We start from the raw sequence: 53001 nt of genomic DNA, 5'->3' as shown, positions 1-53001 counted from the left end.
GCCCACGCGGCCGTCGTCGTGCTTGGTGCGGATGTTCATGCCCAGCGCGCGGAACCGCTTGCGCGCCTGCCGCAGCAGGTCACCGATGCGCTCGACGGTATAGACCTCCAGCCCCAGCGCACCAAGCACGGCGGCCTGATAGCCGGAGCCGGTACCCACTTCAAGCACCTTCTTCGGCGCCACCTGCAGCACGGCCTCGGTCATCCGCGCCACCACCCACGGCTGGGAAATGGTCTGGCCGTGGCCGATCGGCAGCGCGGTGTCTTCATACGCGCGCGAGGCCAGGGCCTCATCGATGAACAGATGGCGCGGCACCACCCGGATCGCGTTCAGCGTCGACTCGTCGACGATGCCGGCTTCGCGCAGGCGGTCGACCAGGCGGTCGCGCACGCGCTGCGATGTCATGCCGATGCCGACTGCTTCCGGCTGCAGGCGCAAGCGTGGGCTCATGCCGGCTGGTCCAGCGCGGCGCTGAGGCCGCCGACCCAGCTGGCGACCTTTTCCAGTGCCTGGTAGCGGGTCAGGTCAACCTGGATCGGGGTGATCGAAATGTGGCCGGTGCGCACCGCATGGAAATCGGTGCCCGGGCCGGAGTCCTGCTCGCGGCCGGCCGGACCGATCCAGTACACCTCGTTGCCGCGCGGGTCTTTCTGCGCGATGCAGCCTTCGGCGCGATGACGGTTGCCCAGGCGGGTGACTTCGAAGCCCTTGACCTCGCTCCACGGCAGGTCCGGCACATTGACGTTGAGGATGGTGTCGGCCGGCAGCGGATCGGCCTTGAGGCGGGCAACAATCTCCACTGCGGCACGCGCCGCCGTCTCGAAATGCTTGGGGTCGTGGTTACGGGTCACCAGCGACACCGCCACCGCAGGCAGGCCGAGGAAACGACCTTCCATCGCCGCCGAGACGGTGCCGGAATAGATCACGTCGTCGCCGAGGTTGGCGGCATTGTTGATACCGGACACGACAATGTCAGGCTCGAATTCGAGCAGGCCGGTCAGCGCAAGGTGCACGCAGTCGGTGGGCGTGCCGGCCACCGACACGGTGTAGTGGTCGATGCGCTTGAGCCGGATCGGCAGATCCAGGGTCAGCGAATTGCTGGCGCCGGAGCGATCGCGGTCGGGTGCGACCACCGTGACTTCGTGCCCGGCCTCGCGCAGCACGGATGCAAGCATCCGGATGCCCGCCGCGTCGACACCGTCATCATTGCTGACCAGGATGCGCATCTTCGATTTAACCGCTTGATTTTCCAAGAATTCGATCCCGTCACCTTGCAACGTGGGCGAAGCCGGCCCGTCTCCTCCAGGGAGGCGGCAGCTCCGCAAGTGCGCCGACTATTGTGCCGCAAGCGGGCGCTGGGTCCTACCCTGTCTGCGGTCACGGCCGACATCCAACGGTCATAGGCAGACCCGCGCAGGCGGTTTAACCTGTGCGCATGTCGCACCCTGAAGACGAAGATCCGGCTGCATTGTTCCGCGCCGCCATCGGCGAAGTGACGCCGCTGCGCAAGGAAGTGGAGCCCGCGCCTGCTGCGCCGCGGCCCAGGCCGCGTGCGCGCATGGCCGAGCGCGACGACGCAGAAGCCGCCGGTGAGTTCGCCCGGCTGCTGCGCGACAACGCCCCGCTGGAAGCGGGCGACGTTGCCAGCTACCGGCGCGACAACCTGCCGCCACGCGTGTTCCAGCGCTTGAAGCGCGGACAGTACTCGGTGCAGGACGAACTGGACCTGCACGGCGCCACCGCCGCGCAGGCCGAGATGATGCTGCGCCAGTTCCTGCTGGAGGCGCACGCCCACGAGTACGGCTGCGTGCGCATCATCCACGGCAAGGGCCTGCAGTCCGATGGCAGTGCGCCGGTGCTGAAGAACCTGGTGGACCGCCTGCTGCGCCTGCGCAACGACGTGCTGGCGTTCCATTCCGCCCCGACCGGGCAAGGCGGGACCGGCGCCATGCTGGTGCTGCTGGCGCGGCGCTGACGTTCTGCCGGTGGGATTCATCCACGCATGGCGTGGATCTACTGACGGCCCGTCCACGCATGGCGTGGATCTACTGACGGCCCATCCACGCATGGCGTGGATCTACTGACGGCCCATCCACGCATGGCGTGGATCTACTGACGGCCCATCCACGCATGGCGTGGATCTACTGTGGCGGGTGGAGGAAAGTGGATCCACGCCATGCGTGGATGCTCTTCGCCTCCGCCACCATTTCCGTCAGGCCTGCGACGCGTCCTCGACCGGCCCGAGCTCGTGCAGGACCGCGGTGGCATAGCAGCCTGGCGGCAGCGCAAAGGACAACTCCAGTACGTCAGCGGCCAGCCACTGGTGCTGCAGCAGCGCTGGACGCAGCCGCAGCGCGCGCCGCTCCTGCTTCAGCCGCGCCTCTTCCAGGCCGGCGCGCAGCGCCTTTGATTCGTCATCACCCAGCGCTGCCAGTTCCAGCTCACGGGCGGCGTCGCTGCTGCGCAGCTCACCCTCACCCCACAACGGAGCACTGGGGTGGATGTCGAAACGTGCCAGGCGCTCGGCCAGCACGTCGCTGTAGGGCTCGGGGCCGAACACGCTGCGGCTGCCATCAAGCATCCACACTTCGCCCTGCAGCGGCTGGTCCCAGCTGCCCTGCTCCACGCGTGCAGCGAGCACGCGGTTGAACAAGGCCGAACGCGCCGCCGACAACAGCAGCGAACGCTGGTCCTTGCGCATGCGCCGGCCACCGAACATCGCCAACGCAGCGGGAACGTTGCCGCCATCGCGACCGAAGCGCTGCTCGCCGAACCAGTTCGGCAGGCCACGCGCGGCGATCTGCTGCAGGCGCTCGTCGATTGCCGCCGCGTCACCCTGCACATCGCGCAGCACCAGCCTGAAGCGGTTGCCCGCCAACGCACCGCGCTGCAGCTTGCGGTTGTGCCAGGTGGAGTCGATCACCTCGATCTCGTCACTGGCCAGCTCGGCCAGATCGGGCGCGACGCGCTTGGGCAGATGTACGCTGAAACGCTGGGTGGTGACCGCGTTGCGGTCCTTCATGCCGGCATAGCTGACCGCCATTTCCGGCAGGCCTGCCCACTTGGCCAGTACCTTGGCCACGTGCACCGTATTGGCGCCACGCTTGCGGATATGCAGCAGCAGATGCTCGCCTTCACCGGTCGCTTCGAAAGCGGGCAGCTCATCGACCTGGAAATCTTCCGGCGTGGTGCGGATGCGCGCCTGCAGCAGCGGTGCACCGAACGCGAGCGGCAACGGGATCATGCGGCCACCAGCAGCACGACCGCCTGCGCAGCGATGCCTTCGCCACGGCCAGTGAAGCCCAGCTTCTCGGACGTGGTGGCCTTGACGCTCACCGCATCCAACGGCAGCTGCAACAGTTCACCGATGCGCTCGCGCATGGCCAGCGCATGCGGGCCGACCTTGGGCCGTTCGCAGATCACGGTGATGTCGGTGTTGCCGACACGCCAGCCGCGCTCGCGCAGCAGGCCATCGCAATGGCGCACGAATTCGCTGCTGTCCGCGCCCTTCCAGCGGTCGTCAGTGGGCGGGAAGTGCTGGCCGATGTCGCCCAGCGCGATCGCACCGAGCATGGCGTCGCACAACGCGTGCAGGATGACGTCGCCGTCGCTGTGCGCGAGCACGCCGCAGCTGTGCGGCACCGCGATGCCACCGAGCATGATGTGGTCGCCTTCACCGAAGGCATGGACGTCGTAGCCCTGGCCGATACGGACGGGCGGGAACGGGGAGGTGCTCATGGATGCAGCCCTTGCAGCAGGGCCGCGCGGGCGGTCAGCCGGCGCGGCGGGAGAGTACGAATTCGAAACGATCGAGATCGGCCGGGGTGGTGACCTTGAAGTTGTCCTCGCTGCCTTCCACCAGCAGCGGGCGCTGGCCCTGGCGCTCCATGGCCATGGCATCGTCGGTCACATCGACACCGGCGGCAGCGGCCTCGGACAGTGCGCGGATCAGCTGGTGGCGGCGGAACAGCTGCGGCGTCAGTGCGCGCCACAGGCGCTCACGTGGCTCGGTGCCGTCGATGCCACCATCATCACCAGCACGCTTGAGCGTGTCGCGTACCGGCGCGGCCAGGATGGCGCCGACCGGATCGGTGCGGCCCACTTCCAGCAGGCGGCCAAGATCGGCCTGCGACAGGTTCGGACGCGCCGCGTCGTGCACCAGCACGAATTCATCGGCACGCACGCTGTCCGGCAGGGCCTGCAGCCCCGCCAGCACCGAGGCGGCGCGGGTGGCGCCACCGGTGCAGGTCAGCACCGGTTTGCCGGCCCATTCGCTCCAGCCCGGCCAATCGGCATCGTCCGCACCGATCACCACCATCGCCCCGGCCACGGCCGGGTGTGCCAGCAGTGCGTCCAGGGTGTGGGCGAGCAGGGTCTGCCCGCCCGCCTGCAGGTACTGCTTGGGCAACGGCGCACCAAAACGCGTGCCGCGCCCTGCGGCCGGAACAACCACCCAGATCGCCGCGCTCATGGCACGTCCGCCGGATGGTCACCGGCCGGGGCCGCAACCGGCGCAGGCTGCGCCGGACGCGTCGGTGCATCTTCCACGACGCGATAGAACTTCTCGCCGGGCTTGATCATGCCCAGCTCGCTGCGCGCGCGTTCTTCGATGGCGGACTGGCCTTCCTTGAGGTCCTTCACTTCGGCAGCAAGCGCATCGTTGCGCTGCTGCAGACCGTCATTGTCCCGCTCCTGGTTGGCGACCTGGGCTTCGAGCATCATCACTTCACCCGAATTGCCCGGGCCGAACCAGAAACGGTACTGCAGCCATGCCAGCAGCAGGGCCAGCAACAACAGCAGCCAGCGCCAGTCGCGCATCGGCTCAGCGCTTCAGCGACACGAACGCGTCACGACCAGCGTAACGCGCGCCGGCACCGAGGGCTTCCTCGATGCGCAGCAGCTGGTTGTACTTGGCCACGCGATCGCTGCGGCACAGCGAGCCGGTCTTGATCTGGGTGGCGGTGGTCGCCACCGCAATGTCGGCGATGGTGGTGTCCTCGGTTTCACCCGAACGGTGCGAGACCACGGCGGCGTAACCGGCACGGTCGGCCATGGCGATCGCTTCCAGCGTTTCGCTGAGGGTACCGATCTGGTTGACCTTGATCAGGATCGCGTTGGCGGTGCCCGAATCGATGCCTTCCTGGAAGATCTTCGGATTGGTGACGAACAGATCGTCGCCGACCAGCTGCACCTTCTTGCCGATGCGATCGGTCAGCAGCTTCCAGCCCGCCCAGTCGTTCTCGGCCAGGCCGTCTTCGATGGTGATGATCGGGTACTGCGCGGCCCAGTCAGCCAGGAAGTCGACGAACTGCTCGGAGGTCAGTCGCTTGTTCTCGCCGACCAGGTTGTACTTGCCGTTCTCGAAGAATTCGCTGGAGGCCACGTCCAGGCCCAGCAGCACGTCTTCACCGGCGGTGTAGCCGGCCTTGCCGATGGCTTCGAGGATGGTGTCCAGCGCTTCGACGTTGCTGCGGAAGTCCGGCGCGAAGCCGCCTTCGTCGCCCACCGCCGTGCTCAGGCCGTGGCCCTTCAGCACCGACTTCAGCGAATGGAAGATTTCGGTACCGGCACGCAGCGCTTCGGAGAACGAGGTGAAGCCGACCGGCAGCACCATGAACTCCTGGAAATCGACGTTGTTGTCGGCGTGCGCGCCGCCGTTGATGATGTTCATCATTGGCACCGGCAGCGACGGGGTCGCGCCGGTCTTGCCGGCCAGGTACTGCCACAGTGCCTGCTTGCTGGAGGCAGCGGCGGCGTGCGCGGCGGCCATGGAAACACCCAGCAGTGCGTTGGCACCCAGGCGGCCCTTGTTCTCGGTGCCATCCAGATCGATCAGGCGACGGTCCAGGCCGGCCTGGTCGGTAGCCTCGAAGCCCTTCAGTGCGTTGGCGATGGCGCCGTTGACGTTGTCGACGGCCTTGCGCACGCCCTTGCCGAGGTAACGGGTCTTGTCGCCGTCACGCAGCTCCACCGCTTCCTTGGTGCCGGTCGATGCGCCGGAGGGAACCGCGGCGCGACCGAACGAACCGTCCTCCAGGGTGACTTCGGCTTCCAGCGTGGGGTTGCCACGGCTGTCGAGGATTTCACGGGCATGGATGCTGCGGATCGTACTCATGGTCGGGCCGGTTACCTGTATGGAGAGGGGGCGACAAAAACGAATGCCGCGTGATTATCCCCGGCTACCCCTCACTTGCCAAATGGCGCGATGGGCATCAGCCCCAGCTGGACCCGATCACGATCAGCAGCAGCGACACCAGCATCACCAGCAGGGCACCGGCAATGGTCGCGCACACCGGCCCGCGCCGACGCCGCCAGGCCATCACCATCGCCACCAGGCTGCCCACGAAGGACAGCACCAGCGTGACCAGCGCGCCCAGCATCCAGTACTGCATGGCCTGCACGCCGTTGTTGCCATCCCCCGGCGGACGGAAGCTGGCGGCGAAGGCCAGCACGCCCACGAGCAAGCCGCCCCAGGCGAGCACCGACAGCAACAGGGCGATCAGGCCCCACGGCCAGCTGCGCGAGGCTTCAGGCATCGTATTCATCAAAGAAGATCGTGCAGCAGGATGCCCGCCCACAGCGACAGCAGGACCATGGCCAGCGCAGCGGTAACCCTGCCCCGGTTCAGGCGCCAGCCGAGCACCGCGGCGAAGAACCCTGCGGAAATGGTCAGCACTTCGGCCACCGCCAGGGCGATGACGAAGGGCATCAGGTTCACTACCGGACCGCCGGCACTCGACGGGCGCATGCCGGCACCGAACAGCATGCCGATGGCGAATACACCGGACACCGCCAGCAATGCCAGGCCGAGTGCGATCGGGCCCCACGGCCACTGCCGCCAGCGCCGGCGACGACGCTGGATCTCCAGCGCCGCCTGCGGGTGCTGGCTCACGCGAAGCGCGAGAAGCCGTGCTTCTTGGTCACCGCGTCGAGCTCCATCAGGGTCTCGAGCAGGGCTTCCATCTGGTCCAGCGGCCACGCGTTGGGGCCGTCGGACAGCGCCTTGGACGGGTCCGGATGGGTTTCGGCGAACAGGCCGGAGATGCCCACGGCAACCGCGGCACGCGCCAGCACCGGCACATGCTCGCGCTGGCCGCCGGAACTGGTGCCCTGCCCGCCCGGCAACTGCACCGAATGGGTGGCGTCGAACACCACCGGGCAGCCGGTATCGCGCATCACCGCCAGCGAACGCATGTCGCTGACCAGGTTGTTGTAGCCGAAGCTGGCGCCACGCTCGCAGACCATGATCTGCTCGTTGCCGGTGGCCTTGGCCTTCTCGACGACGGGCTTCATGTCCCACGGCGCCAGGAACTGGCCCTTCTTGATGTTGACCGGCTTGCCGGCCGAGCACACCTTGCGGATGAAGTCGGTCTGGCGGACCAGGAACGCCGGGGTCTGCAGCACGTCCACCACCGAGGCCACTTCATCCATCGGGGTGTATTCGTGCACGTCGGTCAGCACCGGCACGCCGATCTGCTTCTTGACCTCGGCCAGCACCTTCAGGCCCTCTTCCATGCCCGGGCCACGGAAGGCCGTGCCGGAGGTGCGGTTGGCCTTGTCGAAGCTGGACTTGAAGATGAAGTTCACACCGAGCCTGTCGGTCACTTCCTTCAGCTTGCCGGCGGTATCCAGCTGCAGCTGCATCGACTCGATCACGCAGGGGCCGGCGATCAGGAACAGGGGCTGGTCCAGCCCGACCTCGAATCCACACAGTTTCATGGCGTTTCCTTGTTGTCCGCTACACCGGCACTGCCGGTGCGCTGGGGTTGAAGCGAGCAAGATGGGGGCCAGCGGCCCCCATGACAAGTCAGGCGCGCACTTCCTGCAGCAGCTTGCCACCGGCCTTGCGCTCACGCGCGGCACGGATGAAGCCGATGAACAGCGGGTGGCCATCACGCGGGGTGGACAGGAATTCCGGGTGCGCCTGGCAGGCCAGGAACCACGGGTGCTGGTCGCGCGGCAGTTCAACCACTTCCACCAGGGTGTCGTCCATCGACTTGCCGGCGATCACCAGGCCGGCGTCTTCCAGCTGGGTGCGGTAGCGGTTGTTGAACTCGTAACGGTGGCGGTGGCGCTCGGCGACCACGTCCTTGCCGTACAGTTCGCGGGCCAGCGTGCCCGGCTTCAGGCGCTGCTCCTGCAGGCCCAGGCGCATGGTGCCGCCCAGGTCACTCTTGTCGTCACGCTTTTCCACGTCGCCGGTGGCCGTGCGCCATTCGGTGATCAGGCCGATCACCGGGTTCGGCGACTGGCGATCGTTCTCGGTGCTGTTGGCGTCTTCCAGGCCCACCACGTGGCGCGCGTAGTCGACCACCGCAGCCTGCATGCCGTAGCAGATGCCGAAGTACGGCACCTTGTGCTCACGGGCGTACTGCGAGGTGAGCACCTTGCCTTCGAAGCCACGGTCGCCGAAACCACCCGGCACCAGGATGCCGTCGACATCGGCCAGCGCGGACATGTCGCTGCCTTCCAGGTCCTGCGCTTCCAGCCACTTCAGGGTGACCTTGGTGCGCTGGCGCAGGCCACCGTGCTTGAGCGCTTCGCCGACCGACTTGTAGGCGTCCTGGTGGTCGATGTACTTGCCGACCACCGCGATGGTCACCGCATCCAGCGGATGCAGGGTGGCATCGACGGCGTCTTCCCACATCGACAGGTCGGCCGGGCCGGCCTTGTCGGCCAGCTTCAGCTGGTTGATGACGATCTCGTCCAGGCCCTGTGCGTGCAGGCCCATCGGAATGCGGTACAGCACATCGACGTCGGGCACGCTGATCACCGCGCGCTCGGAGACGTTAGTGAACTGGGCGATCTTGCGACGCTCCGAATCCGGTACCGGCTGTTCCGAACGGCACAGCAGCACGTCCGGCTGGATGCCGATCGAGCGCAGTTCCTTCACCGAGTGCTGGGTCGGCTTGGTCTTCAGCTCACCCGCCGCAGCGATGTACGGCACCAGGGTGAGGTGCATGAACAGCGCCTTTTCCGGGCCGCGCTCGGTGCGTACCTGGCGGATCGCCTCCAGGAACGGCAGCGACTCGATGTCGCCGACGGTGCCGCCGATCTCCACTAGGGCCACGTCGAAGCCCTCGGTGGCTTCGTCCATGCAGCGACGGATCTCGTCGGTGATGTGCGGAATGACCTGCACGGTCGCGCCCAGGTAGTCGCCGCGGCGCTCCTTGCGGATCACTTCCTCATAGATGCGGCCGGTGGTGACCGAGTTCTTGCGGCTCAGGCGGGTGCGCACGAAGCGCTCGTAGTGTCCCAGGTCGAGATCGGTTTCGGCGCCGTCGTCGGTGACATACACCTCACCGTGCTGGAACGGGCTCATGGTGCCCGGGTCGACGTTGATGTACGGATCGAGCTTCATCATCGTGACCTTCAGGCCACGCGCTTCGAGAATGGCGGCCAGTGACGCGGCGGCAATACCTTTGCCGAGCGAGGACACCACGCCGCCGGTTACGAAAATCAAGGGAGTCATGGCTGCAAGCATCCTGTCTGGAAATGGAAAACGGCAGCGCCACGCCTGCCCGGGGGGCGGGCGTGGAGCAGAAAGGGGGTTTTCCGGTTCGCTGGAGCAGCGAGGGAGGTGCGGGCCCGGCCAGCGCAATGCGCCAGCGGGGAACCACCCTGCGAGGTCGGGGCGGCCGTGCCGGTCACTTCGACCGTCACCTGCGACCCGCTTTGCTGGAGGCCACGCTTGGCCGTGCCAGCCCATTCGCAAATGGTGGACACGCACTTACTCCCGGAAAGCCATAGTTTACAGATAGATGGCCGCCAACCCAAGGGGCAGATGGCGCCATCGGCAAAAAGAAACGCCCCGCTGGGCGGGGCGTTCGAGGGGGAAACCCTTGTGGCAAGGGCCTCGGAGGGGCAGAAGAATTACTTCTTCTTGCGTGCCTCTTCCTCTTCTTCCTGCTGCGGCACCGGCTGGCCCTTGGCCTTCATCTCGGCATTGGCCTGCGCGCGGCGCTTGGCCTTGGCCTCGGCTTCGGACTGCGCCTTGTCGGCCTGGTCACCCTGCTGCGGAGCAGGCTGGCCGGCGTTCTGCGCCAGCACCATCGGCACTGCAACAGCGGCGGCAGCCAGGATCGCAATGGTCAGCAACTTCTTCATGGAGTCCTCCTCGCGGTATGGCTCGGATGTGGGGGGCGCCGGTGTTCGGTTCCAGCGGTTGCCATTTTACCCCCTCCCCGCCAACGAGGCTGAACCGCAGGCGTGCAAATTCCCGGTCCAGACCGCACACTTGCCCGTCGCTCCACGCTTTCGAAGACAGATGAACGCCCGCTATAACGCCGCCGATATTGAAGTCCTGTCCGGCCTTGACCCGGTCAAGCGCCGCCCCGGCATGTATACCGACACCGCGCGCCCGAACCACCTGGCGCAGGAAGTGATCGACAACTCGGTGGACGAGGCCCTCGCCGGCCATGCCCGCTCGATCGAGATCACCCTGTTCAAGGACGGCAGCGTGGAGGTCAGCGATGACGGCCGCGGCATGCCGGTGGACATCCATCCGGAAGAGAAGATCCCGGGCGTCGAGCTGATCCTTACCCGCCTGCATGCCGGCGGCAAGTTCAACAACAACAACTACACCTTCTCCGGCGGCCTGCATGGCGTCGGCGTCAGCGTGGTCAATGCGCTGTCGACCCTGGTGGAAATCCACATCAAGCGCGACGGTGCCGAACACCGCATCACCTTCCGCAACGGCGACCGCGCCTCGCCGCTGGAAGTGGTCGGCACCGTCGGCAAGAAGAACACCGGTACCCGCCTGCGCTTCTGGCCGGACCCGAAGTACTTCGATACGCCCAAGTTCGCCGTGCGCGCGCTCAAGCACCTGCTGCGCGCCAAGGCCGTGCTGTGCCCGGGCCTGACCGTCAAGCTGACCGACGAAGCCACCGGCGAGGTCGACACCTGGTACTACGAAGACGGTCTGCGCGATTACCTGAAGCTGGAGCTGGGCGATCGCGAGTCGCTGCCGGCCGACCTGTTCGTGGGCAACCTGAAGAAAGACACCGAGATCGTGGACTGGGCTGTGGCCTGGCTGCCGGAAGGCGAGCTGGTGCAGGAAAGCTACGTCAACCTGATTCCCACCGCACAGCACGGCACCCACGCCAACGGCCTGCGCACCGGCCTGACCGAAGCGCTGCGCGAGTTCTGCGACTTCCGCAACCTGCTGCCGCGCGGCGTCAAGCTGGCCCCGGAAGACGTGTGGGACCGCGTGTCGTTCGTGCTGTCGCTGAAGATGACCGACCCGCAGTTCAGCGGCCAGACCAAGGAACGCCTGTCCTCGCGCCAGGCCGCCGGTTTTGTCGAAGGCGCCGCGCACGATGCGTTCAGCCTGCTGCTGAACCAGAATGTGGAGCTGGGCGAGAAGATCGCGCAGATCGCCATCGAGCGCGCCAGTGCGCGCCTGAAGACCGAGAAGCTGGTCGTCCGCAAGAAGGTCACCCAGGGCCCTGCTCTGCCCGGCAAGCTGGCCGACTGCATCAGCCAGGACCTGTCGCGCACCGAACTGTTCCTGGTCGAGGGCGACTCGGCAGGCGGCAGCGCCAAGCAGGCCCGCGACAAGGATTTCCAGGCGATCCTGCCGCTGCGCGGCAAGATCCTCAACACCTGGGAAGTGTCCTCCAACAGCGTGCTGGCCTCGGAGGAAGTGCACAACCTGGCGGTGGCCATCGGCTGTGACCCGGGCAAGGAAGACATCAGCGGCCTGCGCTACGGCAAGGTGATCATCCTGGCCGACGCCGACTCCGACGGCCTGCATATCGCAACGCTGCTGACCGCACTGTTCCTGAAGCACTTCCCGGCGCTGGTCGATGCCGGCCACGTGTTCGTGGCGATGCCGCCGCTGTTCCGCATCGACGTGGGCAAGCAGGTGTTCTACGCCCTGGATGAGGAAGAAAAGCGCTCGATGCTGGACAAGATCGAACGCGAGAAGATCAAGGGCGCCATCAACGTGACCCGCTTCAAGGGCCTGGGCGAGATGAATCCGCCGCAGCTGCGTGAATCCACCATCCATCCAGACACCCGTCGCCTGGTGCAGTTGACCATCGACGATGGCGAGCAGACCCATTCACTGATGGACATGCTGCTGGCCAAGAAGCGCGCGTCGGACCGCAAGGGCTGGCTGGAGAGCAAGGGCGATCTGGCTTCGCTGGAAGTCTGATTCCCGGACCGGTGGTAGTGCCGGCCGCTGGCCGGCTGCTTTTCTTGAACCAGCGGGATACCTGGGTTGCCGGCCAGCGGCCGGCACTACCGGACCTCTTCGTGCTGCCGGCCAGCGGCCGGCACTACCGGACCTCTTCGTGCTGCCGGCCAGCGGCCGGCATTACCGGGCCGTTGGATCGGCCGCCATCGGCAAACCCTGCGGGTCCATAATGCGCGTTCATCCGCGTGGACGACCCCATTGCCCGCCAACTCACTGCTGTTCCCCGGGCTGCCGCTGCACAGCGCGCGCCTGGTGCTGAACCCCATTCGCCGCGATGACGCCGCGGCCCTGTTCGCCCTGCAGTCCGACCCGGACGTGATGCACTGGTGGAACCACCCGGCGTGGACGCGTCCGGCCGAAGCACGCGCGCAGATCGACGACGACCTGGCTGCACAGGCCACCGGCACGCAGTTGAAGCTGGCCCTGCGCGAATCGGTGGACGGCCCGCTGCTGGGCATCTGCGTGGTGTTTGCCCTGGATCGGGACGCGGCGCGCGCGGAAATCGGCTATCTGCTGGCACCTGGCAAGCAGGGCCACGGCTACATGCATGAAGCGCTGCAGCAGGTGCTGGCCTATCTGTTCAACATCCTGCAACTGCACCGGGTGGAAGCGGAGATCGATCCACGCAACCACGCCTCGGCACACGTGCTCGAACGCCTGGGCTTCCACCGCGAAGGCCTGCTGCGGCAGCGCTGGCGTATCCAGGGTGAACTGGCCGACTCGGCCGTGTATGGGCTGCTGGCCGACGACGCGGTGCGCTCAGCCACCTTCGCTTGACCGGATCAGGCCACAACGCCGGCCCATGCCTTTGGACACATACGGTGCGCGGCACCCCGCCCTAGCATCGGGGTCCCTTCCGCTGCCGTTCCGGTGCCATGAAGTTCCTGCTGCACTCTGCCGCGCTCTGCGTCGGCCTGCTGATCGCCCCTGCCTGCGTGCTGGCCGCGCCTGCTGCTGACGGCGCCTCCGAATCGAAAGAAGAAAAGACCGAAGCCGCGCCCCTGCCGGCCGATGCGTCGGCTCGCCAGAGCATGCGCTTGGCGGGCCGCACCCTCGACTACACCGCCACCGTTGGCACCCTGCCGGTACGCGATGCGAAGGGCAAGGTGATCGCCGATGTGGTGTTCACCGCCTACACGATGCCGGGCAAGGACCGGCCGGTGACCTTCGCTCTCAATGGCGGCCCCGGCGCATCTTCTGTGTACCTCAACCTGGGCGCCATCGGCCCGAAGGTGGTGACCTTCGGTTCGGAAGGCGACAGCGCATCGGCGCCGGCGAAGCTGCACGACAATCCCGGCACCTGGCTGGACTTCACCGACCTGGTGTTCATCGATCCGGTCGGTACCGGCTTCAGCCGCGCCCGCATCGGCGATGAGGAAGCGAAGAAACAGCTGTATACGCCCAGTGCCGATGTCGAGTACCTCTCGCGCACGATCTACGACTGGCTGCTGCGCAACCAGCGCATGGCCTCGCGCAAGTACCTGACCGGCGAGAGCTATGGCGGCTATCGCGGCCCGCGCATCACCCACTTCCTGCAGACGCGCCTGGGCGTGGCGATGAACGGCCTGGTGCTGGTGTCGCCTTACCTGAGCCCGACCCTGGAAGACAACGCCGATGTCTCGCCGATGGCGTGGATGCAGACCCTTCCGTCGATCGCTGCCGCGCACCTGGAACGCCAGGGCAAGCTGACCGACGCGGCGATGCGCGAGGTGGTCGAGTACACCCGCGGCGACTACGCCACCGCGCTGATGAAGGGCCGCAGCGATCCGCAGGCGACCGAGGCGATGCTGCGCCGGGTGGCCGAGTTGACCGGCCTGGACCCGCAGTTCGTGCGCCGCGCCGGCGGTCGCCTGGAAACCCAGGCCTACCTGCGTGAGGTGTTCCGCGACAAGGGCACGCTGGGCAGCCGCTACGATTCCAACGTCACTGCGTTCGATCCGTTCCCGAACGATCCGGAGCAGCGCGCCAACGATCCGCTGCTGGACAGCATCATCGCCCCGACCACCACCGCGATGGTCGACTTCGTTACCCGCGAGGTCGGCTGGAAGGTGGATGCGCGCTACCAGGCGCTGAACTACGACGTGAACCGTCTGTGGGATCGTAATGGTGACCTGCGCGAGGGCGCGGTGACCCAGCTGCGCCAGGCCGTGGCGATCGACCCGCATCTGCAGGTGCTGATCGTGCACGGCTGGAATGACCTGTCCTGCCCGTTCATGGGCTCGATCCTGACGGTGGACCAGATGCCGACGATGGGCAGCAACCCGGACCGCGTGCAGGTGCGCAGCTATCCGGGTGGGCACATGTTCTACAGCCGGGCTGACAGCCAGGCGGCGTTCCGCAGGGATGTGCAGGCGTTGTTCCAGCGCAATTGAGGGATTGTCGGCCGGGCCTGCCGCCCGGCACCCGCAGAATCGACGGCAACGGCAACGGCAACGGCAACGGCAACGTCAAAAGCGGGCTTTCCGTGGGTTGGCGGGGTGGGCCCGGTTGCGGGGGACGCCGTAAACCCCCAGACCGGCCCAGCCGCTGGCGGCTGTGCGTTCGGGCGCTTGCGAAGCAGTGCCTCGCAAGCAAAGCGCCCTCACCCTTGGGGGCTTGGCCGCGGCATCCATGCCGCAGGCACCCCCGCAACCGGACCCACCCCGCCTTCGACAGGTTCCGGCTGCTGTTGGTGGGTGTCGACTTCCTGCTGCTGTTGGTAGGTGTCGACCTTGGTCGACACTGTAGATCCACGCCATGCGTGGATAACGGAAACCGGATGCTTCATGAAATGAAAAAGCCCGCCGGAATCCGGCGGGCTTTTTGTTTTCCGGGGTCAGATCCTTTTCCTGCAGGGAAAGGGCTCTGATCCCAAGGCTCCTGGCATCAGGTCCAGCCGAGCAGCTCGAACAGCTTCAGGATCAGGTAGGCGCAGCCGCCTGCCGCCGGGATGGTCAGGATCCAGGCCCAGACGATGCGTTCGATCACGCCCAGGCGCAGCGAACGCGGGTTCTTGGCGAAGCCTACGCCCATGATCGCGGTGGAGATGCTGTGGGTGGTCGATACCGGCATGCCGAAGTGCGCCGCCAGGGTCAGCACGGTGGCCGAGCTGGTTTCCGCGGCGAAGCCGTGGATCGGGTGCAGCTTGACCATCTTGTGGCCCAGGGTCTTGATGATCTTCCAACCGCCCGAGGCGGTACCGGCGGCCATCACCACCGCACAGGTCAGCACGATCCACATGGCAATGCCGTCGCCAGCGTGCGCGTCCGGATGCATGAAGGCCAGCCACGACGGCAGGTCGTTCAACGCGCCGGTCGCCTCGGCACCGATCAGGGTCATCGCGATGATGCCCATGGTCTTCTGCGCATCGTTGTGGCCGTGGGCAAAGCCCATGTAGGCCGCCGAAGCGATCTGTGCCTTGCCAAAGAACGCATTGACGATGCGCGGACGTGCCAGCCGGCCGATCGCGCCGCCGATCTTGGCCAGGCCTGCGATCAGTGCCCACAACAGCACCATCACTGCGATGCCGAGCAGGAAGCCTGCGATCGGCGAGGTGATCATCGGCACGAACACCTTCCACAGCAGGCCCTTGTTCTGCGCCCAGCTGCCAAGCCGTTCGGACCAGATCAGCGCGTCCCAGTTGTTGTGGGCCGCAGCCAGGCCGGCGCCGCACAGGCCACCGATCAACGCGTGCGAGGACGAGGACGGCAGGCCCTTCCACCAGGTGATCAGGTTCCAGATGATGCCGCCGAGCAGCGCGCACAGGATCACCTGCGGGGTCACGTCGACCACGTTGGTGTTGAGCAGGCCCGACGCGATGGTCAGTGCGACCGCGGTGCCGGTCAGGGCACCGATGAGGTTCATGAAGGCGGCAAGCATCACCGCCCAACCGGGCGACAGTACTTTGGTTGCCACCACGGTAGCGATGGAGTTGGCGGTATCGTGGAAGCCGTTGATGAACTCGAAGACGAGCGCGGCCAGGATCACCACCAGGACTAGGGTGAGCATCGGTACCGGCCCGTCAGCTGTTCTTCAACACGATCTGGTACGCCACCACACCGGCCTCGCGGCAGCGGTCGATGGCCTTTTCCAAGATCTCGAAGAATTCCTTGAGCAGGAACATCTGCAGGTTGTCCAGGCGACCGGAGTAGATGTCGCGGTACAGTTCGAGCATCAGGCGGTCGGCCTCGTTTTCCAGCGAGCGCAGGCGCTCGTTGAGCGCGGTCATCCGGTCCAGGTTCATGTGGCGCAGGTCGGCGACCATCTCCACCACTACGCCAGCGGCCTGCTCCAGCATCGCCGCGCGCGGCGCGAAGTCGATGTGTTCCAGGTGGGTGGTGGCCAGCGAATAGCGATCGGCGAACTTCTCGATCTGCTTGGGAATCTTGTACAGGGCCGAGCCCAGCGCTTCGATATCTTCGCGCTCGATCGGGGTCATGAAGCTGTCCACCAGCGCCTGGCTGATCTTGTCCGAGGCCGCGCGTTCGCGCAGACGGGCCAGCTTGAAGGCATCCAGGGCGGGCTGGCGATCGGCGTCGCGCAGCATCGAATGCAGTGCCTTGGCGGCATCGGAAGCCGCGACGGCAGCCTCATCGAGCAGGGTGTAGAACTGTTTGCCGGAACCGAAAATGGTCTGCAGAGAGAACATTGAGAAACCTGTCAGCCGTCGCGGGAAGGACGGCACCAGTGCGAATTATGACGGCTAGATGACCATCACGGGTATCCCTGCCCCTTTCCGGGGGTCGGGACGCCCAAAACTGAACAGGCATTTGCCACCCAGCCACGGCCCTTTGCTAAGATGCCAGCGCGTCTTCGGGCGCACCTTATGGACGACGACCCTTATCCCCCAGCGCCGCGCCGGACCCCGTTCCTGAGCGCCTGCCGCCATCGCAAGCACCCGCCCTCCCTGTCACCAACCGGGGACGATGCCCGTGTTTGAAATGATCCTGATTGTTTTCGCGCTTGTTCTGCTGAACGGCTTCTTTGCCATGTCCGAGATGTCGGTCATGACCTCGCGCAAGAGCCGGCTGAAGCAGCTGGCTGGCACCTCCAAGCGCGCGGCCAAGGCCCTGGAGCTGTCGGAGAAGCCGGAAGCCTTCCTGTCCACCGTCCAGATCGGCATCACCGTGATCGGCGTGCTGACCGGCTTCCTCGGCGGCGAGGCACTGGGTGAAGCCATCGGCGGCTGGATCCAGGGGCTGATGCCGGGCTTCGCCTACGCCGGCGGCATCGGCAAGGCCCTTGCAGTCACCTTCATCACCTTCATCACGCTGATCTTCGGCGAACTGGTGCCCAAGCGACTGGCCCTGACCCGCTCGGAGGACATCGCCGGCCTGGTGGCGCTGCCGATGAGCTGGCTGGCCAAGCTGGCCTTCCCCTTCGTCTGGCTGCTGTCCAAGACCACCCAGCTGGTGCTGCGCCTGTTCGGCCTGGGCAAGGACGAGGTCGCGTCGGTGACCGAAGAGGAGATCCGCATGCTGGTGGCCGAGAGCCACGAGGCCGGCGTGATCGACAGCCACGAGCGCGACATGATGAACCGCGTGATGCGCCTGGGCGACCGTACCGCCGACAGCCTGATGACCCCGCGCAACCGGATCGCCTGGCTGGATACGCTGGGTGGCCTGGACAAGAACCTGGAGATCATGGCCGAGCACGAGTTCTCGCGGTACCCGGTGTACCGCGACAACGACATGGACGTGGTCGGCGTGCTTGAGCTGAAATCGCTGGCCACGCGGATGGCACGCGGCGACAACGCGCTGTTCCAGACGTTGCGCGAACCGCTGTACGTCTCCGAATCCACCCATGCGATGAAGCTGCTGGAGATCTTCCGCGAAGAACAGCAGTCGATGGCGCTGGTGGTGGACGAGTACGGCGAGATCCAGGGCCTGGTAACCATCAGCGATTTGATGGGCGCGGTGGTCGGCCGCCTGCAGGCAACGGAAAATGCCGACGAGGACGCGCTGGTGGTGACCCGTGAGGACGGCTCGCTGCTGGTGGACGGCTCGCTGCCGATCGAGGACCTGCGCGAGCTGATCGGCAGCAACGACCTGCCCGACGCCGAGGATGGCGATTACTACACCCTGGCCGGCATGTGCATCCACTTCTTCGGCCGCATCCCGCACGCGGGCGAGTACTTCGACTGGGCCGGCTGGCGCTTCGAGGTGGTCGATCTGGACGGTGCGCGCGTGGACAAACTGCTGCTTCGCACCCTGTCCGACGAGCAGGCCGATGAGCTCACCGCCTGACGCCGGCCCCGGCGCTGCATCGCCGGAGTACCGCAACGAGGGCATCCGGACCCTGCTGGCGATGTTCGCCTTCGGTGACCCGGCCCAGCACATGAAGCTGGGGCAGATCCTGCAGGATCTGCAGCAGAGTGCCTTTGGTGTATTCCTGTTCGTCGCCATCCTGCCGGCCTTCATCCCCATCCCGGGGCTGGGCGGCGCAGTCAGCGGTCCGTTGGTGATCCTGATCGGCCTGCAGATGCTGTTCTGCATGCGCCGGCCCTGGCTGCCCGGCTTCATTGCCCGTCGCGGGCCGAAGCGCGGCACCATGCACCGGTTCCTGGATCGCATCGATGGTGCCCTGCGCCGCCTCGACCGCATGCTCAAGCCGCGCATGCCGCAACTGCTGACCCCGGCTCCCGCCCACGCCTTCAGCGGCCTGCTGCTGGTGCTGCTGGGCCTGCTGCTGTCGTTGCCGATTCCGTTCACCAACTATCTGTTCGGCTTCCAGTTGCTGCTGTTCGCGCTGGCCCTGCTTGAACGCGACGGCGCGCTGATGTTGTTCAACTGGGTGGCTGCGCTGGTGGCGATCGCATTCTTCGGCTTCAGTTCCGGGCAGCTGGTGGGCTACACCGTCGACCTGTTCCAGCGCTGGTTCTGAGCGCCTGCCGCTGCGCTCGCCGGGCATGGCCCGGCGCTACCCTGAGCCCCGCCCGGTAGCGCCGGGCCATGCCCGGCGGGTTACTGCAATCAACGCAGATCGATGAATCCGTTGTCGCCCAACCGTGCCGGCTCATCCTGCACCGCCGACAACACGAAACTCAACGCCGAGCCGAGCAGCGTGCCCGGTCCGTCCCAGTACTCGGCGGTCTCTGCACGCACGTGGATCAAGCGCAGGCTCGGGTCATCCGGGCCGCCCGGGAAGAACAGCTTCATCGCCGGCGACCACAGCTCTTCGACCTTCGCGCGGTCATCGATGATCCGTGCCACGCCGGCTACCGACACATACGTATTCTTCGATGGCGAGGCATAGGCCACGTTGACCCGCGGGTCGAGCGCGATCTCGGCCACCTTCGGGCTGTCGGCCGCAGTGGCGAACCACAGGTCGCCATCGAAGGCGACCTGCTGGGTGCCAAGCGGACGGCTGTAGAGGCGTCCATCGACACCACGGGTGGTGAACATCGCCACCTCCACGTCCTTGATCAGTTCAGCCAGCTGGGCAATGTGCTCGGTACGCGATTCGTCCATGGGGGACTCCGGAAGTGGGAGTCCCCATCAGACGCGTCCGCACCGCAAATTGCCGTGACGCAATTGTTCAGCCCGCGTGGCGGGCATGCCAAGCGTGCATTGCCAGTTCGAACGAGCGAAGGCGCGCGCGGTGGTCGTACAGGTTGGCGGTAAGCATCAGTTCGTCGGGCTGATGGCGTTCGACGAACGCCGCAATGCCATCGGCAACCTGCTGCGGATCACCCAGCACGGTGCACGCCAGCGCCCGCTCCACGCCCAGCTTCTCGTGGGGTTCCCAGAACGCTTCGATGTCATCGATCGGCGCCGGAATCTTGCCCGGACGGCCGCGACGCAGGTTGACGAAGCTCTGCTGCTGGCTGGTGAACAACCGCCGCGATTCGGCCTCGCTGTCACTGGCCACCACGTTCAACGCCAGCATCGCGTGCGGCTGCTTGAGCGTGGCCGAAGGGCGGAATTCGCGGCGATACACCGCAAGCGCTTCATCCATGGAATCGGGGGCGAAGTGCGAGGCGAAGGCGTACGGCAGGCCCATCGAGGCGGCCATGCGTGCGCCGAACAGGCTGGAACCGAGGATCCAGGTCGGCACCCGCAGGCCGCCGCCGGGTACGGCCTGCACCGCCTGGCCGGGCTGCACCGGTTCGAAGTAATGCAGCAGTTCGCGTACGTCCTGCGGAAACTGGTCGGCGCTGTCGAAATAGCGGCGCAGGGCGCGGGCGGTCGGCTGGTCGGTACCCGGCGCGCGGCCCAGGCCCAGGTCGATGCGATCGGGGTACAGCGAGGCCAGGGTGCCGAACTGCTCGGCCACCTGCAGCGGCGCATGGTTGGGCAGCATGATGCCGCCGGCGCCGACGCGGATGCGTTGGGTGCCACCGGCCACATGACCGATCAGCACCGCCGTGGCGGCACTGGCGATGCCAGGCATGTTGTGGTGTTCGGCCAGCCAGTAGCGGCGGTAGCCCAGCGCATCGGCATGCTGGGCGAGCTCAAGCATGTTGGCAAAGGCGGCAGTGGTATCGCTGCCCTCGCAGACCGGGGCCAGGTCGAGAATCGACAACGGGATCATCAGGCGGTTTTCCGTCACAAGATCCCCGTTTGATGGGGTCGACCTGCCCCCACGGCCAGTGCCGGTGGCGGGACGCTGATTCCTGCCTGGCCGGTTCAGGCCCGCAGGCCAATGTGGAAGCGTCAGAACGCGCTGGGGCGTGGCTCGGGCAACGGCTCGTCCACCAACGGCTTCAGTTCGGCATCCAGCGCCACCCGTTCGTCGAACACAAAACAACGACCTTCGTAGCCCTCACCGCCGACTTCCTCGAAGTAACCGAGGATGCCGCCATCGAGCTGCAGCACGTTGTCCATGCCGTCGTTGAGCATCCACAGCGCCGCCTTCTCGCAGCGGATGCCACCGGTGCAGAAACTGACCACGGTGCTGTCCTTCAGCGCTTCACGATGGGGCGCCAGCGCCTCGGGCAGATCGGTGAACTTGTGGATGGGCAGTACCAGCGCATCCTTGAAGGTGCCGTACTCGATCTCCTGCAGGTTGCGCGTATCGAGCATCACAACGCGCTTGCCAGCATCATCATGCCCCTGCCGCAGCCAACGCTGCACGGTAGCAGGATCGATGGCCGGCGCGCGCGGGTAGTCCAGCGGCTGGCCATCGTCACGACGGAAGCTGATGATCTCGTCCTTGACCTTGGCCTTCAGCCGCGCGAACGGCTGGTGCTCGCTGAAGCTGGTCTTGACCCGCATATCGGCGAAGCGCGCATCAGCACGCAGTTCCGCGTAGAAGCCATCGATCGCGGACGGCGCACCCGCCAGGAACAGGTTCAGCCCCTCGCCCGCCACCAGGATCGTCCCCTGCAGGCCGGACGCCTCGGCACGCGCCTGCAGCTGGTCGCACAGGGCCTGGGGGGCGTCGATGACGGCGAAATGATAGGCAGCGGTATTGGCGATCATCCCGCCATTTTAGCGCCTGACCGCCCCCGTATCAGCCTCCACCGTTCATCCACGCATGGCCTGGATCTACCACAGTGTCGACCAAGGTCGACATCTACCGACAGCACCCGGAACGCGTCCGGGGCGGGGCGGTGTGGGCAGGCGGGACCGTTGGCGCCATGGATGGCGCCATCGAGCCCCCAAGGATGGGTCTACGGCGTCCCCCGCCTGCCCACACCGCCCCGCCCACGACGGAACGCCCGCTGTTGCTGTTGCCATTGCCTCTGCGGGTGCCGGGTGCAACCCGGCCAAACCCCCTACCCCCGCAGCAGCATGAACGGCAGGAGCACCAGTGCCGCCGCCACCGCCATGCCCAGCAGCACCAGCACCACGAACACAGGGCGGCGGCGCAACAGGCTGCCAAAGGTCTCGGCAGTGCCGTCGCGCAGGGCCTGTTCGCGCTCGGCACGGACCCGCACGCCACGGGCCGCCTGGTAGTCGGCCATCAGCGCCTTGGCACGCGGCTGGTCGGCATCCTCGCGCAGCCACAGGCCACCATTGGAGATGCCCCACGGACTGGGTTCGGTGCGGTACCAGGCGATGCCGTGCTGGTCCAGCAGCGTGCAGACATCAGCATATTCGTCGTTGCCGACATTGCGCAGATTGAGCAGGAGTTTTGCCATGCCACCATGATACCCGGCGCCGATGCGCTAACCTTGCCGCCCTCGACTCATCGCCCCTGGAGACGCCTGATGCGCCGCCTGCTGCTTCCCCTGCTGCTGTCCCTCGCCGCCGTTGGTTGCTCGTCGGAGCCGTCCGGCCCGCCGCCGGGAGGCACCATTGCCACGTTCGAGCGCATCGACACCCAGCCGGGCAGTGGTGCCGAGGCCGTGCCGGGCCAGAAGGTCAGCGTGCATTACACCGGCTGGATCTACGACGAGCGCGCCGACAACAAGCACGGCAAGACCTTCGACAGTTCGGTCGAGCGCGGCGAGCCGTTCACCTTCACACTGGGTGCGGGCCAGGTCATCCGTGGTTGGGATGAAGGCGTCGCCGGCATGAAGGTCGGCGGCAAGCGCACGCTGATGATTCCGCCGGAATTCGGCTATGGCGACCGCCAGGTCGGCCCGATTCCGGCAGGTTCGTCGCTGGTGTTCGACGTCGAGCTGCTCAATGTCCAACAGTGACGTCCGCCCGCCGCGCCGCATCGCCGTCATCGGCGGCGGCCCGGCCGGGTTGTTTGCCGCCGAGCGGCTGCGCGCGGCAGGCCTGGATGTCGATCTGTACGAGGCCAAGGGCTCGCCGGGCCGCAAATTCCTGATCGCCGGCAAGGGTGGGCTCAACCTCACCCATTCCGACCCACGTCCACTGTTCGACAGCCGCTACCGCGAGCAGGCAACCCGCGTCGGCCGCTGGCTGGATGGTTTCGACGCGCAGGCGCTGCGCGACTGGGCCGCTGGCTTCGGCGTGGAAACCTACGTCGGCAGTTCCGGCCGGGTGTTCCCGGTCGACCGCAAGGCGGCACCGTTGCTGCGCGGCTGGGTCCGCCGGTTGAAGGAACAGGGCGTGCGCCTGCACGTCAACCATCGCTGGCTGGGCTGGAGCGACGACGGCGCACTGCGTTTTGCCACCGACAACGGCGAACTGGAGGTGCGTGCCGATGCGACCGTACTGGCACTGGGCGGCGGAAGCTGGCCGCAGCTGGGCAGTGACGGTGCATGGGTTCCGACGTTGCAGGCCCGCGCCGTGGACATCGCGCCGCTGCAATCGGCCAACTGCGGATTCGACGTTGCATGGACGCCGTTCTTCGCGCAACGCCATGCGGGCGCACCACTGAAGCCGGTCGTCGCACATTGGCATGGCCTCGACGGTGAGCCGCACACCCTGCAAGGGGAGTGCGTGGCCAGCGAGTACGGTATCGAAGGCAGCCTGATCTACGCCCTGTCGGCCGACCTGCGCGAAACCCTCAACCGCGACGGCCACGCCACGCTGTGGCTGGACCTGGTTCCGGGCCGCGACGAGGCACGGCTGCTGGCCGACCTTTCGCAGCCGCGCAAGGGGCGAAGCTTCGGCGAGCACCTGCGTCGCCAGACTGGACTGGACCCAGTGAAGACCGCGCTGGTGTTCGAAACACTGGGCAAGGATGCTGGCAACGATCTGGCCGCGGTGATCGCCACGTTGAAGCGCCTGCCACTGCGCCTGCTGCGCCCGCGGCCGATGGCCGAGGTGATCAGCACGGCCGGCGGCGTGCGCCTGGACGCGCTGGACGAGGGCCTGATGCTGCGTGCCTTGCCCGGCGTGTTCTGCGCCGGAGAGATGCTGGACTGGGAAGCACCGACCGGCGGCTACCTGTTGACGGCGTGCTATGCCAGCGGACTGCGTGCGGCAGAGGGCGTGACCGCGTGGTTGGCCACGCGTTGATCAACGCGCGATAGCGCCGGAAATTTCACCCCGGCCGGCGCATCTTCACCGACGCCAATGCCACGCCACTGGGATGCGGATACAGTTCCTCGCGCTCGGCGACGAAGCCCTGCCGCTGGTAGAACGGCACGGCGTTGAGCGAGGCCGACAGCACAACCTCCCGCGTCGGGTCGGCCAGGGCCAGCAACCGCTGCATCAGCGCCTGGCCGATACCCTGCCCGCCCCGATCCGGATCAACGAACAGCGCATCGATCTCGTTGCCCTCGGCATCGAACACACCGAACCCCAGCACATTGCCCCGGTCATCCTCGGCCACGACGCAGCCGCCCTGCCCCAGCAACCGCGAATACTGCACCGGCGGCGGCGATGCCGACCAGGGTGCAATCACCTCCGGCGGATAGTGGCTGCTGCACAGCTCACGTACGCAGCGCGTTCGCAGGGCCCACAGCGTGCCCACATCATCGTCGGTACCCGTCCTGAACTGCATGCAGCCTCCTTGCATGGATGGTTTTCGTGCAGTCGAGCATGGGCTCGGTCCTGCAACGCGGGGTCATCGCGACTTGCTGGCACGCAGCGCCCGGATCTTCGGTGGCGGCTGGAACGAATCGCTGCGTGCGTCCGCCCAGAACGAATGGAACACCGCGTGGTCGGGCACCTTGTGCAGCAGCTCGCCCGGTTCCAGGTAGCGATACAGCGAGGCCAGCGAACGGATCTCGACCGGCGACACCCGCCGCAGAATGTGTTCCGGGCCGAGCTCGGCCGGATCGTTCAAGCCCGCCGCGCACAGCAACTCCTTCAGCGCGTGCAGGGTGTGCTCGTGGAAGCTGTACACGCGCGTGGCCTTGTCCGGTGCATCCAGATGCTTCCAGCGTGCCGGATCCTGGGTCGCGATGCCGGTCGGGCACTTGTCGGTATGGCAGCTGAGCGACTGGATGCAGCCCAGCGCGAACATGAAACCGCGCCCGGCATTGCACCAGTCGGCGCCCATCGCAATGGTGCGGGCGATATCGAACGCGCTGGTGATCTTGCCGGCAGCGCCGATACGGATGTGCTCGCGCAGGTCCAGGCCGACCAGGGTGTTGTGCACCAGCAGCAACGCTTCGTGCATCGGCACCCCCACGTGATCGACGAATTCGGCCGGTGCCGCGCCGGTACCGCCTTCGGCGCCATCGACGACGATGAAATCAGGCAGCAGACCGGTCTCGTGCATCGCCTTGGCAATGCCGAACCATTCCCACGGGTGGCCGATGGCCAGCTTGAAACCAACCGGCTTGCCACCGGACAGTTCACGCAGGCGGGCCACGAACTGCAGCAGTTCAACCGGCGTGGAGAAGGCCGAATGGCGCGATGGCGACACGCAGTCCACGCCCATCGGCACGCCACGCGTCACCGAGATCTCGGCGGTCACCTTCGGCGCCGGCAGCACCCCGCCATGGCCGGGCTTGGCGCCCTGCGACAGCTTGATCTCGATCATCTTCACCTGATCGTGGTTGGCATTGGCAACGAAGCGTTCCTCGCTGAAGCCGCCCTTTTCGTCACGGCACCCGAAGTAGCCCGAGCCGATCTCCCAGACCAGGTCACCGCCCATCTCCCGGTGATACGGCGAAATCGAGCCTTCACCGGTATCGTGGTAGAAACCCCCCAGGCGTGCGCCTTCGTTCAATGCGCGGATCGCATTGGCCGACAGCGAACCGAAACTCATCGCCGAGATGTTGAACACGCTGGCCGAATAGGGCTTGGCACAGTTCGGACCGATCAGCACGCGGAAATCATGCTTGGCGATGGTGGTCGGCGCCAGCGAATGGTTGATCCATTCGTAGTCCACCGCATATGTGCTGCGCAGGGTGCCGAAGGGCACCGTGTCCATCTGGTTCTTGGCGCGCTGGTAGATCAGCGCACGCTGCTGCCGCGAGAACGGCACATCCTCCAGATCGCTCTGCACGAAGTACTGGCGGATCTCCGGGCCGATCGATTCCAGGCCATAACGGAAGTGCGCCATCACCGGATAGTTGCGGCGCAGGGTGCTGCGCTTCTGCAGCAGGTCCCAGGTCCCCAGCGCCACCATCGCAGCTGTAATGCCGACGCCCCAGTACCAGGCCGGCCAGATCGTGGCCAGCCACAGGCAGATCGGAAACATCAGGATGGCGAGCAGGTAGACGATATACCGGTGCATGGCGTTCCTCGGTTGCAACTGCCCCGAGTCTACCGCGCAAGCACCTACAGGCGATCGTCGACCACGCTGCGCGGCCAGGCGGACTTCACGTCATAGACCAGCCCACCGGGCGCCAACAGGCTGCGGATATGGGCATCGTCCATCGCCTTGAAGCTCTCATGCGCCACCGCCAGCACCACCGCGTCGTAGCTGCCGGGCACCGGCTCGGCCAGCCAGTTCACGCCCTCGTCCGCCATGGCAGCTGGCCCCACCCACGGATCGCTGACGTCCACCTGCGCGCCGCTGCCGGCCAGCCGCTGGGCCAGTTCCAGCGCGCGGCTGTTGCGCAGGTCCGGGCAGTCCTCCTTGAAGGTCACGCCCAGCACCAGGATGCGCGAGTGCGCTGGCATGCGGCCACGCTCGGCGAGCATCGCCAGCACGCGTTTGGCCACATGTTCGCCCACCCGGTTGTTGACCTGCCGGGCGGTGTGGATGAGGTCGGGGTGGTAGCCCATGCTTTCGGACTTGTGCAGCAGGTAGTACGGGTCCACGCCGATGCAGTGGCCTCCCACCAGCCCCGGCCGGAACGGCAGGAAGTTCCATTTGCTGCCTGCGGCGTCGAGCACATCCTGGGTGTCGATGCCGAGGCGATCGAAGATCAGGGCCAACTCGTTGACCAGCGCGATGTTGACGTCGCGCTGGATGTTCTCCACCACCTTGGCCGCTTCGGCGACCCGCATCGACGGCACCGGGAACGTGCCAGCGGTGATGATCCGCTGGTACAGGCCATCGACCACCGCAGCCACGTCCGGCGTTGAACCGGAGGTGATCTTGCGGATGTCGGCCAGGCGCCGCTGGCGGTCACCCGGGCTGACCCGCTCGGGACTGTAGCCGCAGTAGAAATCCTCGTTGAAGCGCAGGCCCGAGCCCTGTTCCAGCAGCGGCACGCAGACTTCTTCGGTGGTACCCGGGTAGACGGTGGATTCGTAGATCACCAGATCACCGGCGCGCAGATGGCTGGCGATCAGTCGCGTCGCCGAGCGCAAAGGCTCCAGATCAGGCTGCTCGTAGGCATCGATCGGCGTGGGCACGGTGACGATGTAGACGTTGCAGGCGTCGAGCTGCGCCGGATCGCTGCTGTAACGCAGCAGCGACGCGCTGGCCATTTCGTCCGGCTCCATTTCCAGCGTATGGTCCTGCCCACCGGCCAGTTCGGCGATGCGCGCAGCGTCGATGTCGTACCCCAGGGTGGGCAGCTGGCGGCCGAACGCCACTGCCAACGGCAGCCCGACATATCCCAGGCCGATGATGGCCGGGGACGGGCTCTGTGCTGCGCCGATCGGCGCGCTCATGCGCGGCGTCCAACAGGCGGCGATGGTGTCCACTGGGTCATGCGAGGATCCGGGAGCAGGCAAACGTGCCGACAAGGTTAACCGCGGCAGCGGCGCCAGACCACGCCCGGATCAGGATCCGAGGCTGACGGCAGCCGGCTCGAGTTCGCCGTGCCGCCCCGTCCAGGCCCGCAACAACAGGCAGAAGCCATGCTCCGGGGGCTCCTGCCCCAGGCTGAAACCATGCCACGGGGCCGCCACGATGCTGCCCAGCGTCGCCGCATCCACGTGCCGGTTGGCCATCGTCCAGCGCGGGAACCAGCGGCTCGGGATCGGGCCTGCGGCAAGCTGGATGATGCTGCCGTGGCGACGCGCGTTGCCGATCCGCGCGTGCACCGAAGCCAGCCCATCCCGTGGGCCTTCGATGTACTGCAGGAAACGGCTGCCATCGAACATCAACGCCCCGGTCACCCCGGCCATGCGGTTGAACGCGGTCGCATCGGCCAGCAATGCATCGAGCTCGGGCACGTCCAGTCCCTCCCTGGCCGTGCTGACATAAGCGTACGCATGCAACGGCATGTCCATCACTCCCCTCCTGAGTGCAGAGGAATATGACAGGAAGCACGAGGACTTCAAGCGTTGGCTATTCCGGCGGCGACTCGACCTGATAACCGCGTTGCACCAGCGCATCCAGATAGCCCTCGCCCAGCAGCAGGCTGACCGGCACCGTCGCGAAGGTGCCTGGATGACGGCTCAGCGCCGCATCCACGCCCTGCAGCCAGCGCGTGCGTACCTGCTGCGGCATATCGCTCCAGCCGCGCCGGCGCACGAAGGCCGAATCCTGCAGCAGTTCGCGGCAGGTCTGGGCCATCGCCGAACCCGACAGCCGACGCAGTGCCGCGACATCCCCCAGCGCCCAGGCGTTGGCGCGCTCGCGCAGCACCGGTGCCTGGAATTCCACCGTGTCGAGCGTGCGTTCGAAACACGCGCGGTCATCGACTTCGGTGGCCTGCAGCTCCTTCAACGTGCCACGGATGTCGTCGACCTTCAGCTTGACCTGCACGTCTTCCGGCTTCAGATCGTGCGCCTTGTACGCGCGCCCGAGTGCTTCCTTGACCTGCTTGCCATCGCGCAGGCCGTTGCGCTTGAGGAAGGCCTGGTACAAGCGGCCGGAGGCCACCAGCGGACGGTCCTTTTCCACGCCACGGTCATTGCCCAGGTAGGTCTGTTTCAGGCCGAGCCAGCGCGCGTGCGTTGCCGGCGGCAGGATCTGGTCAAGCGTGCGCCCCTGCGGATCGCGCGCGGTCTTCAATGCCAGTGGCAGCAGGGTCAGACCCTTGAACACGCCGATCTTCGCATCGAGGGCGAAACCCGGATCGCCCAGCACATGGTCGACGCTGGCAATGGTCCGCTCGACTTCGTCGGAGCGCCATTGCACCCCGCTCGGCAACGGCGAGACCGTGCCCAGGATCCACAGCACATGCCCCTGTGGAGCGGTGACCTTCCAGAGGCCGGGGCCGGGTTGTTCGCCGGTCACCTGCACCGTCTCCATGTCCACCACCGCGCCGGTGGGCGCAGGCACCTGCTGCGCGGCAGCCGGGCCAATCGCCAGCATCAGCCCCAGCACGGCACTGCATCCGATCCATCGCTCGCCGCGTGCACGCATATCGCCATTCCCGGAAATGTTGGCGGACTGTACCCAGCCCCGCGCCCGGTTGCGTAAAAGCCGCGTTAGCCGGCGGCAGCGGCGGCGATTCCGTTACAATCGGCGCGCGCTGCAGGCCCGGATGGCGAAACTGGTAGACGCATCGGACTTAAAATCCGCCGGGGGCAACCCCATGCCGGTTCGATTCCGGCTCCGGGCACCAACGGTTTCGGGCGATTTCTTGTAGCTCCCGGCGCTCCGCAATTTTTGACTTGCTCCGCAAAAGCGAGCTGGCCGGGCTCACACGCCCCGGCGCAGTTCCCTCAGACCTGTCCTCAGCCGTGTCTTCATCGGGTCCTTCGCCCTTGGCTTCATCACCGCCGGCGAACGGATTGGCGCCAGCGCTTCCTTTACTCGTTCTAGGTCCCTCGCCCCCCTCGATCAAGCAGCGTGCCTGCTGCAGCTGTTTGTGTAGGCGGCAGGGCGGGCAGCGGCGGTAGAGGCTCGCTCGGAGTGTCGTCCACCATCCGAGCCACAGCTGCTCGCAGCCGCATCCGGGGGGCCAGCCTGCCCGCGCACCAGCGCTCGGCATAGCGTTTACCCTGGAAGATGCAGGCCGCCCGCTCATTCCTCGTCTCCCACATCTTTATGGAACACGGCAGAAACGAGCCGTATAGTCTGTTGATGAAGAGCAATGGAGCGATGATGAACGCTATCTCGCATGGCCCCGTATCGCTGGGGCGCAAGAATGGAGGCTATGGGAACGAGCCGACGGCGGCGACGAGACTGTCGTATTTGCCCCGAAATGCTCATCGCGCAGGCTTTCACAGCCATAGCTCTTGTCCAGCTGAACACCGATCAAGGCAATCCTGTCGGCAGCTTCACGCACCGAGAACCATGCTCCGCAGTAAAGCTGTACAAGCATGCCCCCACAGTTCGTCAATCCGCGACATGGACGGCTCATGCTGAAATCTCTCGCAAGCCTTTCCCATGCGGCATTGATCGCTTTGATCAGCTTGGTCATTTCAGGCTGCCACAAGGAACGCTCGTATCCTGTTTACCGCGAAAATCCTGTACCTGCGGATGCGCTGCCCATCATCATCCGGGTCCATGACGCGCCACTGGAGATACCAACTCCCAAGGTATCCGTCACCTACCAGATAGATCCACTTTGCCTCCCCCCGATCAACAATTACGAGGGTGTGCAATACGAACCGAACCAGCACACGATTGATCCCCCAGTACGGCGTATAAGTGCTACAGAATTCAGCAGCACCGTGTTCAAGGACGGAATGGAAGTTGCTGACTATTACGGTAGTGGCCCGTGCACATGGACACCTGCTCTCGTAGAAGCTTCGTTCGCCTTCATCATCGATGATCGGCCAATCCGTGCATCAGTCTCAGCTCTATTCAGTGAGATTGAAGGCGGGAAAACCTTCACCGCCTATATAAAGCGCGCATTGCCCCCCATGACCACGGGGCAAACGCCAAGCCGGACTCCAACCGAACCTTCGAGTTGGTACGAAAAGATGCCACAAGACAAGCGCAAGGAATACTTCCCAATCGAAGTATCCACACGGGTTGAAGGAACAACGCCATGAACGCTAGGGAAAACGCCACGCTTTCGAACCATGTCTATAAGGACCCCCTCCCGCCCCCCGATTCCGACATCGCCATTGATGGAACGAAATACACGGTTTTGGCCCGTCGCGACTCCGGGAACGGATATCAAGGTGTTGTCTACCTCAACATAGAAACAAAAGAAGTCATCGCTGCCCATCGTGGAACCGAGTTTGATCGCCAGGCAGTACTTGATGGCGGCATCGACGCTGCGATGGTCACCGCCAGAATCAATTCACAGCTTGGCGATGCTCTTGCGCTCACCAAGCAGGCAACCAAACTGGCTGAGGAAAATGGGTATGGGCCAGTGCACGTCACCGGCCATTCACTGGGCGGCGCGCTCGCACAGATCACCGCGCACCACTACAACCTCCCCGGCGACGCGTTCAATCCGTACGGCGCTGCCGGGTTGGCCTATCGCCTTTCCGAAGGCCAGCCAATGCGGCGCCGTTCACCAACCATGTCATGGCAGGCGACCTGGTCAGTGCGGGCGGCCCGCATTACGGCAAGGTTGAGATGTACGCGCTCCCCAAGGAACTGGAGGTTCTGCGCACCGCCGAGCAGGGCCAACGCATCGCGTCCCTCGGAGCACCTGGGCTGAAAAGCGGCCACCTCATGTCCGCCGCTGTGGCGGTCCAGTTGGGGGATTCCCATCGAATGGTTCATTTCCTTGATCGGATGACCGACAAGGGGCCGGTGCAGTCTGTACTGGACGACCCCAGAGCCCGGGTCACAGACCCTGAAGACCTGCGCCGGATTGCCGACTACCGCAGTGATATTCATCAGCTGCGTATGGGAGCGACCGTGCTTGTCGGCGGCGGCCCCGGACTCATGCGCGACGGGGTCAATTACCTGCGCGGCACCGAGGAAGCCGGTGCATACGCTCGCCAAGAAGCTGAAGCGGAGCAGCGCGCCCACAATGCGCTCAAGCCCGGCGGGCAGCTGGTCCCGGATGCAACCGACAAGGGCTCGCCCTCTCTGACCAATCCAGGCTTCTCTCCCAAGAGCCCGTTGCAAGAAAGCATCGAATCAACCTTGGACAAGGCAGGCCTGGATCCCAGAAAGGAAGGTCACTCAGACCATGCGCTCTACCGGCAGATTCGCGATGGCGTATCCGCCTTGGACGCCAAGCACGGGCGCGGCTTCGATGAAATCAGCGAGCGAATGACGGCCAGCTTGCTGGCAACAGCTAAGAGCAGCGGTTTGGAGCGCGTCGATCACGTCGTGCTGGGCACTCCGCCGAGCAATGTTTCGGGCCCGCGCATGTTCGTCGTGCAGGGCGAGCTCGACAATCCGGCACACCTGCGGGCGTCGGTTGCGATCAGCGAGGCCGTCAACACACCCGTGGAGCAGTCGCTCGCCAAGGTCGAGCAGATTTCACAGGCACAGCAGGTCGCCCAGCAGGACCACGCCCAGGAGCAGACGCGAGCCGCGATGCGCATGAGCTAGCCCAGCGCCTGCCCGGATCGTGGGCATAGAGCGCGGCGAACTCCTGCAGCGACACGGTGGCACCCGTCATGCGGACCAGCTTCTGGTAGGCGGCTTCCATTCAGGCGGAATAGCACACCCAATCAAGCATTGACGCTCCCACAAAGGGTCCGCACCGCTGGTTGCGCACAGCAGCCCGCCGGAGGGAATGCGGCCACTCAGCTGCCGTTTCCGCGATCAGGACGCCTTCAGGCCGGCATGGCAGAATCGAACCCCCCGCCCCGGCCGCCGAACCGCGCACAAGGAGATCAGCCATGAAGTGGATAGGGATCGCGTCATCGCTGGCGCTGGTCGCGATGCTCGCCCAGGCCACCGCACCGGCATCGGCGCAGAGTCGTTCGGACAGTCATCGCAACCTCGACGGAAGCCTGGATATCCGCAACAGTGACGGATCGTCCAGCCGCATCAAGCGCGACTTGTCCGGCCGGGTGACCGCCGAGCACAGCAACGGCAGCCGTTCGACCACCACCACGGATCTGAGTGGCCGCAAGCGCACCACCCACAGCGATGGCAGCTACTCCAACAGCAGCACTGACCTGAGCGGCAACATCCGCACCCAGTACAGTGACGGCAGCTACTCGGTCAGCAAGCGTGACCTGAGCGGCAGGTGGCGCACCGAGTACAGCGACGGCTCCTACTCCACCAGCGTGCGCGATCTGAGCGGCAACTGGAGCACCACCTCCAGTGGTGGCATGGCCGCTCGCCACCCTGAACGCGGCGTCGGCAAGCGCTGAGACCCGCGCTCAGATGGCCCGCGAGTAACGCGGCTGCTCCTGCGCAGCGCGCAGATAGGGATCGAAGCACATCGCCAGCAGGCGCAGCAACGGCCGCCCGGGCTCGCTGGCACGCACCACGCCATCGCGGTACTCGGCCAGGCCATCCTGCTGCAGGCGCTGCACGGCCTGCAGGTCTTCGGCGAAGTAGGTCTCGAAATCAATGCCGTGGCGCTGGGCCAGTGACATTCCATCCACCTCACCCTGGCACATCAACTGCTGGATCAGCTCGGCGCGCAGCTGGTCGTCGGCACTGAGTGCGACGCCGCGCCAGACCGGCAGCTGTCCCTGGTCCACCGCGCTCTCCCACGACGGCAGGTCACGCGGATTCTGGCTGTAGGTGGCACCGATGTGACTGATCGCACTTACGCCAAGGCCGAGCAGATCGGTGTCGGCGTGGGTGGTGTAGCCCATGAAGTTGCGATGCAGCTGGCCGGCGCGCTGGGCACGCGACAGATCTTCTTCCGGCAATGCGAAGTGGTCCATGCCGATGTACTGGTAGCCGGCTGCGGACAGGCGCTCCACCGCCAGGCCCAGCAGCGCCAGCTTGTCTTCCGGCGAAGGCATCCGGCTTTCGTCGATCTGCCGCTGCGCGCGGAACAGGTGCGGAAGATGCGCATAGCCATACACCGCCAGTCGATCCGGACGCAGCGCCAGCACCAGTTCCAGGGTGCGGCCGAAGCCCTGCAGACTCTGCCCTGGCAGGCCGTAGATCAGATCGACGTTGACCGAACGCATGCCGCTGTCGCGGCACGCACGCAGGATATCCAGCGTCTGCCGTACGCCCTGCACCCGGTTGATCGATTCCTGCACCTGCGGGTCGAAATCCTGCACGCCCAGGCTGGCGCGGTTGAAGCCCAGCCGGGCCAGCATCGCCACATCGCTGGTGTCGATGAAACGCGGGTCCAGTTCGATGGAAAAATCACGCTGCGACGAACCGCTGAAATCGAAGCGGCGGCGCAGGCCCTCGACCAGTGCGGTCATCGCATCGGCATCGAGGAAATTCGGCGTACCACCGCCGAGGTGCAGCTGGATCACTTCACGACCGTCGGCGAACTGCGGTGCCAGCAGGTCCGCCTCGGCCAGCACGCGTGACACGTAGCTGTGGCCACGCCCGCGGTCGCGGGTGATCACCCGGTTGCAGCCACAGTAGAAGCAGGGGCTGGAGCAGAATGGCACGTGGACGTACAACGACAACGCGCGCGCCAACGGGTTGCTGTCGGCGATCGCCTGGCGCAGCGCGGGTGCATCGAAGCCGTCATGGAAGTGCGGCGCGGTGGGATAGGAGGTGTAGCGCGGGCCGGGACGGTCATGCCGTCGCAGCAGATCGGGATCGAAGGTCCAGGCCAGGCCACCGGCAGCGGGAGAGAACGTGTCCATGGCGCCAGCATCGCCCCAACCCTGGCGGTACGCCTTGACCCAGATCAATCCTTGGTGGGCACGCCCAGCACCGGCAGCATGACCTGCGGCCAGCGCAGCATCTGGTAGCGGCGCCAGAAGGTGTCGGCGATGCGGGCGGCCACATCGTCGGCCAGCGCCTGCATGGGCGGGTTGTTGCATTCGGCCGTGGTGATGTGGAACAGCACCAGCCAGCGGTCGAACAGATCCTTTTCCAGATCGATGGCCATGTGCTTGGACATCGGCGAGCCCTTGAACCTGCGGGTCCCGCGCAGCATCGCCGACCAGAAATCGACGAGCTGGGCCAGGTGTTCCGGCCAGTCGCGCACATGCCCTTCGAATACCGGCCCCAGACGCTCCTCTTCACGCACGCGCGCATAGAAATCGTGGACCAACCGGGTCACTTCCTCCTCGCTGCACAACTCTGGCGAAGCAATGGGAAGGGCAGTCGTGGGCGTTGCGTTCATCAGGGCACCAAGTGCGGATCGGCAGTGTGCCGCATGCCGCCACCACCGCTGTTGATCCAGATCAATGTCAGCGCACTGCGGCGCACCTAGGCTGGCACGCTTGCAGGAAGCATGCCCTGCGGATGCTGCGCCAACCACGGCGAAGTATACGCGCCGCCCTCTTCTTCAACCCGAACCCGCATGAACACACCGACTTCCAGCCGCCAGCGGCGTATCCAGCATTGGGGTGCAGTCCTGTGGCCCAGCTTCATCGCCGCCGGCCTGGCCTGCGTGGTGTTCTTCGCCTTCGTCGATCCACTGCGGCTGCAGGCGATCAGCTTCCCGGGTACGGCCATCAGCCGTGAGCTGGGCTACACCGCAGGTTTCTTCATGTTCTGGGCGGTCACCGCACTTTCCAGCGCGGTGACCGGCTACCTGCTGCGGCCGATGCCGAACGAAGAGGATGAGGAGCTGCCACTGGGATGAGCATCACCGCATCCTCGCCCCTGCGCGCATGGCGTTGGCGCCGCACCCTGGGCCTTGCGTTGCTGGTCCTGTTCCATGCGCTGCCGTGGCTGCAGTGGGATGGACGGCAGGCCCTGCTGCTGGACCTCAACGCGCGCCGCTTCGACCTGTTCGCCTGGACCCTGTGGCCGGATGACATCGGTGTGTTGCTGGGGCTGCTGGCGGTGATGGCGGTGGGTCTGGCCCTGCTCACCCACTTGGCTGGTCGCGTGTGGTGCGGACATGCCTGCCCGCAGACGCTATGGACACGAGCGTTCGACGGAATCGCGCAGGCATTGGCCCGCGTGATGCCGGCGAAGCTGGCGCGGCCGGCCACCCAGCTGGCCTGGTTGCTGCTGTCGCTGTGGACCGGGATCACGTTCGTCGGGCTGTTCAGCCCGATCCGCGAACTGGTCACCGGCGCGTTCGATGGCGCATGGAGTGGCTGGGAGACCTTCTGGGTGCTGTTCTATTCCGGCGCCACGTGGGGCAATGCGGGGTTCCTGCGCGAGCAGGTGTGCCGATCACTCTGTCCGTTCGCGCGCATGCAGCCGTTGCTGACCGACCCGCACACCCCGCGCATGTTGTATGACCCCCGCCGCGGCGAGCCGCGCGGCGCCCGCCCGCCGGCATTGGGCGGCGTGCTCGGCCGCGGTCGCGGCCTGCTCGATCCGACCACCGCGCAGGACTATGTCTTCCGTGCCGCGCATCCGCTGCTGGCCGGACCGATGCCCACCTTCAGCGCGGATCGGCTGGGCGACTGCCTCGATTGCATGGCCTGCGTGCGCGCGTGCCCGATGCAGCTGGACATCCGCCATGGCCCACAGGCCGACTGCCTGGCCTGCGGTGCCTGCCTGGAAGCGTGCACGCAGCAGCAGCATCAGGCCGGTTTCGGCCCAAGCCTGGTGCGCTACTGCAGCCCGCAGGTGATGGCAGGCCAGCCGCGCCGGTGGTGGCGCCCCCGCACCACGGCCCTGGCTTCGTTGCTGCTGGCGCTGCTGGTGTGCGGCGCTTGGCGCCTGCTCTGAATCAGCCCGGATCGCCCGGGCGCGGCGGTACCAACTGGGCGCGGCGGACGATGCCCAGTTGTTCGATGATCAGCGCCATTTCATTGGTGACATCGGTTCGCCCGGTCCCCTGCGGAACCAGACGATCAAGCACCTGCTGGTAGGTATCCCAGAACGCCGGACCGCATCCGTGTTTGTGATAACTGGCTTCCAGTTCGCGGCGTACCCGTTCAGCCAAGCCATGCATGCCGTATTCCATACGACCTCCGTTGGACTTGTTCTGCATCGTTGACGGTCGACCGATTCACTTGCGAGCTACTGAAAGACTCCCGGCCTTCACAGCCGGTTGATGCCAATTAGTCATAGATTTCACGACACGTCAATTATAGGCCGCGACTTTCGCGATTGAAATTATTAATCGTTCATGAAAGGCCGTAGCGACCGGGATCAGAAACGTCCGTGCCGATGTCGACAAAGACAGCCGGCGAACCCGGGTAGCCATCACAGATCGGACCACCGCTGGGGACACGTCGATCGATTCTGTCTATGTTGCTAAGCATACTTAGCAAATCGATCTTGGCGGCTTGTCTGCGACAACCATCGACGCATCTCATGCGGTTTCATCGTGCGAGTCATCATCCATCGGGAACAACGCAGGGTATCGCTGCTGCAGGATGTAGCGCCTGAGCGGCGGGATGGGAAAGCCTCTGGGCCATTGCGAGACAGCGGATCTGCTGATTCCAAACAACCTGGCGAGCTCTGCGTCGGTGGAAAAGCCCAGCCGCGTGCGGACCTGCCGCTTGCTCCAGAATTCGTCCATTTTCGATCCCTTTCATCATCAAACTTATTCTTGCGCCAAGGCCTCTTTCGCTTCCACGCGTTAAGCTGGCTTGCATAGATGAATACTCTTGGACAACGACTCGCGGTCGCCATGAAGGACGCCGGGCATGCACGCCCGGCCGACCTGGCGCGTGCCGCCGAAACGACGACGGCGACGGTCAGCAACTGGCTCAACGACCACGTCAAGGCCAACCACGTGAAAGCCGAACAGCTGTTCCGCATTGCCGATGCGGTGAAGCTGGACCCACGGGAGCTGCTGTTCGGCCCGCTGGGACGGGGAGTCGGCGAGCGCGGCACGGCCTACATGCACATGCCCAGCGAAGCCCATCTGGATGTCTGGCAAGCGGCCTATGAGCTGGTCGCCCACATCCTTGACGAGCGCGGACTTGAGGTGGGCTACCGTCGCGAGGCCACGCTGGGGTTGATGGCTCATGACCTGCTGATGGAGGGCGTCAGCCGCGGCAAGGTCGCACGCGTGGTGATGACTGCCCTGCCCTGACCCATCGCGGGCTGGTAGCATGGCCGTCGATGGGGATGGGGCTCCCCCGATAACCGCCTGAGATGGCTGATGGCTCCTGCTGAGACGAACCCGGCGTTCGTCGATGGCAGGCCGTGCCCGCCATTGCGTCCGCCGTCGAACCTGCGAACACGCACTCGAGGCAAGCAATGCAGACGTTCAACAACTATGTGCTGGTATTCCTGGGCGGCGGTGTCGGCGCCTGCCTGCGCCATGCCTGCAATCTGATCGGCGCCCGCGTGGCCGCCGGCAGCACCTGGCCCTGGTCGACGTTCCTGGTCAACATCAGCGGCGCCGTGCTGATGGGCGTGGTGGTGGAGGCGTTTGCGCTGCGCAATGGCGCTTCGCCGCAACTGCGCCTGCTGCTGGCCACCGGCATTCTTGGTGGCTACACCACGTTCTCCACCTTCTCGCTGGAAACCGGCCTGCTGCTGCAGCGGGGCCAGCATGGCCTGGCCGCACTGTACGCCGGCGGTTCGGTAGCCCTGGGCCTGGCCGGGCTGTTCGCCGGCATGAAGCTGACCCGGCTCGCGCTGGGGTAACAGTCAGCCGGCAGCAGCGCGCGCTTGTCCGCGCCACTGCCGTGGCGATTGCCCGGTGTGTGCCTTGAACGCCCGCGACAACGCGGCCTCGCTGCCATAGCCAACCTCGTCGGCGATCCGTTTCAACGGTCGCCCTTGCCGCAACGCCTGCTGTGCCAGGCCTACCCGCCAGCCCTGCAGATACTGCCCGGGCGTGGTACCCATGGCCTCGCGGAAACTGGCGGCGAACACGCTGCGCGACATGCCTGCAACGTCGGCCAGATCTTCCAGCGTCCAGGCCTGGGCGGGTGCCTCGTGCATGGCCACCAGCGCCAACCGCAGCCGTGGATGGCCAAGCCCGGCGAACAGGCCGCCGCGCATCTCGCCCCCCTCCATCAACTGCCGCAGCACCTGGATCATCACCACCTCGAACAGGCGGTTGACCATCACCGTGCGACCGCAGCGCTGCTCGAATGCCTCCTCGAACAGCAGCTCCAGGGCGGCATGGCCGCCATACAGTTCGGCCAACGGCAGGCAGATGAAATCGGGCAGCGCGGCACTGATCGGGTTGAGCCTGCCGCCCTCGAAATGGAGATTGGCGCAGGCCATGTCCGCGCCATGCTGTGGATCGGTGTGGAAGCGGTGTGGCAGCGGGCGCGGATACAGCAGCAGGCTGGGAACGTCGACCTGCACCGTCTGCGTGCCATGACTGACCTGCAACGGACCGCGCCGCACCAGGTGCAGCTGGCCGGCGTCGCCTTCGGCCTCCAGGCTGTTGATGCCGCACAGCGCGCCGGCATGGAACACCGAGGCGGTGACCGCGAAGCGTTCGAGCAGGATGGCGAGGCGATCGACCATGGCGGGACCCCAGATCAAATGGAAGGGAGAAGATACGGCAGATCGTATCGAATTCGGTTGCATTGCGTCAGGGGCTAGCCACCGTGCTGGGGCAGCGCTATACAGGCGGCACCTTCCGCGCAGACCGCACCGGCCAGGGCAAAGACCATGATGCGAACCTTCCACCGGCTGGTCCTGGCACTGGTCCTGCTGCTTCCGCACGTGTCGCAGGCCGCCGCGCCGCCCGCCCCGCCACGCACCTCCAGCGGTGAGCTGCAGGGCGCGCGCTGGCGCCTGGACGTGCCCGCCGGCTGGAACGGCGAACTGGTGATGCTGGCGCATGGCTATGAACCGGTCGGCGTGCCGCAGCCATCACCGATGCCGGCCAACGACAGCACCGCCAGCCTGCTTGCAGCGGGCTATGCCGTGGCGCAGAGCGCCTATGCCAGCCAGGGCTGGGCGGTGTCAGATGCGATCGTGGACATGGAACGCCTGCGCGCCCACGCAGTGTCCGAATTGAAGGACGTGCGTCGCACCTGGATTCTCGGCTTTTCGATGGGCGGTGCGGTGGCCATCGCCACCCTCGAACGCCTGCCACGGCACTACGCTGGTGGCGTGTCGCTGTGCGGGGCCAACCTACCTGGCGAACAACTGGCCAATGACCTGCTGACCACCCTGGTGGCGTTCGACTATTTCTTCCCCGAGCCCAAGGGGCTGCCCCGGCAGGGCCTGGCATCGGCAGAAGCTGCGGCACTGCCGCAGATGGAGCTCTATCAAGGCATCGCCGCCGCGCTTCAGAGCCAGCCGGCCGTCGCTGCGCAACTGGCTGCACGGCTGCAGGTGAGCATGGAGGCATTGCCGGGCACGATCAGCCTGCACGCGATGATCCTGCACGAACTGGCCACGCGCGCCGGCGGCATGCCGGTCGGCAACGTTACGACCGTCTACCGCGGATTCGGTGACGACAAGGCGTTCAACGCGGGCGTGCAGCGGCTGGCACCTGCTGCGCCGGCACGGCGATACGTGCGCGAAAAGCTGGCGTTGACCGGCGCGCTCAAGCGACCGCTGGTGATCCAGTTCAACAACAACGACCCGAGCATCGTGCCGCGCATGCAGGCGGTGTATCCGCAACTGGCCGAGCACGCTGGCGCCACGCCATTGCCGCGCGTACTGCCTGCGGCGGGCGAAGGCCACTGCGGCTTTGCGGATTCACAGGTGGTCGAGGCGTTGAAGGCAGCCGCGGCTCCCTTCTGAGCAGCCGACCGCATCAGTGGCCGAGCGTACCCATGGTGAAGGTGTAGCCGGAGCGCATGAGGAAGTCGCGCATGCGCAGTTCGGCGCGGCGCGGAGACGGAAGATCCGGCGGGCCATACAGGGCATAGACCACGCCAGCGCCCTCGATACTCTCCCGGCGCACATCACAATGACGGCTCTCCGAGGCGACGACCCAGCCATCCTTCAGTTGATCGGGGCCGATGGACTGCCCGTTCTTCAGCCGGAAAGTAAGCCAGCGCACATCTGCGGTTGACCTGCTCATTGCCGACCAGCCGCATCGTGCATGCGGCCCCTCATGTCCTTGCCTGCCATTGCTGCTCCCGAAGACCAGGACTCCGACCATACCCCGTCGCAATGTCGTGGCCGGCTGAGACTGCCAGCGGCGCGCGGCGGGCCTCAGGCGTGTACGTCGAACAGCCTGCGGAATGCCTCCTGCCCGGCAGGTGTGACCTGCAGGTCGCGCCGCCCCGCGAGGCGACGCAGCCAGTGGTTCTGCAGGAAACTCTCCAGCAGTGCTTCACCCACCATGCCGGCCATGTGCGGGCGCCGCGAGGTGCAGTCCAGGCAGCCGCGGCAGTATCGCGCGGGCGTCACCTGTGGCGATCGCGCGATCAACGCTTCCAGCGGCTGCCCCACGGCGCGCAGGATGGAGGCGCCATGGGACGTCATCTGCCAATGGTCTGCAGCCGTGGAGATCGCCCCGGTGCTCAGCAGGTGGTCACAGATGGCGACAGCGTATTCACCCGCCAGGTGCCGGTAGCAGGTGCGCGCCCGGCGGAAGCCGGCATCAACTCGTACCGCTCGTGGAGAAAGCGGTGGCCGTTGATCGCTGAAACGCAGGATGCCTTCCAGCATGTCGGCGACCTCGGTCGAGGCAATCCGGTGATAGCGGTGGCGTCCCTGCACCTCCACGGCCAGGATGCCGCCGTCGAGCAACCGCCGTAGATGACTGCTTGCCGTCTGCGGCGAGATGCCAGCCACGCCGGCCAGCTCGGACGCCGTGTGCGCCCGGCCATCCATCAACGTCAACAGCATGGCCGCTCGTGCGTGGTCACCGACCAGCGTGCCGACATGGATGAAGGAGCGGGACGTCTGGACCATGGCCGCATTGTGGCATGCCGCTTTCCGCGCATCGTTCGACCCGGATCGAAGCATGCGCGCCCCTGCACAGGGCACAGTCATCGCCCGCACCCCACGAGCTCAGGCATGCCACCGGAAGACTTCCAGCGCCGCTGCATCACCCCCTCCGTGCTCTACCCGGGAACACCGGTGGTGCTGATGACCACGTTGAATGAAGACGGCAGTGCGAACATCAGTCCGCTTTCATCATTCTGGGCGCTGGGCGACCGCGTGGTGCTCGGTATCGGCGAACAGGGCCAAGGCTGCAGCAACCTTCTGGCACGCGGCGAATGCGTACTGAACTTCGCAGATGCCACGCAGGCGGCGCAGGTTGAAGCCATCGCCCGCGCCACTGCTCGTAACCCCGTGCCGGAGTCGAAGCGCGCCATGGGGTACGTGCATGTGCCTGACAAGTTCGCACTGGGCGGCTTCAGCCGCGTCGATTCGGTGCAGGTGGCACCGCCGGCGATTGCCGAATGCCCGCTGCAGGTGGAGGTCACGCTGCTCGCCTCGCATCGGCCCAGCGGAACGCAGGATCAGGGCTTCATGATCGTCGAAGGACGGATCTGCCGGGTGCATGCGCACGAGGCGATCACCGTTGCCGGAACCCAGCACATCGACGTGCAGCGCTGGGCACCGTTGATCTACCTGTTCCGCCACTATGTGGGCACCACCACGCCGGTGGCGCGCAATTTCCGCGCTGACGATCCTTTGCCATTGCCTGCCTGAACCCTTGGCTGCGCACTGCGAACCAGGGGTTGAAGAAGCCGCTGATTCAGACGCGGGATCGACGCAGCTCCAGCGCAGCGAAGGTGTACCAGCCGAACGCCGGCAGCAGCGCGATGCGCTGGGTGAGGCCGCGATAGGGCTCCGGGTCGAATCCGGAAAGCATCAGCCACAGATAGGCCATCCCCAGCAGCGAGATGGCACGCGCAATCCAGGCCATCCGCGTCGACGCAGCAGGGCCCAGCTCAGCCAGGAACAGCAGCGGGGTCAGGATCGAGAAGATGCCGATGCCATAGAGGCCATGCAGCGGGCTGCCCGTGGTGAAGACGCCATTGCTGACCATGGACACCCCGAACAGGGTGGAGGTGAGCACCGTGAGCGCGAAACGGCGGCTTTGTGCGAGCAACGCAAGGCTGAAGACGATGATTGCCGAGCCACTGACCACCGCGCCGACCTGCACCGCCTTGGCTGGCAGCCCCGGCATCAGGCCCAGCTCGCTGAGATGCTGGGAGAGCGGGTGGTAGCCGGGCACGGTGAATGCAAAAGCGATCAGCGCCAGCATGGCGCCGAGGGGAACGTACACCGCCTGCTGGATGGCCAGGTTCCGCACTGCAGTCACCACCGCTGAAGAGAAGTGCGGCGACGTTAGCAGCCGGTCCCGCCGGGTCGCATGTGCAGTTTGGTACCCCTGCTGGCGCCAGGGGTCCGCACAAAGAAAAAAGCCCTGACCGGAGTCAGGGCTTTTCAATTGGAGGCCTCAAGCGGAATCGAACCGCTGTAAACGGATTTGCAATCCGGTGCATAGCCACTCTGCCATGAGGCCAACGTACTGCGATCAGGAACGACGCCCCTGACATGACAAAACCCCGCGATGGGGCCTGTCGGAACATGGAGCGGGAAACGAGACTCGAACTCGCGACCTCAACCTTGGCAAGGTTGCGCTCTACCAACTGAGCTATTCCCGCATAAGCCGTATGGTACCGGAAGCCCGGGACACACACCAGCCATTTCACAACAGTTTTCACTTTTCTGACTGCGCGAAGAGCCTTGTGGCTCAACGTGCCCCGCCTTGCCGTGGCGGGAGAAAAACAAGGCCCCAACCGGGGCCCTGTGCAATCTGGAGCGGGAAACGAGACTCGAACTCGCGACCTCAACCTTGGCAAGGTTGCGCTCTACCAACTGAGCTATTCCCGCAGAATCTCCGACCTGCGTCGAAGGAGCGCTATTGTGTCCAAATTCCTTCACGCCGTCAACAGTCCGCAGCACCGATGAACCCGCCCACGAGACCTCGTTTCGCCCGCCTGTGCTGGAGCCTTGTCGCCCTGGCCTGGCTTGCGGTGATTGCTGCACTGATCAATGCAGGCTTCACCCCGGACTACTGGATGCTGCGCCACTTCGAAGGCGCAACCCTGCCCTACCCCACCGGCGCGGTCATCCAGTTCGCTGTACTGGCCGGAGCGGAACTGGTGGTCACCGTGCTGATCGTGCGTCCCTGGAAACCAGGGCGCGTGTGGTTGCGGCTGCTGATCGCCCTGGTGCTGCTGCTGGCCTGGTCGTTCCCGTGGCTGGCCGCCGCCCTGCACCAGGCGCCGGTGCAGGGAATGCACCTGCTGTGGCTGCTGCTTCTGGATGTGGGATTGCTGCTGGCGCTGTGTATGTTGTCGCTGGCCAGTACGTGGCGGGCGTTGACCGGGAAACAGACCCGACGCGCACACCCCTAGCGAAGCACGCCCCTACCTGTGGAACTCCACCCGCACATGCTGGCCGACGCGCGCCTTGGCGGCGCTCTCGAATTCCAGCACGCACTCCACCACCTTGGCCACGCCGCGCCCTGCGTCTTCGGGCAATCGTGCCTGCGCGAACACCGGGCTGATGCGGACCACACGTGCCACCGGCAGTGGCTTGCCCTCTGCACCATCGCTATCGATCACCACCGTCGCACGCATGCCAACCTGCACGGCATCGGCGTAGGCCGCACTCAGCTCGGCACGCACCTGCAACGGTCGAGCCGGCAACAGTGACATCGCCGGCTTGCCGGCCTGCACGAACGCACCCACGCCCGGTACCTGGCCGACCACGGTGCCGGCGTCCGGTGCGGTCAGCGACATCTGTCGCAGCTTGAGCCTGGCGTGCTCCAGCTTGTGCTGGGCCAGGTCGACCTGCGCTCCGGCCACATCCACATCGGCGCGGACGCCGGCCAGCTGCTGCCTGGCTGCGTCGGCCTGCTGGCTGGACGACACGCCTTCACTGGCGCCGGTGGCGAGGCGGGTGGCGTTGCGCTCCAGTTCGCGCAGCTGCGCCTGGCTGCCCTTCAGCCGATCGGTGGCCAGCGCGAGATCGGCATTGGCCATGCCCACCTCCTGTTCAAGCAGTGCGCCATCCAGGGTGAGCAGGACATCGCCCTTGCGCACCACCGCTCCTTCCTTCACCGGCGCGGTGCTGACGGCGCCATCCATCGCTGGCACCAGTGCAATCAGCCCGCCTTCCACATCGATGATGCCGCGCGCGACGGCGACGTTGTCCGCGCTGGCGGCCGTGGCAGCGGTCGGCTGCGCGGGTACGGGTGCATCCTTGCTGCAGGCACCCAGCAGCAATGCCGCGCCCAAGGAGAAGCTGAGGGAGAACAACGGCGGCATTCTGGTCATGGGCTGGGCTCTACGGTTTCGTTCTGGCGGCGGTCATCGCGGACCGTGCCGTCTTCCATGGCGATCACCCGATCCGCGTGGCGGATCAGGCGTGGATCGTGGCTTACACACAACACCGTGGCCTGATGCGCGCGTGCATAGCGGTGCAGGATGTCGATCACGCGCTGGCCGTTCTCGGCGTCCAGTGCGCTGGTGGGTTCGTCGGCGAAGATCAGCGTTGGTGACTTGGCGAACGCACGGGCGACGGCTACGCGCTGCTTCTCGCCGCCGGACAGCTGTGCCGGGCGCATGTGGCTGCGGTGCGAGAGGCCGACTTCGTCCAGCGCCTGCAGCGCCAACGGTTCGCTGTCGCGGTTGCGCATGCCGCGATAGCCCAACGGCAGCTGCACCTGCTCCAGCGCCGTCAGCGCCGGGAACAGGTTGAAGCCCTGGAACACGAAACCGACGTGGTGCAGACGGAAGCGCTCCACCTCGCTGCGGGTCATGTGGCTGACGTCCTGGCCAAGCGCATGCACGCGACCGCCATCAGGCGTTGAGAGCCCGGACATCAGCGACAGCAGCGTGCTCTTGCCGCACCCGGAGGGGCCCGATACCAAGGTCAATTCGCCGGGATAGATGTCCAGCGACAGGCCACGCAGCACGGGCACATGCACATCGCCGGACACGAAGCCCTTTTCGAGCGCGTCGGCACGCAGGGTCGGGATTGCGATGGGAGCATTCGTCATCGGTGGCCCCTCAACGCAACAGCAGCGATGGATCGGAACGGACGACGCTGCGCACCGCCATGATGCTCGACAGCATGGCCATCACCGCGACCAGCGCCACGCAGCCAAGAACCACCATCGGCGTGAGCTGTACCGGTACGCGCTGGGTCTGCGCGGCCATCAGCACCACCGCGCTGAAGGCTGCGGCCAGCAGCATGCCGACACCACCGATCAGCACGGCCTGTTCGAACACCACACGGGCCAGCGCGTAGCGACCTGCGCCGAGCGCATTGAGGGTGGCGTACTCGCGAACCGACCCGGCCACCACTGCGGCAAATGACTGGTTGGTGATCACCGCGCCGACGAAGCAGACAATGACCGCCATGAACAGCACTGCGATGCCGGCGCCGGTATCGAACAGCCAGTACTGCTGCGAACGACTGGCGAACTCCGGCGCTGTCCAGAACTCGACGGGTGTGGCGCGGCCCGTCGATGCACTGAGGCGATCGCGCACGCGCGCGGCCAGCTCCGGTGAGCGCGTGCCCGCCACGAAATAGGTGCTGCCTTCATGCGGATCGGTTCCGGCGATGGCACGCGCGGTATCCAAAGACGCCAGCACGTTGACGCCGCCAAGGCCACGCAGGCCAGGTTGCGCGGCAACCACACGCACGGCCTTGCCATTGATCCACGCGCGGTTGCGGTGCAGATCGACGCCCAGCGTATCCAGGTCCGCGCTGTCGACGATCACCGCACCGGGTTCGCGCAACCGGGCACGCAGATCGGGCGACAGGATGTGCGAGAACATCATCGCGTCGCCTGCCGTGGAGATGCCGGACAGATAGACCGACACGTTGCCGGCACCCTGTGCGCTGGAGCGCCACTCGCCATCGACCCACTCGTAGGGTTCGACGCGGGTGACATCCGGGTCCATCCGCAGGCGATTCTCTACATCCGCACTGATCGCATGACCGTAGTTCACGCTCTGCGTGCCGGCAAAGCCCGCCCAGACATCGGCGCTGGACGCCTTCACGTAGATCGCGGCGGTGCCGAAGATGCCCAGCACCAGCGCCGCCTGCACGATCAGCAGCACGCCGGCGAAACACATGGCCAGCACTACCGGCAGGAAACGGCGCCACTCGTAAACCAGGGTCTTGCGGGCAAGCGCGATCATTGCGCGTCGCCTTCAGGCTCGGCTGGCAAGGGAGCACCGCCCACTGCGCGATAGAGCGACGCGAATGCAAGTACGCGAGCACCCTGCGCGCCGATCAGGTCGGCCTGCGCGGACAGCGCGGCACGCTGGGTTTCCAACCCGTCGAACTCACTGGAAAGACCAAGCTGCACCTGCCGGGCCTGTCGTACGACCTGCTGCCGGGCTGCTTCGTCGGCCACCTGCAGCGACTGGATGCTGCTGTCCTGGCGGGCCAGGCTGCCCAGTGCACCCTCCACTTCCGCCACGCCCTGCAGCACTGCCTTGCGATACCCCAGCAAGGCTGCATCCAGCTGCTTGTCGTCGGATTGATAGCGCGCGCGACGTTGGCCCCAATCCCACAGAGGGATATCGATGTAGGGACCGATCGATGGGCTGGAATCAGAGTTGGAGCGAGCGTTCTGGGTCAGGTTGTAGGCGTACAGGATGGAACCGCCCAGACTCAGTTTCGGGAACATCGACGCGCGCGCACTGCCCTTTTCGGCGGCAGCCTGCAGCACATCGGCCTCGGCCAGCAGGATCTGCGGGCGATGGCGCAGCAGATCGGCCGGCACCTGCTGCAGGGTGAAGGCGCTCAACTGCGGTGGCGTGCGGTAGGCATTCCAGGCCGGATCCGGACCATCGCGACCCAGCAGCAGCGCCAACGCGCGCGAGGCGTTGCCCGCGTTTTCATTCGCCTGTGCAATGGCCGCGCGCGTGGCCGCCCGCCGCGCGCGCAGGCGATCCAGTTCACCGGGCTCGTCCAGATGCAGGCGCTGCCGCACCAGGCCCAGTTGCTCGCCACGTGCGTCAACGGCCTGCTGCCTGCCCAGCAGATCCACCTGCGCCTGCGCGACGGAAAGATCCAGGTAGCTGCGCACCACATCAGCGATGACCGCCACCTGTGCCGCATCGCGCAGTGCTTCGGCATTTCCGTTGGCCGCCTGCGCGCCTAGACGGGCACTCTCCGCTGCGCCGAACAGGCCAAGATCCCAGATCGCTTCGACGCCTGCGTGGAAATAGGTGTCGACCGCGGCGGCGTCCTGCACCTGCTTGGCACTGGCGGAGATTTCCGGACGGAAGCGCGCATCGGAGGTGCCCGACATCAGGCGTACCGCCTGCAACCGCAGGGTGGCCTGGCGCAGGTCCAGATTGCCGGCAACGGCCTCTTCCACCAGCGCGTTCAAGCGCGCATCGGCCAGCACCTTCCACCACTGCCGCGCATCGACCGCTACGCCCTGCCCTGCCGCGGTCTGACTCCACACTGCTGGTACGCGATCAGGCAGATCGGGAACCGGCACCGACATGCAGCCCACCAGCATCATGCTGGTCAGCAGCGCCCAGGTACCCAGGACGATGCGTGGGACGACGGCATACCTGCGCGCGAACGCTGCCGGGAAAGTGATGCGACTGGCCACCCGCCCGCCTTCGTGGAGAGAGAAGCCGAGGAGGCTACGCCGCGATTGTGGAGTGGACATGGAGAATCGGTCGGAGGTGCGTTACAGCGCGTGTGCGGTGCATGCATTGCGAACCCTCGGCCTTTCCACAGCCTTTCATCGGCGCCGCCAAGCTGAACGCTGGACTGTCCGCGGGCGCTGCGGCACAGTGTCCTGAACGCTTCCACTGGCAGGCAATACGCTTGAAATCCGCCCTTCGCCGCACGCTCGGCATCTCCGCGACTGTGCTCATCGTGGGCACGACGGCGATCTGCCTGACCACTCCGTTGGCGTCGAACGCGGCCATGCTGCTGATGGACCGCAGCAACTTCATTCCCGCGCAGTCGTCGATCTTTTCCTTCGAGCCCTACGTGATCAACGAGGGCTCGTCGAACTACTGGTTGTACGGCCAGGACCGGAACTACTACTACCACTTCACCTACCAGGCCGACGCCCCGTATCTGTACATCACGCGGAAGAACGCCTGCGCCGGCTTCGATCGTGCGGACGTGCGAACCTGGTGCGGTGCGGGCCGAGGCAGCCCGCGCTAGCGCAATCGCAATCGCAATCGCAATCCCTTGCCGGTGCGCAAACGAAAAACGCCCCCTTGCGGGAGCGTTTTTCTGAATCTGGAGCGGGAAACGAGACTCGAACTCGCGACCTCAACCTTGGCAAGGTTGCGCTCTACCAACTGAGCTATTCCCGCAGATTCCGTTCGACCTGCGTCGAAGGAGCGCTATTGTGTCGGGATTGCTGCACGGCGTCAACAGGATTCTGCTGCCCCCTCATGAAGCAGCGTTCAGCTTCAGGATCACATCCGCACGCCCCGCCGATGGAAGTAGATCTGCTCGGCCAGGCGGCGCATCGGGCCGGTACGCAGCAGCGCATTGACTGGCCAGTCCCGCTGCAGGTGGTCCATTGCCCAGCGCAGCATGCGCTTGCGGTGAAAGGTGGGGGCGGCCTGACGCGCCACCTGCTCTGCGGCCGGCCCCTTGCCGCGCCGGTGCAACCCGATCGCATCACCGACCGCCCAGCCATGCCGCCATGACGAGTGGATGCCGCCGGCCGACAGCGGCGAGACGACACCTGCCGCATCACCGGTCAGGATCACGCCCGGCGCAGTGATCGGGCCATCCGGCAACCCGCAGGGCACCAGGCCCGCGCGGGTGCCGGCAACCTGGGCCGAGTGCGGAAGTCCCACAACGTCGCGCACGTGTTCAAGGAATCCCTCGATATCCGGCGCGCGTGCATGTGCGGGATCATGCCGCAGCGCCAATCCCACCTGCACGCCGGTGGGATTCTGCGCGGCCCAGCCGATGTAGCCGGGTGCGAACCGGCGGCTGACAAAGCAGTGCAAGGCATCGCCTTGCGGCAGCTGCACGCCGGCAAACTCGCGCTCGACGCCATACAGATTGTCGCGCACCTGGCCCAGGCCGGTACGCTGGGCAACACGTGATCGTGCGCCATCAGCGCCGACCAGATAGGCCGTGCGCCCCACCCCTTCAACCTGCCACGCGTCGCCGTCGCGGCAGGCGTCGGTGAACGACTGCTGCAGCCGCAGGTCCACGCCACTGGCGCGCAGTTCGCTGGCCAGCCAGCGCATCAGGTTCGGCGTATCGGTGATGAGGAAGTAGTAACCCGGTGCGGTCAGCAGCACGTTGTGCAGGTTCGGCGCATACAGGCGCACGCGTGCGACGCGTTGCACGAGATGATCGGGCATGCGCCCCAGCCAGGTCTGTTCCATCGCCTCCTTCACCACGATACCGGTGGTGTGCAGGCGTTCGCCAGGGTCGGCCTTGCGCTCGAGCACGCAGACGCGCAGGCCGTACTGAGCGGCGGCAAGTGCGCAGGCGGCACCACCAAAGCTGGCGCCGACGATGACCACGTCGTAGTCGTTGGCAGGGGGAGTGTGAGGCATCGCGGCATCACCTTGCTGGATCCGGGAGTACAGCGTGGGATCGGCAGATGGTGAGGCGATGGAGTGGCGGTGAAGTGGGGATGAAGCCGCTCCGGCCAAACGAAAAACGCCCCCTTTCGGGAGCGTTTTTCTTGAATCTGGAGCGGGAAACGAGACTCGAACTCGCGACCTCAACCTTGGCAAGGTTGCGCTCTACCAACTGAGCTATTCCCGCTTGGGAGGCGAAATTCTACCTGTTCTGCGCAACGCGTCAAGGCCTTTTTTTCAGGCAGATCGAGAGGTCATGGAATGCGTCATCCACGCATGGCGTGGATCTACCGCAGGCCACATTCCAGGCGATCCACGCCATGCGTGGATGAGGGATCCCGCGAAGCCCCACACAGGGCACGCATGCCCAGTAGATCCACGCCATGCGTGGATGATGGCAGCGATGGGGTCAGAGCCCTTTCCTGCGGAAAGGGATCCGACCCCGGTGCTCAGTTGCCCAGCTTCTTCTGCCGCGAACGCTCGCGCGCGGCGCGCTCGTCGTCACGCAGGCTGGGCCAGGCGGCGTGCAGGTACTGCAGGCCCGACCACAGGGTCAGCACCGCGGCAATGGCCAGGGTCCAGTCACCGATATGGAATACCGGCGGGCCCATCCAGATGTCGTCGACCGGAACGTTCGGCGCCACCGAATACAGCAGGCACAGCAGCGCGACCATCTGCGCGGTGGTCTTGACCTTGCCGATCATCGCCACCCGCACCTTGGCACGCTGGCCGAGTTCGGCCATCCACTCGCGCAGCGCCGACACCGCGATCTCGCGGCCGACGATCACCGCCGCCCAGAACGCCATCCACGGGGTCGGATGACCCTGCACGATGAGGAACAGGGCCACCGCCACCATCAGCTTGTCCGCCACCGGGTCGAGGAAGGCGCCGAACGCCGACTCCAGGCCGTAACGACGCGCGATCCAGCCATCGAGCCAGTCGGTGATCGCGGCCAGGCCGAAGATCGCCGCCGATGCGAAGTTGGTCCAGGTGTAGGGCAGGTAGAACACCAGCACCAGCACCGGGATCATCACGATCCGCAACAGGGTCAGCCAGGTGGGCAGGGTCAACGTCATGCGGCTTTATTCTCTCTCTACTCGGCCGGATCCGGCGCGGCCAACCCGTGCAGGTTAGCGTAGATGCGCGCTGCGAGGGCGTCATTGATGCCTTCGACCTTGGCAATTTCCGCTTCTCCGGCTGCTTTCAGGCCGACCAGACCGCCAAAATGCTTCAGCAGGCTGGCGCGCCGTCGCGGCCCGATGCCGGGGATGTCTTCCAGTTTGCTGGTCATCCGGGCCTTCTGCCGGCGCCCGCGATGGCCGGTGATGGCGAAGCGGTGCGCTTCATCGCGCACCTGCTGGATGAACTGCAGGGCGGGATCGGCCGCACCCGGGCGCAGTTCGCGGCCATCGGGCATCACCAGCGCTTCGTGCCCGGCACGGCGTTCCACGCCTTTGGCCACACCCACCAGCAGCACGTCTTCCACGCCCAGATCGGCCAACGCCGCCTGGGCCTGTGCAAGCTGGCCGGCGCCACCGTCGATCAGCAGCACATCCGGCAGCACGCCCTGCTCCTCCACCGCGCGGCGGAAGCGGCGGTCGATCGCCTGGCGCATCGCGGCGTAGTCATCGCCCGGCTCGATGCCACTGATGTTGAAGCGGCGGTACTGCGCGCGCACCGGGCCGGCCGCATCGAACACCACACAGGAGGCCACGGTGGCTTCGCCCATGGTGTGGCTGATATCGAAGCACTCCACCCGCTTTACCGGTTCGGCCAGCCCCAGCATCACCCGCAGCGCTTCGCTGCGCGCGTGCTGCGCGGTGCGGCTGTTGATCTCGGTGGCCAGGGTCAACTGTGCGTTGCGGCTGGCCAGTTCCAGGTAGCCGGCGCGCTCGCCGCGGACGTTCCATTTCAACTGCACCTTGCGCTCGGCCGAGGCCGACAGCGCAGAACCGATCAGATCGGCATCGGGAATTTCGCGGTCAAGCAGGATCTCGCGCGGCGGCTCGAATTCGATGTAGTACTGCGAGACAAAGGCCGCCAGCACTTCATCCGGGCTTTCCTCGCCGTTGGTGCGGGGAAAGAACGGGCGGGTGCCCAGGTTGCGGCCATCACGGAAGGCCAGCAGCATCACGCAGGCCTGCGAGCCCTGCATGGCCACCGCCAGTACGTCGAGGTCGGCCGCGCGGCCGTCCACGTACTGGCGGGTCTGCATGCTGCGCAATGAAGTAATCAGATCGCGCAGTCGCGCGGCCTGCTCGAATTCCAGCGCTTCGCTGGCCAACTGCATCTGCTCGCCGAGCTCCCGGGTCAGCTCATCGCTCTTGCCTTCCAGGAACATCGCCGCGCGGCGCACCGACTCGGCGTAGTCCGCTGCCGGCACCAGTTCCACGCACGGCGCGCTGCAGCGTCCGATCTGATACTGCAGGCAGGGCCGCGAGCGGTTACGGAACACGCTGTCTTCGCAGCTGCGCAGCTTGAACAGCTTGTGCATCAGGTTCAGCGTCTCGCGCACTGCGGTGACGCCGGGATACGGCCCGAAATAGCGCCCGGGAATGGCACGCGGGCCACGATGCAGGGCGATGCGCGGCCAGTCTTCGCGGGTCAGCAGCACATGCGGATAGGTCTTGTCGTCGCGCAGGGACACGTTGTAGCGCGGCGACAGCGACTTGATCAGCTGGTTTTCCAGCAGCAGCGCTTCGGCTTCCGAGCGCGTTACGGTCACATCCATGCGCACGATCTGCGAGAGCATCGACATGATGCGCGCGTTCTTCGGACTGCCGTTGAAATAGCTGCCCACGCGGTTGCGCAGCGCGCGGGCCTTGCCGACGTACAACAGCGTGTCGTCGGCCGCGTACATGCGGTACACGCCCGGGGCGGTACTCA

58 protein-coding genes, 6 tRNA genes, 1 pseudogene and 1 riboswitch (2 of these 66 cut by a window edge) are annotated in these 53001 nt (G+C 66.0%); of the genes and pseudogenes, 21 read left to right on the top strand and 44 right to left on the bottom strand.

Annotated features, from left to right (window positions below):
• A protein-coding gene (locus ABIA73_RS14370; RefSeq protein ID WP_025878906.1) for a protein-L-isoaspartate(D-aspartate) O-methyltransferase crosses the window boundary here: on the bottom strand, positions 1-450 show its 5' portion. It extends 228 nt beyond the left edge of the window; 450 of the gene's 678 nt are visible here — the first part of the coding sequence; the start codon lies at positions 448-450; its stop codon lies beyond the left edge, outside the window.
• Positions 447-1226 (bottom strand): 5'/3'-nucleotidase SurE, encoded by a 780-nt coding sequence (gene surE, locus ABIA73_RS14365; RefSeq protein WP_010485979.1) that lies wholly within the window; start codon positions 1224-1226, stop codon positions 447-449. Before surE ends, ABIA73_RS14370 begins: the two co-directional genes overlap by 4 nt.
• A gap of 209 nt (positions 1227-1435) precedes the next feature.
• On the opposite strand from surE, the gene ABIA73_RS14360 reads away from it, so the two are divergent.
• A complete protein-coding gene (locus ABIA73_RS14360) occupies positions 1436-1975 on the top strand; it encodes a Smr/MutS family protein (RefSeq protein WP_301865042.1) in 540 nt (179 codons plus the stop codon).
• A gap of 237 nt (positions 1976-2212) precedes the next feature.
• Here ABIA73_RS14360 and truD read toward each other — a convergent pair whose 3' ends face one another.
• The 10 genes from truD to ABIA73_RS14310 form a co-directional block, all read right to left on the bottom strand.
• Complete coding sequence (gene truD / locus ABIA73_RS14355; protein ID WP_279208650.1) at positions 2213-3244, bottom strand: tRNA pseudouridine(13) synthase TruD; 1032 nt, start codon at positions 3242-3244, stop codon at positions 2213-2215.
• A complete protein-coding gene (ispF, locus tag ABIA73_RS14350; protein WP_025878902.1) occupies positions 3241-3738 on the bottom strand; it encodes a 2-C-methyl-D-erythritol 2,4-cyclodiphosphate synthase in 498 nt (165 codons plus the stop codon). The genes truD and ispF overlap by 4 nt, the downstream gene beginning before the upstream one ends.
• Before the next feature lie 34 nt (positions 3739-3772).
• Positions 3773-4471 carry a 2-C-methyl-D-erythritol 4-phosphate cytidylyltransferase gene (gene ispD / locus ABIA73_RS14345; protein ID WP_032976507.1) on the bottom strand — a complete coding sequence of 233 codons (699 nt, stop codon included), beginning with the start codon at positions 4469-4471 and terminating at the stop codon, positions 3773-3775.
• Positions 4468-4818, bottom strand: coding sequence for a cell division protein FtsB (gene ftsB / locus ABIA73_RS14340; RefSeq protein WP_025878900.1), 351 nt, complete (start codon positions 4816-4818; stop codon positions 4468-4470). Before ftsB ends, ispD begins: the two co-directional genes overlap by 4 nt.
• 4 nt (positions 4819-4822) lie before the next feature.
• The gene (gene eno / locus ABIA73_RS14335) at positions 4823-6115 is read right to left on the bottom strand and encodes a phosphopyruvate hydratase (protein WP_032976506.1); all 1293 of its coding nucleotides are present in this window, start codon (positions 6113-6115) and stop codon (positions 4823-4825) included.
• A 97-nt stretch (positions 6116-6212) separates the two neighbouring features.
• Positions 6213-6545 (bottom strand): hypothetical protein, encoded by a 333-nt coding sequence (locus tag ABIA73_RS14330; RefSeq protein WP_134832285.1) that lies wholly within the window; start codon positions 6543-6545, stop codon positions 6213-6215.
• Positions 6545-6892 (bottom strand): hypothetical protein, encoded by a 348-nt coding sequence (locus ABIA73_RS14325; protein ID WP_223482235.1) that lies wholly within the window; start codon positions 6890-6892, stop codon positions 6545-6547. Before ABIA73_RS14325 ends, ABIA73_RS14330 begins: the two co-directional genes overlap by 1 nt.
• The gene (gene kdsA / locus ABIA73_RS14320) at positions 6889-7719 is read right to left on the bottom strand and encodes a 3-deoxy-8-phosphooctulonate synthase (RefSeq protein WP_012510652.1); all 831 of its coding nucleotides are present in this window, start codon (positions 7717-7719) and stop codon (positions 6889-6891) included. The genes ABIA73_RS14325 and kdsA overlap by 4 nt, the downstream gene beginning before the upstream one ends.
• A gap of 88 nt (positions 7720-7807) precedes the next feature.
• Entirely contained in the window at positions 7808-9472 is a 1665-nt protein-coding gene (gene pyrG, locus ABIA73_RS14315; protein ID WP_025878896.1) for a CTP synthase, read from the bottom strand.
• Positions 9473-9873: 401 nt separating this feature from the next.
• Positions 9874-10107 carry a hypothetical protein gene (locus ABIA73_RS14310; protein WP_025878895.1) on the bottom strand — a complete coding sequence of 78 codons (234 nt, stop codon included), beginning with the start codon at positions 10105-10107 and terminating at the stop codon, positions 9874-9876.
• Positions 10108-10267: 160 nt separating this feature from the next.
• On the opposite strand from ABIA73_RS14310, the gene parE reads away from it, so the two are divergent.
• From parE to ABIA73_RS14295, 3 genes are all read left to right on the top strand, one after another.
• Positions 10268-12157 carry a DNA topoisomerase IV subunit B gene (gene parE, locus ABIA73_RS14305; protein WP_025878894.1) on the top strand — a complete coding sequence of 630 codons (1890 nt, stop codon included), beginning with the start codon at positions 10268-10270 and terminating at the stop codon, positions 12155-12157.
• Positions 12158-12397: 240 nt separating this feature from the next.
• A complete protein-coding gene (locus ABIA73_RS14300) occupies positions 12398-12976 on the top strand; it encodes a GNAT family N-acetyltransferase (protein WP_354275948.1) in 579 nt (192 codons plus the stop codon).
• A gap of 98 nt (positions 12977-13074) precedes the next feature.
• Positions 13075-14571, top strand: coding sequence for a S10 family peptidase (locus ABIA73_RS14295; protein WP_032976502.1), 1497 nt, complete (start codon positions 13075-13077; stop codon positions 14569-14571).
• Positions 14572-15064: 493 nt separating this feature from the next.
• Here the strand turns inward: ABIA73_RS14295 and ABIA73_RS14290 are convergent, their stop codons facing one another.
• Entirely contained in the window at positions 15065-16186 is a 1122-nt protein-coding gene (locus ABIA73_RS14290; protein WP_025878891.1) for an inorganic phosphate transporter, read from the bottom strand.
• 13 nt (positions 16187-16199) lie between these two features.
• Positions 16200-16826: a DUF47 domain-containing protein gene (locus tag ABIA73_RS14285; protein ID WP_025878890.1), complete on the bottom strand. Its 627-nt coding sequence runs from the start codon at positions 16824-16826 to the stop codon at positions 16200-16202.
• A gap of 292 nt (positions 16827-17118) precedes the next feature.
• Between ABIA73_RS14285 and ABIA73_RS14280 the strand changes: the two genes are divergently transcribed.
• Together ABIA73_RS14280 and ABIA73_RS14275 are read left to right on the top strand one after the other, a co-directional pair.
• Positions 17119-18423 (top strand): hemolysin family protein, encoded by a 1305-nt coding sequence (locus ABIA73_RS14280; protein WP_032952108.1) that lies wholly within the window; start codon positions 17119-17121, stop codon positions 18421-18423.
• Positions 18407-19060, top strand: coding sequence for an exopolysaccharide biosynthesis protein (locus ABIA73_RS14275; RefSeq protein ID WP_025878888.1), 654 nt, complete (start codon positions 18407-18409; stop codon positions 19058-19060). Before ABIA73_RS14280 ends, ABIA73_RS14275 begins: the two co-directional genes overlap by 17 nt.
• 89 nt (positions 19061-19149) lie before the next feature.
• Here the strand turns inward: ABIA73_RS14275 and ABIA73_RS14270 are convergent, their stop codons facing one another.
• The 4 genes from ABIA73_RS14270 to ABIA73_RS14255 form a co-directional block, all read right to left on the bottom strand.
• The gene (locus ABIA73_RS14270; RefSeq protein ID WP_025878887.1) at positions 19150-19647 is read right to left on the bottom strand and encodes a pyridoxamine 5'-phosphate oxidase family protein; all 498 of its coding nucleotides are present in this window, start codon (positions 19645-19647) and stop codon (positions 19150-19152) included.
• A 67-nt stretch (positions 19648-19714) separates the two neighbouring features.
• Complete coding sequence (locus ABIA73_RS14265; RefSeq protein WP_032976501.1) at positions 19715-20710, bottom strand: LLM class flavin-dependent oxidoreductase; 996 nt, start codon at positions 20708-20710, stop codon at positions 19715-19717.
• A 122-nt stretch (positions 20711-20832) separates the two neighbouring features.
• Complete coding sequence (locus tag ABIA73_RS14260; protein ID WP_032976500.1) at positions 20833-21600, bottom strand: sulfurtransferase; 768 nt, start codon at positions 21598-21600, stop codon at positions 20833-20835.
• A gap of 296 nt (positions 21601-21896) precedes the next feature.
• Positions 21897-22262, bottom strand: coding sequence for a DUF6164 family protein (locus tag ABIA73_RS14255; RefSeq protein WP_032976499.1), 366 nt, complete (start codon positions 22260-22262; stop codon positions 21897-21899).
• 69 nt (positions 22263-22331) lie between these two features.
• Here ABIA73_RS14255 and ABIA73_RS14250 point away from each other — a divergent pair, with 69 nt between their 5' ends.
• Positions 22332-22766: an FKBP-type peptidyl-prolyl cis-trans isomerase gene (locus tag ABIA73_RS14250; RefSeq protein WP_025878883.1), complete on the top strand. Its 435-nt coding sequence runs from the start codon at positions 22332-22334 to the stop codon at positions 22764-22766.
• Positions 22753-24000, top strand: coding sequence for a TIGR03862 family flavoprotein (locus ABIA73_RS14245; protein ID WP_218789078.1), 1248 nt, complete (start codon positions 22753-22755; stop codon positions 23998-24000). Before ABIA73_RS14250 ends, ABIA73_RS14245 begins: the two co-directional genes overlap by 14 nt.
• Positions 24001-24025: 25 nt before the next feature.
• Here the strand turns inward: ABIA73_RS14245 and ABIA73_RS14240 are convergent, their stop codons facing one another.
• The 5 genes from ABIA73_RS14240 to ABIA73_RS14220 form a co-directional block, all read right to left on the bottom strand.
• The gene (locus tag ABIA73_RS14240; RefSeq protein ID WP_033830792.1) at positions 24026-24487 is read right to left on the bottom strand and encodes a GNAT family N-acetyltransferase; all 462 of its coding nucleotides are present in this window, start codon (positions 24485-24487) and stop codon (positions 24026-24028) included.
• Positions 24488-24550: 63 nt separating this feature from the next.
• Positions 24551-26173 carry an FMN-binding glutamate synthase family protein gene (locus ABIA73_RS14235; protein ID WP_354275947.1) on the bottom strand — a complete coding sequence of 541 codons (1623 nt, stop codon included), beginning with the start codon at positions 26171-26173 and terminating at the stop codon, positions 24551-24553.
• A gap of 44 nt (positions 26174-26217) precedes the next feature.
• Positions 26218-27504 (bottom strand): nucleotide sugar dehydrogenase, encoded by a 1287-nt coding sequence (locus tag ABIA73_RS14230; RefSeq protein WP_059063736.1) that lies wholly within the window; start codon positions 27502-27504, stop codon positions 26218-26220.
• Positions 27505-27615: 111 nt separating this feature from the next.
• On the bottom strand, positions 27616-28068 hold the full coding sequence (locus ABIA73_RS14225) for a BLUF domain-containing protein (protein ID WP_223482232.1): 453 nt from the start codon (positions 28066-28068) through the stop codon (positions 27616-27618).
• A gap of 58 nt (positions 28069-28126) precedes the next feature.
• A complete protein-coding gene (locus tag ABIA73_RS14220) occupies positions 28127-29149 on the bottom strand; it encodes a TraB/GumN family protein (RefSeq protein WP_059063734.1) in 1023 nt (340 codons plus the stop codon).
• 115 nt (positions 29150-29264) lie between these two features.
• On the opposite strand from ABIA73_RS14220, the gene ABIA73_RS14215 reads away from it, so the two are divergent.
• The 4 genes from ABIA73_RS14215 (at position 29265) to ABIA73_RS14200 (ending at position 32197) form a co-directional block, all read left to right on the top strand.
• A tRNA-Leu gene (locus ABIA73_RS14215) sits at positions 29265-29351 on the top strand.
• 739 nt (positions 29352-30090) lie between these two features.
• On the top strand, positions 30091-30729 hold the full coding sequence (locus ABIA73_RS14210; protein WP_080149209.1) for a hypothetical protein: 639 nt from the start codon (positions 30091-30093) through the stop codon (positions 30727-30729).
• Positions 30726-31349: a Tle-like phospholipase domain-containing protein gene (locus ABIA73_RS14205; RefSeq protein ID WP_309910363.1), complete on the top strand. Its 624-nt coding sequence runs from the start codon at positions 30726-30728 to the stop codon at positions 31347-31349. Before ABIA73_RS14210 ends, ABIA73_RS14205 begins: the two co-directional genes overlap by 4 nt.
• Entirely contained in the window at positions 31265-32197 is a 933-nt protein-coding gene (locus ABIA73_RS14200) for an XVIPCD domain-containing protein (RefSeq protein ID WP_309910361.1), read from the top strand. The genes ABIA73_RS14205 and ABIA73_RS14200 overlap by 85 nt, the downstream gene beginning before the upstream one ends.
• Before the next feature lie 4 nt (positions 32198-32201).
• On the opposite strand, the pseudogene ABIA73_RS21525 reads toward ABIA73_RS14200, so the two are convergent.
• Positions 32202-32297 (bottom strand): annotated as a pseudogene (locus tag ABIA73_RS21525) (SOS response-associated peptidase family protein); the annotation flags it as partial.
• Between the two features lie 193 nt (positions 32298-32490).
• On the opposite strand from ABIA73_RS21525, the gene ABIA73_RS14195 reads away from it, so the two are divergent.
• Complete coding sequence (locus ABIA73_RS14195; protein WP_059063732.1) at positions 32491-32970, top strand: hypothetical protein; 480 nt, start codon at positions 32491-32493, stop codon at positions 32968-32970.
• Between the two features lie 9 nt (positions 32971-32979).
• Here ABIA73_RS14195 and hemN read toward each other — a convergent pair whose 3' ends face one another.
• Together hemN and ABIA73_RS14185 are read right to left on the bottom strand one after the other, a co-directional pair.
• Positions 32980-34389 (bottom strand): oxygen-independent coproporphyrinogen III oxidase, encoded by a 1410-nt coding sequence (hemN, locus tag ABIA73_RS14190; protein WP_025875156.1) that lies wholly within the window; start codon positions 34387-34389, stop codon positions 32980-32982.
• 44 nt (positions 34390-34433) lie between these two features.
• Positions 34434-34874, bottom strand: a complete 441-nt coding sequence (locus ABIA73_RS14185; RefSeq protein ID WP_032976493.1) for a group III truncated hemoglobin — start codon at positions 34872-34874, stop codon at positions 34434-34436.
• Positions 34875-35054: 180 nt separating this feature from the next.
• Here ABIA73_RS14185 and ABIA73_RS14180 point away from each other — a divergent pair, with 180 nt between their 5' ends.
• The gene (locus ABIA73_RS14180) at positions 35055-35339 is read left to right on the top strand and encodes a hypothetical protein (RefSeq protein ID WP_032976492.1); all 285 of its coding nucleotides are present in this window, start codon (positions 35055-35057) and stop codon (positions 35337-35339) included.
• Positions 35336-36385 carry a 4Fe-4S dicluster domain-containing protein gene (locus tag ABIA73_RS14175; protein ID WP_354275946.1) on the top strand — a complete coding sequence of 350 codons (1050 nt, stop codon included), beginning with the start codon at positions 35336-35338 and terminating at the stop codon, positions 36383-36385. The genes ABIA73_RS14180 and ABIA73_RS14175 overlap by 4 nt, the downstream gene beginning before the upstream one ends.
• Position 36386: 1 nt before the next feature.
• Here ABIA73_RS14175 and ABIA73_RS14170 read toward each other — a convergent pair whose 3' ends face one another.
• Together ABIA73_RS14170 and ABIA73_RS14165 are read right to left on the bottom strand one after the other, a co-directional pair.
• Complete coding sequence (locus ABIA73_RS14170) at positions 36387-36623, bottom strand: hypothetical protein (protein WP_025875165.1); 237 nt, start codon at positions 36621-36623, stop codon at positions 36387-36389.
• A 351-nt stretch (positions 36624-36974) separates the two neighbouring features.
• Complete coding sequence (locus tag ABIA73_RS14165) at positions 36975-37184, bottom strand: helix-turn-helix domain-containing protein (protein ID WP_025875167.1); 210 nt, start codon at positions 37182-37184, stop codon at positions 36975-36977.
• 78 nt (positions 37185-37262) lie between these two features.
• On the opposite strand from ABIA73_RS14165, the gene ABIA73_RS14160 reads away from it, so the two are divergent.
• Positions 37263-37703, top strand: coding sequence for a helix-turn-helix domain-containing protein (locus tag ABIA73_RS14160; protein ID WP_223485056.1), 441 nt, complete (start codon positions 37263-37265; stop codon positions 37701-37703).
• 22 nt (positions 37704-37725) lie between these two features.
• Positions 37726-37789, top strand: a riboswitch (Fluoride riboswitch).
• 81 nt (positions 37790-37870) lie between these two features.
• A complete protein-coding gene (gene crcB / locus ABIA73_RS14155; protein WP_025875171.1) occupies positions 37871-38263 on the top strand; it encodes a fluoride efflux transporter CrcB in 393 nt (130 codons plus the stop codon).
• Positions 38264-38266: 3 nt separating this feature from the next.
• Here the strand turns inward: crcB and ABIA73_RS14150 are convergent, their stop codons facing one another.
• Positions 38267-39100 (bottom strand): AraC family transcriptional regulator, encoded by an 834-nt coding sequence (locus ABIA73_RS14150; RefSeq protein WP_032976490.1) that lies wholly within the window; start codon positions 39098-39100, stop codon positions 38267-38269.
• A gap of 150 nt (positions 39101-39250) precedes the next feature.
• Between ABIA73_RS14150 and ABIA73_RS14145 the strand changes: the two genes are divergently transcribed.
• Positions 39251-40333 (top strand): alpha/beta hydrolase family protein, encoded by a 1083-nt coding sequence (locus ABIA73_RS14145; protein WP_354275951.1) that lies wholly within the window; start codon positions 39251-39253, stop codon positions 40331-40333.
• Between the two features lie 13 nt (positions 40334-40346).
• Here ABIA73_RS14145 and ABIA73_RS14140 read toward each other — a convergent pair whose 3' ends face one another.
• Together ABIA73_RS14140 and ABIA73_RS14135 are read right to left on the bottom strand one after the other, a co-directional pair.
• Positions 40347-40616, bottom strand: a complete 270-nt coding sequence (locus tag ABIA73_RS14140) for a hypothetical protein (protein WP_025875177.1) — start codon at positions 40614-40616, stop codon at positions 40347-40349.
• A 134-nt stretch (positions 40617-40750) separates the two neighbouring features.
• Positions 40751-41455, bottom strand: a complete 705-nt coding sequence (locus ABIA73_RS14135; RefSeq protein WP_354275945.1) for an ArsR/SmtB family transcription factor — start codon at positions 41453-41455, stop codon at positions 40751-40753.
• A gap of 105 nt (positions 41456-41560) precedes the next feature.
• Between ABIA73_RS14135 and ABIA73_RS14130 the strand changes: the two genes are divergently transcribed.
• Complete coding sequence (locus ABIA73_RS14130; protein WP_354275944.1) at positions 41561-42202, top strand: flavin reductase family protein; 642 nt, start codon at positions 41561-41563, stop codon at positions 42200-42202.
• 46 nt (positions 42203-42248) lie between these two features.
• On the opposite strand, the gene ABIA73_RS14125 is transcribed toward ABIA73_RS14130, so the two are convergent.
• From ABIA73_RS14125 to ABIA73_RS14110, 4 genes are all read right to left on the bottom strand, one after another.
• Positions 42249-42809: a DUF998 domain-containing protein gene (locus tag ABIA73_RS14125; protein WP_354275943.1), complete on the bottom strand. Its 561-nt coding sequence runs from the start codon at positions 42807-42809 to the stop codon at positions 42249-42251.
• A gap of 139 nt (positions 42810-42948) precedes the next feature.
• Positions 42949-43022 (bottom strand) — tRNA-Cys (locus ABIA73_RS14120).
• A gap of 66 nt (positions 43023-43088) precedes the next feature.
• Positions 43089-43164 (bottom strand) — tRNA-Gly (locus ABIA73_RS14115).
• Positions 43165-43317: 153 nt separating this feature from the next.
• Positions 43318-43393, bottom strand: a tRNA-Gly gene (locus ABIA73_RS14110).
• A gap of 74 nt (positions 43394-43467) precedes the next feature.
• Between ABIA73_RS14110 and ABIA73_RS14105 the strand changes: the two genes are divergently transcribed.
• Positions 43468-43920 (top strand): hypothetical protein, encoded by a 453-nt coding sequence (locus ABIA73_RS14105; RefSeq protein ID WP_025875186.1) that lies wholly within the window; start codon positions 43468-43470, stop codon positions 43918-43920.
• A 12-nt stretch (positions 43921-43932) separates the two neighbouring features.
• On the opposite strand, the gene ABIA73_RS14100 is transcribed toward ABIA73_RS14105, so the two are convergent.
• Genes ABIA73_RS14100 through ABIA73_RS14085 form a run of 4 tightly spaced genes read right to left on the bottom strand, consistent with a single transcriptional unit; the run spans position 43933 to position 48212 of the window.
• Positions 43933-44844, bottom strand: a complete 912-nt coding sequence (locus tag ABIA73_RS14100) for an HlyD family secretion protein (RefSeq protein WP_025875188.1) — start codon at positions 44842-44844, stop codon at positions 43933-43935.
• Positions 44841-45569 (bottom strand): ABC transporter ATP-binding protein, encoded by a 729-nt coding sequence (locus tag ABIA73_RS14095; RefSeq protein WP_354275942.1) that lies wholly within the window; start codon positions 45567-45569, stop codon positions 44841-44843. Before ABIA73_RS14095 ends, ABIA73_RS14100 begins: the two co-directional genes overlap by 4 nt.
• Before the next feature lie 10 nt (positions 45570-45579).
• The gene (locus tag ABIA73_RS14090) at positions 45580-46719 is read right to left on the bottom strand and encodes an ABC transporter permease (protein WP_354275941.1); all 1140 of its coding nucleotides are present in this window, start codon (positions 46717-46719) and stop codon (positions 45580-45582) included.
• Positions 46716-48212, bottom strand: a complete 1497-nt coding sequence (locus tag ABIA73_RS14085; RefSeq protein ID WP_502960551.1) for a TolC family protein — start codon at positions 48210-48212, stop codon at positions 46716-46718. The genes ABIA73_RS14090 and ABIA73_RS14085 overlap by 4 nt, the downstream gene beginning before the upstream one ends.
• Before the next feature lie 161 nt (positions 48213-48373).
• Between ABIA73_RS14085 and ABIA73_RS14080 the strand changes: the two genes are divergently transcribed.
• A complete protein-coding gene (locus ABIA73_RS14080) occupies positions 48374-48721 on the top strand; it encodes a hypothetical protein (RefSeq protein WP_354275940.1) in 348 nt (115 codons plus the stop codon).
• Positions 48722-48800: 79 nt separating this feature from the next.
• Here ABIA73_RS14080 and ABIA73_RS14075 read toward each other — a convergent pair.
• From ABIA73_RS14075 to uvrC, 5 genes are all read right to left on the bottom strand, one after another.
• A tRNA-Gly gene (locus ABIA73_RS14075) sits at positions 48801-48876 on the bottom strand.
• A 105-nt stretch (positions 48877-48981) separates the two neighbouring features.
• On the bottom strand, positions 48982-50088 hold the full coding sequence (locus tag ABIA73_RS14070) for an NAD(P)/FAD-dependent oxidoreductase (protein WP_354275939.1): 1107 nt from the start codon (positions 50086-50088) through the stop codon (positions 48982-48984).
• A 138-nt stretch (positions 50089-50226) separates the two neighbouring features.
• Positions 50227-50302: transfer RNA gene (locus tag ABIA73_RS14065), tRNA-Gly, on the bottom strand.
• Between the two features lie 262 nt (positions 50303-50564).
• Entirely contained in the window at positions 50565-51191 is a 627-nt protein-coding gene (gene pgsA, locus ABIA73_RS14060) for a CDP-diacylglycerol--glycerol-3-phosphate 3-phosphatidyltransferase (protein WP_025875200.1), read from the bottom strand.
• Positions 51192-51208: 17 nt separating this feature from the next.
• Positions 51209-53001 carry the 3' portion of an excinuclease ABC subunit UvrC gene (gene uvrC / locus ABIA73_RS14055; RefSeq protein WP_354275938.1) on the bottom strand. 52 nt of this gene lie beyond the right edge of the window, so the window shows 1793 of its 1845 coding nt (coding positions 53-1845); its start codon lies beyond the right edge, outside the window; its stop codon occupies positions 51209-51211.

It is taken from the genome of Stenotrophomonas sp. 2694 (genome assembly GCF_040548715.1).
Classification (GTDB): domain Bacteria; phylum Pseudomonadota; class Gammaproteobacteria; order Xanthomonadales; family Xanthomonadaceae; genus Stenotrophomonas; species Stenotrophomonas indicatrix.
Note: the sequence above shows the minus strand (reverse complement) of the source record. Positions and strands in the feature narration are given on the sequence as shown.

Coding starts and splice junctions, on each gene's coding strand:
- ABIA73_RS14150 (WP_032976490.1), bottom strand. CDS start 39,100: ATGGTCGATCGCCTCGCCATCCTGCTCGAACGCTTCGCGGTCACCGCC.
- ABIA73_RS14230 (WP_059063736.1), bottom strand. CDS start 27,504: ATGAGCGCGCCGATCGGCGCAGCACAGAGCCCGTCCCCGGCCATCATC.
- ispF (WP_025878902.1), bottom strand. CDS start 3,738: ATGAGCACCTCCCCGTTCCCGCCCGTCCGTATCGGCCAGGGCTACGAC.
- ABIA73_RS14360 (WP_301865042.1), top strand. CDS start 1,436: ATGTCGCACCCTGAAGACGAAGATCCGGCTGCATTGTTCCGCGCCGCC.
- kdsA (WP_012510652.1), bottom strand. CDS start 7,719: ATGAAACTGTGTGGATTCGAGGTCGGGCTGGACCAGCCCCTGTTCCTG.
- ABIA73_RS14205 (WP_309910363.1), top strand. CDS start 30,726: ATGAACGCTAGGGAAAACGCCACGCTTTCGAACCATGTCTATAAGGAC.
- ABIA73_RS14090 (WP_354275941.1), bottom strand. CDS start 46,719: ATGATCGCGCTTGCCCGCAAGACCCTGGTTTACGAGTGGCGCCGTTTC.
- ABIA73_RS14135 (WP_354275945.1), bottom strand. CDS start 41,455: ATGGTCCAGACGTCCCGCTCCTTCATCCATGTCGGCACGCTGGTCGGT.
- ABIA73_RS14330 (WP_134832285.1), bottom strand. CDS start 6,545: ATGAATACGATGCCTGAAGCCTCGCGCAGCTGGCCGTGGGGCCTGATC.
- ABIA73_RS14140 (WP_025875177.1), bottom strand. CDS start 40,616: ATGAGCAGGTCAACCGCAGATGTGCGCTGGCTTACTTTCCGGCTGAAG.
- ABIA73_RS14220 (WP_059063734.1), bottom strand. CDS start 29,149: ATGCGTGCACGCGGCGAGCGATGGATCGGATGCAGTGCCGTGCTGGGG.
- ABIA73_RS14250 (WP_025878883.1), top strand. CDS start 22,332: ATGCGCCGCCTGCTGCTTCCCCTGCTGCTGTCCCTCGCCGCCGTTGGT.
- ABIA73_RS14255 (WP_032976499.1), bottom strand. CDS start 22,262: ATGGCAAAACTCCTGCTCAATCTGCGCAATGTCGGCAACGACGAATAT.
- ABIA73_RS14105 (WP_025875186.1), top strand. CDS start 43,468: ATGAACCCGCCCACGAGACCTCGTTTCGCCCGCCTGTGCTGGAGCCTT.
- ABIA73_RS14095 (WP_354275942.1), bottom strand. CDS start 45,569: ATGACGAATGCTCCCATCGCAATCCCGACCCTGCGTGCCGACGCGCTC.
- ABIA73_RS14295 (WP_032976502.1), top strand. CDS start 13,075: ATGAAGTTCCTGCTGCACTCTGCCGCGCTCTGCGTCGGCCTGCTGATC.
- ABIA73_RS14270 (WP_025878887.1), bottom strand. CDS start 19,647: ATGGACGAATCGCGTACCGAGCACATTGCCCAGCTGGCTGAACTGATC.
- ABIA73_RS14235 (WP_354275947.1), bottom strand. CDS start 26,173: ATGCACCGGTATATCGTCTACCTGCTCGCCATCCTGATGTTTCCGATC.
- ABIA73_RS14245 (WP_218789078.1), top strand. CDS start 22,753: ATGTCCAACAGTGACGTCCGCCCGCCGCGCCGCATCGCCGTCATCGGC.
- ABIA73_RS14310 (WP_025878895.1), bottom strand. CDS start 10,107: ATGAAGAAGTTGCTGACCATTGCGATCCTGGCTGCCGCCGCTGTTGCA.
- ABIA73_RS14265 (WP_032976501.1), bottom strand. CDS start 20,710: ATGATCCCGTTGTCGATTCTCGACCTGGCCCCGGTCTGCGAGGGCAGC.
- ABIA73_RS14240 (WP_033830792.1), bottom strand. CDS start 24,487: ATGCAGTTCAGGACGGGTACCGACGATGATGTGGGCACGCTGTGGGCC.
- parE (WP_025878894.1), top strand. CDS start 10,268: ATGAACGCCCGCTATAACGCCGCCGATATTGAAGTCCTGTCCGGCCTT.
- ABIA73_RS14260 (WP_032976500.1), bottom strand. CDS start 21,600: ATGATCGCCAATACCGCTGCCTATCATTTCGCCGTCATCGACGCCCCC.
- pyrG (WP_025878896.1), bottom strand. CDS start 9,472: ATGACTCCCTTGATTTTCGTAACCGGCGGCGTGGTGTCCTCGCTCGGC.
- ABIA73_RS14165 (WP_025875167.1), bottom strand. CDS start 37,184: ATGGACGAATTCTGGAGCAAGCGGCAGGTCCGCACGCGGCTGGGCTTT.
- ABIA73_RS14200 (WP_309910361.1), top strand. CDS start 31,265: ATGTACGCGCTCCCCAAGGAACTGGAGGTTCTGCGCACCGCCGAGCAG.
- ABIA73_RS14130 (WP_354275944.1), top strand. CDS start 41,561: ATGCCACCGGAAGACTTCCAGCGCCGCTGCATCACCCCCTCCGTGCTC.
- ABIA73_RS14175 (WP_354275946.1), top strand. CDS start 35,336: ATGAGCATCACCGCATCCTCGCCCCTGCGCGCATGGCGTTGGCGCCGC.
- ABIA73_RS14210 (WP_080149209.1), top strand. CDS start 30,091: ATGCTGAAATCTCTCGCAAGCCTTTCCCATGCGGCATTGATCGCTTTG.
- ABIA73_RS14085 (WP_502960551.1), bottom strand. CDS start 48,212: ATGTCCACTCCACAATCGCGGCGTAGCCTCCTCGGCTTCTCTCTCCAC.
- pgsA (WP_025875200.1), bottom strand. CDS start 51,191: ATGACGTTGACCCTGCCCACCTGGCTGACCCTGTTGCGGATCGTGATG.
- ABIA73_RS14100 (WP_025875188.1), bottom strand. CDS start 44,844: ATGACCAGAATGCCGCCGTTGTTCTCCCTCAGCTTCTCCTTGGGCGCG.
- ABIA73_RS14285 (WP_025878890.1), bottom strand. CDS start 16,826: ATGTTCTCTCTGCAGACCATTTTCGGTTCCGGCAAACAGTTCTACACC.
- crcB (WP_025875171.1), top strand. CDS start 37,871: ATGCAGACGTTCAACAACTATGTGCTGGTATTCCTGGGCGGCGGTGTC.
- ABIA73_RS14070 (WP_354275939.1), bottom strand. CDS start 50,088: ATGCCTCACACTCCCCCTGCCAACGACTACGACGTGGTCATCGTCGGC.
- eno (WP_032976506.1), bottom strand. CDS start 6,115: ATGAGTACGATCCGCAGCATCCATGCCCGTGAAATCCTCGACAGCCGT.
- hemN (WP_025875156.1), bottom strand. CDS start 34,389: ATGGACACGTTCTCTCCCGCTGCCGGTGGCCTGGCCTGGACCTTCGAT.
- ABIA73_RS14225 (WP_223482232.1), bottom strand. CDS start 28,068: ATGGACATGCCGTTGCATGCGTACGCTTATGTCAGCACGGCCAGGGAG.
- ABIA73_RS14195 (WP_059063732.1), top strand. CDS start 32,491: ATGAAGTGGATAGGGATCGCGTCATCGCTGGCGCTGGTCGCGATGCTC.
- ABIA73_RS14280 (WP_032952108.1), top strand. CDS start 17,119: ATGATCCTGATTGTTTTCGCGCTTGTTCTGCTGAACGGCTTCTTTGCC.
- ABIA73_RS14180 (WP_032976492.1), top strand. CDS start 35,055: ATGAACACACCGACTTCCAGCCGCCAGCGGCGTATCCAGCATTGGGGT.
- ABIA73_RS14185 (WP_032976493.1), bottom strand. CDS start 34,874: ATGAACGCAACGCCCACGACTGCCCTTCCCATTGCTTCGCCAGAGTTG.
- ABIA73_RS14145 (WP_354275951.1), top strand. CDS start 39,251: ATGCGAACCTTCCACCGGCTGGTCCTGGCACTGGTCCTGCTGCTTCCG.
- ftsB (WP_025878900.1), bottom strand. CDS start 4,818: ATGCGCGACTGGCGCTGGCTGCTGTTGTTGCTGGCCCTGCTGCTGGCA.
- surE (WP_010485979.1), bottom strand. CDS start 1,226: ATGCGCATCCTGGTCAGCAATGATGACGGTGTCGACGCGGCGGGCATC.
- ABIA73_RS14160 (WP_223485056.1), top strand. CDS start 37,263: ATGAATACTCTTGGACAACGACTCGCGGTCGCCATGAAGGACGCCGGG.
- ispD (WP_032976507.1), bottom strand. CDS start 4,471: ATGAGCGCGGCGATCTGGGTGGTTGTTCCGGCCGCAGGGCGCGGCACG.
- truD (WP_279208650.1), bottom strand. CDS start 3,244: ATGATCCCGTTGCCGCTCGCGTTCGGTGCACCGCTGCTGCAGGCGCGC.
- ABIA73_RS14290 (WP_025878891.1), bottom strand. CDS start 16,186: ATGCTCACCCTAGTCCTGGTGGTGATCCTGGCCGCGCTCGTCTTCGAG.
- ABIA73_RS14275 (WP_025878888.1), top strand. CDS start 18,407: ATGAGCTCACCGCCTGACGCCGGCCCCGGCGCTGCATCGCCGGAGTAC.
- ABIA73_RS14170 (WP_025875165.1), bottom strand. CDS start 36,623: ATGGAATACGGCATGCATGGCTTGGCTGAACGGGTACGCCGCGAACTG.